This window comes from Streptomyces sp. NPDC001514 (genome assembly GCF_053597075.1).
Genome location: NZ_JBSFHO010000001.1, coordinates 295,376 through 353,046, shown reverse-complemented (window position 1 = coordinate 353,046; position 57,671 = coordinate 295,376). Strand labels below are relative to the sequence as shown.

Below are 57,671 nucleotides of genomic sequence, written 5' to 3'. Positions count from 1 at the left end.
TCTCCGTCGCGAGGGTCGCCACCACATGGCCGCCGAGGAACACGGCGGCCGTGCGCCAGGCCCCGATCCGCCGCTCCAACGCGGTGAGGACGAGCACGAATCCGACGGCGTACGGGGAGGTCGGTCCGCCCGCGACCCACAGGGCACTGGCGACGAGGACCAGCAGCGGGGTCGAGGCGAGATGGGCGACGTCCGTACTGGAGCCGCGCAGCAGGGCGGCGACGGTGGCCGGATCGCCGTACTCCGCGTACATCGAGGTCGCGACGAGGACGAGCCCGTACCAGAAGGTGAACGGCGTCCCGGTCGGGGTGGGGAGGAGGCGGACGAGCCGCCGCCAGGGGGCCGGGCGTGCCGGCGCGGGCGCTCTGTCGCGTACGGGCAACGGCGGTACGGGCGATGCGGGCGGTGCGGGGGACGAGGGCGGTGCGGGGGACGAAGGCGGTGCGGGGGACGAGGGCGGGCGCGCGGGTGAGGTCCTCTGGCGCGGGATACCGCCCAGCAGTTCGGGACCGGCCGTCTCGGCCGGATCGGGTGACTCAAGCCGCTGCACCGCGGGAGCTCCTTCGCATCGACTCCGTATCGACCTGTTTGCCGACAGCCCCCCGACCCTGCCCAGCCAACGCGATCATCACGCACCCCGTCCATGGCCTGCGTCACACAAGGCAACCGGCACACCGGGGCCCGACGCCAAATCCCCCTCCGGGCAACGCGCTTGCCTCACCGCCGTCACCCGCCGTCACCGCCGTCACCCGCCGTCCATGACGGCGCACCTTCGCGCCCTTTGCCTGCCCCCGCGCTGCATCGCGCGCCGGGGAACCCGGGGGAAACTGCGCGGCGCCCGTCCGAGCACTCTCGTAGTCTGCAGATCATGGTGATGCCATGCAGTCCATCGGCTCCTCGTACGCTCGACCGGCGCGAAGGACCGTACGGCGAGGTCGTCCTGCGCGAGCGCGGCGGCCCCGGCGGCCGGCCGGTCCACGAGATCATCGCCAACGGGTGCTTCCTGATGGACACCTCGGACGGCCGCTCGGAGCGGCTGTTGGTCGAGGCGGCGCTGCGCGTTCTGGCCGACCGCCCTGAACCGCCCGCCGAACCGGTCCCCGACACACCCGCCCTGCTCATCGGCGGGCTCGGTGTCGGATTCTCACTGGCCCATGCCGCCGCCGAACCCGCCTGGGGACGGATCGCCGTCGTCGAGCGCGAGCAGGCGATCATCGACTGGCACCGCACGGGACCGCTCCGCGCGATCTCCGCCGACGCGCTCGCCGACCCGCGGACCGTGATTCTCCACACGGACCTCGTCGCGTACGTCCATGACGCTTCCGACACGTATGACGCGCTCTGTCTCGACATCGACAACGGGCCCGACTGGACCGTCACCGAGGACAACGAGAGCCTGTACTCATCTGCCGGACTGGCCGCCTGTGCAAGGCGATTGAGGCCCGGCGGAGTGCTCGCGGTATGGTCGGCCCAACCCTCCGCCGATTTCGAAGAGTCATTGCGGAATGCCGGATTCAGCGGGGTAAGGACCGAAGAGATCCGCGTTGCCCGAGGCGTACCTGACGTGGTCCATCTCGCTGTTCGCCCTGCGTAGCCGGGAACCGATCGATGCCTTTACGCTGACTGACCTGACACACCGATCTACACGCAGCTCGCAGTGCGCGACAGGGGCGGGGCGATGGAGCAGACACACACCAGCGGCAACGGCGCCGCGTCGTACTCGACGGCCAGTGCCCAGCGCCGGGTGCTGGTGGTCGAGGACGACACCACCATCGTGGAGGCGATCGGGGCACGACTGCGCGCGGAGGGTTTCCTGGTCCAGACGGCGACGGACGGCCCGGCAGCGGTCGACGCCGCCGAGGCCTGGCAGCCGGATCTGATGGTCCTCGACGTGATGCTGCCCGGCTTCGACGGCCTGGAGGTCTGCCGCCGGGTTCAGGCGCAGCGGCCCGTGCCGGTCCTGATGCTCACGGCCCGCGACGACGAGACCGACATGCTGGTCGGGCTCGGTGTCGGCGCCGACGACTACATGACCAAGCCGTTCTCGATGCGGGAGCTCGCCGCCCGGGTGCATGTCCTGCTGCGCCGGGTGGAGCGGGCCGCACTCGCCGCCGTGACGCCGCGCAGCGGCATTCTCCGGCTCGGCGAGCTGGAGATCGACCACGCGCAGCGCCGGGTCCGCGTCAAGGGCGACGACGTGCATCTCACGCCGACCGAGTTCGACCTGCTGGTCTGCCTGGCGAACACCCCGCGTGCGGTCCTCTCGCGCGAGCAGCTGCTCGCGGAGGTCTGGGACTGGGCGGACGCGTCCGGTACGCGCACGGTCGACAGCCACATCAAGGCGCTGCGCCGCAAGATCGGCGCCGAGCGGATCCGTACCGTCCACGGCGTCGGCTACGCGCTGGAGACCCCGGCGCCATGAGCCGGCTGAGCCGGCTCAGGTCCGAGCTGGGGTCGGTCGAGATATCGATCAAGACCAAGCTCGGCGCCCTGGTGGTGGTGTCGGTGCTGATCACCTCGGGGCTGGCGCTGGTCGCCTTCAGGACCGGGGCCGAGCTGCGCTACATCACCGTCTTCGCGATGATCACCACCCTGCTGATCACGCAGTTCGTGGCCCACGGCCTGACCGCGCCGCTGGACGAGATGAACACGGTCGCCAAGTCGATCTCCCACGGTGACTACACCCGGCGGGTGAGTGGCGCCGACCGGCGCGACGAGCTCGGCGACCTCGCGAACACGATCAACCGCATGGCCGACGATCTGGAGGCCGTGGACCGGCACCGCAAGGAGCTGGTCGCCAATGTCTCCCACGAGCTGCGCACCCCCATCGCGGCGCTGCGCGCGGTGCTGGAGAACGTCGTGGACGGTGTCTCCGCCGCTGACCCCGAGACGATGCGTACGGCGCTGAAGCAGACCGAGCGGCTCAGCCGGCTCGTCGAGACCCTGCTGGATCTGTCACGGCTCGACAACGGTGTTGTACCACTCAGGGCACGGCGTTTCGAGGTGTGGCCGTATCTGTCGGGGGTGCTGAAGGAGGCCAATCTGGCCGCCGGGCAGCGCGGGCTCCCCTCCGGTTCCGGCAGCCACACCCGCAAGGACGTCCATCTGCACCTCGACGTGTCCCCGCCGGAGCTGACGGCGCACGCGGACGCCGAGCGGCTGCACCAGGTGGTGGCCAATCTGATCGACAACGCCGTGAAGCACTCCCCGCCGCACGGCCGGGTCACGGTACGGGCCCGCCGCGGCCCACAGGTGGAGTCGCTGGACCTGGAGGTGCAGGACGAGGGTCCCGGCATCCCGGAGTCGGAGCGGCACAAGGTCTTCGAGCGCTTCAACCGCGGCAGCGTCCCGTCGCCGCACGGTCCTGGCAGCGACGGCGGTACGGGCCTGGGCCTGGCGATCGCGCGCTGGGCCGTGGAGCTGCACGGCGGGCGCATCGGCGTGGCCGAATCGGCACGAGGCTGCCGGATCCAGGTCACTCTTCCGGGAGTCCCTCAGCGGCGCGGTTGACGTAGGGTTCGAACCGGAAGCCCACACGCTGCGTGGGGGCGCTCAGGGGTGCGGGCCAGAAGGCCGTAGCCGCGGTGGCGCGTACCCGTTTCGAAGGGGAACCACGCATGTTTCCCGCCATTTCCTACGCCGAAACCGACTGGCTGGTGTGACTTAGGCGACGAAGCCGACGCCCGGCCTGCACCTCCCGGCCGTGGAGGCGTAGCCTTTATTTCCGCTGTCCATCACCTTGTGAAGCGGAAGAGGGCGGTTGCCGCCGTGTCGTCTCAGTCCCCCAGTAACTCGAGCACTTCGACCGACCCTGACGGGCAGGGGAAGAACCCCGCTGCCGCGTTCGGTCCCAATGAGTGGCTCGTCGACGAGATCTACCAGCAGTACCTCCAGGACCCGAATTCGGTCGACCGAGCCTGGTGGGACTTCTTCGCCGACTACAAGCCGGGCGGTACGGCCGCCTCGGGCGCCGCTGCCGCGGGGGCAGCGGTGCCCCCGGCCCCCGCCGCCGAGGCCACGCCGACGCCGAGCTCCGCACAGGCTCCGGCGCCCGTGCCCCCCGCCGCCCCGGCCCAGCCCGCGGCCCCCGCCGCGCCGGCCGCCCCGGCTCCGGCTCCGGCCCCGGCCCCGGCCGCTCCGGCGAAGCCCGCCGCTGCCGCGCCCGCCGCCAAGGTGGCCGCGCCGGCCAAGGAGGCCAAGGAAGCCCCCGAGGGTCCCGAGATCGTGCCCCTCCGCGGCCCCTCCGCCGCCGTCGCGAAGAACATGAACGCCTCCCTGGAGCTGCCGACGGCCACGTCCGTCCGCGCCGTCCCGGTGAAGCTGCTCTTCGACAACCGGATCGTCATCAACAACCACCTCAAGCGCGCCCGGGGCGGGAAGATCTCCTTCACCCACCTCATCGGCTACGCGATGGTGCAGGCGATCAAGTCGATGCCGTCGATGAACTGGTCGTACGGGGACAAGGACGGCAAGCCGGTCCTGGTCAAGCCCCCGCACATCAACCTCGGCCTCGCCATCGACCTGGTGAAGCCGAACGGTGACCGCCAGCTCGTCGTCGCGGCCATCAAGAAGGCCGACACGCTGAACTTCTTCGAGTTCTGGCAGGCCTACGAGGACATCGTCCGCCGCGCCCGCAACAACAAGCTGACGATGGACGACTTCACCGGCGTCACCGTCTCGCTCACCAACCCCGGCGGCCTCGGCACCGTGCACTCCGTGCCGCGTCTGATGCCCGGCCAGTCGGTGATCATGGGCGTCGGCTCGATGGACTACCCGGCCGAGTTCCAGGGCACCTCCCAGGACACCCTCAACAAGCTGGGCATCTCCAAGGTCATGACGCTGACCTCGACGTACGACCACCGGGTCATCCAGGGCGCCGCCTCCGGCGAGTTCCTGCGGATCGTCGCCAACCTCCTCCTCGGCGAGGACGGTTTCTACGACGGCATCTTCGAGGCGCTGCGCATCCCGTACGAGCCGGTCCGCTGGCTCAAGGACATCGACGCCTCGCACGACGACGACGTCACCAAGGCCGCCCGGGTCTTCGAGCTGATCCACTCCTACCGGGTCCGCGGCCACGTCATGGCCGACACCGACCCGCTGGAGTACCGCCAGCGCAAGCACCCCGACCTGGACATCACCGAGCACGGGCTCACCCTGTGGGACCTGGAGCGCGAGTTCGCGGTCGGCGGCTTCGGCGGCAAGTCGATGATGAAGCTCCGCGACATCCTCGGCGTGCTCCGCGACTCGTACTGCCGCACCACCGGCATCGAGTTCATGCACATCCAGGACCCCAAGCAGCGCAAGTGGATCCAGGACCGGGTGGAGCGCCAGCACGCCAAGCCGGAGCGCGAGGAGCAGCTGCGCATCCTGCGCCGCCTCAACGCGGCCGAGGCCTTCGAGACCTTCCTGCAGACGAAGTACGTCGGCCAGAAGCGGTTCTCGCTGGAGGGCGGCGAGTCCGTCATCCCGCTGCTCGACGCGGTCATCGACTCCGCGGCGGAGTCCCGCCTGGACGAGGTCGTCATCGGCATGGCCCACCGCGGCCGCCTCAACGTCCTGGCGAACATCGTCGGCAAGTCGTACGCGCAGATCTTCCGCGAGTTCGAGGGCAACCTCGACCCGAAGTCGATGCACGGCTCCGGCGACGTGAAGTACCACCTGGGCGCCAACGGCACCTTCACCGGCCTCGACGGCGAGCAGATCAAGGTCAGCCTGGTCGCGAACCCGTCGCACCTCGAGGCCGTGGACCCCGTCCTCGAGGGCGTCGTCCGCGCCAAGCAGGACATCATCAACAAGGGCGGCACGGACTTCACCGTCCTGCCGGTCGCCCTGCACGGTGACGCGGCCTTCGCCGGCCAGGGCGTCGTGGCCGAGACGCTCAACATGTCGCAGCTGCGCGGCTACCGCACCGGCGGCACGGTCCACATCGTCATCAACAACCAGGTCGGCTTCACCGCCGCCCCGGAGTCGTCGCGCTCGTCGATGTACGCGACCGACGTGGCCCGCATGATCGAGGCGCCCATCTTCCATGTGAACGGCGACGACCCGGAGGCCGTGGTCCGCGTCGCGCGGCTCGCCTTCGAGTTCCGCCAGACGTTCAACAAGGACGTCGTGATCGACCTCATCTGCTACCGCCGCCGCGGTCACAACGAGGGCGACAACCCGCAGTTCACCAACCCGCAGATGTACAACCTGATCGACAAGAAGCGCTCGGTGCGCAAGCTCTACACCGAGTCGCTCATCGGTCGCGGCGACATCACGCTGGAAGAGGCCGAGCAGGCGCTCCAGGACTTCCAGGGCCAGCTGGAGAAGGTCTTCGCGGAGGTCCGCGAGGCCACCGCGCAGCCCGCCCCGGCCCATGTCCCGGACGCCCAGGCCGAGTTCCCGGTGGCCGTCACCACCGCGGTCTCCCAGGAGGTCGTCAAGCGGATCGCCGAGTCGCAGGTCAACGTTCCGGACCAGATCACCGTCCACCCGCGTCTGATGCCGCAGATGCAGCGCCGCGCGGCCTCGGTCGAGGACGGCACGATCGACTGGGGCATGGGCGAGACCCTGGCCATCGGCTCGCTGCTGATGGAGGGCACCCCGGTCCGGCTCGCCGGCCAGGACACCCGCCGCGGCACCTTCGGCCAGCGCCACGCGGTCCTCGTCGACCAGGAGACCGGCGAGGACTACACCCCGCTCCTCTACCTGGCCGAGGACCAGGCCCGCTTCAACGTCTACGACTCGCTGCTCAGCGAGTACGCGGCGATGGGCTTCGAGTACGGCTACTCGCTGGCCCGCCCGGACGCGCTGGTCATGTGGGAGGCCCAGTTCGGTGACTTCGTCAACGGCGCGCAGACCGTCGTCGACGAGTTCATCTCCTCGGCCGAGCAGAAGTGGGGCCAGACCTCCGGCGTCACGCTGCTCCTGCCGCACGGCTACGAGGGCCAGGGCCCGGACCACTCCTCCGCCCGCCCGGAGCGCTTCCTCCAGATCTGCGCGCAGAACAACATGACGGTCGCCATGCCGACCCTGCCGTCGAACTACTTCCACCTGCTGCGCTGGCAGGTCCACAACCCGCACCACAAGCCGCTCATCGTCTTCACCCCGAAGTCGATGCTGCGTCTGAAGGCCGCGGCGTCGAAGGCGGAGGAGTTCCTCACCGGCGGCTTCCGCCCGGTGATCGGCGACGCGTCCGTGGACCCGGCCGCCGTCCGCAAGGTCGTCTTCACGTCCGGCAAGGTCTACTACGACCTCGAGGCCGAGCGTCAGAAGCGGGGCGTCCAGGACACCGCGATCATCCGTCTGGAGCGCCTGTACCCGCTGCCGGGTGCCGAGCTCCAGGAGGAGATCGCCAAGTTCCCGAACGCCGAGAAGTACCTGTGGGCCCAGGAGGAGCCGGCGAACCAGGGTGCCTGGCCGTTCATCGCGCTCAACCTGATCGACCACCTGGACCTGGCGGTCGGCGCGGACATCCCGCACGGCGAGCGCCTGCGCCGCATCTCCCGCCCGCACTCGTCGTCCCCGGCGGTGGGCTCGGCGAAGCGGCACCAGGCGGAGCAGCAGCAGCTGGTCAACGAGGTCTTCGAGGCCTGATCCGAGACCGACCGCTCACGCTTGACGGGACCGGCCCCCACCGATCGCACCGGTGGGGGCCGGTCCCGTTTCCCGAATCCGTACCCCTGTCATGCGGCAACCCCCTCGGCATTGCACTCGCCGCCGTGCTGACGGCCGCACTCGCGCAGGGTTCCTGGCAATGGTTCGCCACCTACATCGGGGTGACGCTGAGCCATGACGCCATTGCCGTCTGCCTGTCAGCCACGACGACCCAGTGGCTGCCCCTGTACGGGGCCGGGGCAGCCGTGCTGGTACGTACGGGCGCGTGGTTCCGTGACCGGGCCCGAGCGGGGAAAGAGAGCCGGCCGAAACCCTCCTCGTCAGGGCCGGCAACCGTGCGAACGCGTCAGGACGGCATGAAGTAGCTGCCTACCGGGGACGGGATCGCCACAGCCCAAAAGCCACAGAACCGCAGGTAGACGCATTTTGTCGGTTCCCCATTCAGATGATCGAGGGCTCGAAGTCCCAGAAGGGGCGGACCCGGGATCGGGCGGCGACGGTGTGGACGTGCTGGGCGCCGAGCGACGCCGTCAGTGCCGCCAGCGCCTCCTCCTCGACCGCGTCCGCCTCGGCGCGCCTGCGCAGGTCCCGTAGGTCGGCCGCGAGGGCGACGCGGGCGGAGAGGGTGAGCGGGTGGTCGTCGCCCAGCACCGCCCCGGCCCTGCGCGCGGTGTCCCGGCTCAGTGCCTCGGCCCCCTCGGGATCACCGACCAGATTGCGGAGCGCGGAGGCGTTGATGGCGCAGCCCAGCGTCCAGGGGTGATCCTCCCCGACGGCGCGCGTCATGTCGGCGAGGGCCCCCTCGACGATGGCGTGGGCCTGCTCGCGCTCTCCGACGCTGCGCAGGATCAGGGCGTGGTTTCCCCGGGTGCCCGCGGTGTACGGATGGGTCTCACCGAGCATGTCGGTGTAGCCGGCGACGACACGTTCGCTCAGGTCCCGGGCCTGGTCGATGTCGCCGTGCTCGCGGGCGAAGCAGCACTGGCCGGCCGCGAACATCATGGTGAGCGGGTCGCCCTCGCCGAGCACCCGTTCGCAGCGCTCCAGTACCCGGGCGAACAACTCCCCGGCCTCGCCGAACTCACCCATGCGGTACTGGCACAGGGCGAGGTTGTGCTCGGCCCGCAAGGTCTGCGGGTTGCCCTGGCCCATCACGAGGCGGTGTACACGGGCGCTCTGGGCCTGCAGCGACTCGGCCTCCCTGTAGCGGCCGAGCAGCCGAAGGTCCGTCGCGTAGTTGATCTCCGAGTAGAGGGTCCAGGCGTGCCGTGGCCGCAGCAGCTGCCTGCGTGCCTCCAAGGTACGCCTGTTCAGTTCCAGGGCCTCGCCGTAGCGCCCCAGGAGCCGCAACGAAATGGCCAGATTGTTCTGGGCGTTGAGCGTGCGCGAGTCCTGCTCGCCCAGCAGCTCACGGTATGCGCCCAGGATCCACCCCGACAGCTCCGCGGCCTCGTCGTACCGTCCCAGTCCGCGCAGATCGGCCGCGAGACCACCCGCCGCGCGCAGGTGCTCCAGGTCCTGCGGACCCCGCTCGGCCCGCAGATGCTCGACGGCGGCGCGCTCGATGGCCTCGGTGCCGGCGTAGTCGCCGACGGCGCGCAGCAGGTTGGCGTAGTGATAGCTGAGGTCCCAGACCCGGGGGTGGGTCTCACCGAGCTGCGCACGCCAGCTGTCCATCGTTCGTTCGGAGGTCCGGATGCCGGCCTCGTACTCCCCGCAGAGATACATGTAGCGCAGGCAGTTGAGCACGAGCTCCTGTACCGAGTGGTCGGTGCTGCGCAGCGCGTCGGCCCACTCCAGATGCGGAGTGATCTCCGCGTACCGCGGCCACTGCCGGGTGTCGGTGGGGCGCCTGGGGTCCGCTGCGACAAGCGCGCGGCGAGCCACGTCGGTGTATTCGGCGCGCAAAGTCTCGGGCAGGTCCCTGCGGACGATCTGGTGGACCATGCGGTGCAGATAGAGCGACTCGCCCATGGACGAGTCCTCGTCGAACACCGAGTCCTGGGACTCCAGCCGGACCACCGAGTACTGCCGCAGCTGGCCGATCGCCCTGTTCCACAGCAGCGGGTCGTTCATCAGCCCGGACAGCTGCGGGGGAAGGGTGCCCGGTGGCACCCCCTTCAGCAGCCGTACGGGGACGGAGCCCGGGGCGAAGAAGGTGCACAGGCGCAGCAGGTCGACGGACTCGGGAACGGTCTCACCGAGCTTGTTCAGCAGTATCGACCAAGCCGTCTCGAACGCCATCGGAAAGTCCGGGGAGACCCTCACGACACGCTGGTCGACACCGCCTTCGAGGAGCTCGATGTACTCCTCGACGGACATGTCCGAGTCGTTGAGCCAGCCCGCGGTCTGGTCGAGCAGCAGCGGCAGGTCCTCCAGCGCCTCGGCGAGCTGATCGGCCTCGGTGTGGGTGAGCCGGGGCGCACGGCGGCGGATGAAGGCGACCGACTCGGCGCGGCCATAGAGCGGCACCTCCAGCAGATTGCTGTTGTGCTCGCTCCACTCCGGGTTGCGCGAGGTGATGAGGACGTGTCCGGGGCCGGTCGGCACCAGATCCCAGATCTGCTCCGGCTCGTCGGCCCCGTCGAGGACCAGCAGCCAGCGCGAGTACGGCTCCCCGCGGCGCAGCGCATCACGGACTGCGCGCAGCCTCTCGCCGTACTCGGCGCCGGTGGACAGGCCCAGCGCCGGGGCCAGTCCGGCCAGCTTCTGCCGGTAGGTCACCCGCTTCTCGGCAGAGACCCACCACACCACGTCGTACTCGGAGCCGAAGCGGTACACGTACTCGGCGGCCAACTGAGTCTTGCCCACACCCGGCATGCCTTGCAGCGTCACCACACCTGCGCCGGAGCCCGCCTCCTGGAGGGCGAGGTACACGTCGCTCAGCAAGCGCTCACGTCCGGTGAAGCGGGTGTTGCGACGCGGAACGCCGCCCCACACCTCCAAAGCGTCGGCGGGGTAACGGGGGCCGCGCCGGCCGTCCGGCTCCGGCAGCGGGTCGGTGGGCAGGTCGAGGCGGGCGAGGAGACGCCGCTCGGCCTCGTCGGCGCCGACGTTGGTGAGGTCGGCCGCGCCGAAGACGGCAGTGGCGGCGGGGATGCGGGAGGTGGTGATGTTGACGGCCGCGAACCGGTCGGGGGTATCGGCCACCACCTCGCGCAGCGCCCTGTTCCACTCCTCATCGCTGCGCCGGCCGAGCTGGAAGTACCACTCGCTGAGAACGACGAGGATGCGGCCGGGGGCGAGCATCAGATCCTGGAGGGTCTCCTCCAGCGGGGTCTCGACGGGCGGGTCCCAGCGCTGGAAGACGACGCGCATCCCGCGGCGCTCGAGACGGTCGCCGATCCAGGCCGCCCAGGCCCGGTTGAACCCGGCAAAACTGATGGTGATGGCAGTGTCGGACGGGGAGCGCCGGGAAGACGCCGAGGCCTCCGGGGCTTCCTGCGCCTCGGTGGCCTGCGGAGGGTCCCGGTGTGTCTCCGCCGTCCCCGTCGACTCGTCACGTGGTGAGGGGCTGAACAGGTCGAGAACGGCGCGCAGCACGCCCCGGCGCCGCGTCGGCGCGGCCGCCGCATCCCATTCCTCATCCGCGTCACGCTGCTCCGCGTTCCCCGGCTGCACGGGTAGGTACCGGACGACCGACGAGCGCGCGGCCTCCTCATGGGAAGGTTCCCCTATCCGGCAGGGGAGTTCGGCCTTGCGGACCGGCATTCCCCACTGGTTGCTGATGGTCAGCCAGAGCGATGCGGGCCCGGTGACCGGGCCCGCTGTGACGACGAACCGGGCCGGACCGTACGTACCGCCGAAGCGGTGCAGTACGACACCAGGGTCGTCGAGCACCTCGCAGACGAAGTGCGGTGCGCCGTCCAGTCCGACGGTGAAGGTGAGTTCCTCGTCGGGTCCGGGCCATGCGTCGTGGCAGTCGGAGCCGTCGGGGGCGAGCGGGCCGCGGAGGTCGACGGTGACGAGATACGTGCGTCCCGGTTCGGCCTCGTGCGGGCGGCTGACGACGGGTTCGATCAGCAGGGGCCGTTCCTCACCGCTCACGGTGCGCCACCTGTCGCTCCAGGGCCCCGTTCGCCGCGGTCAGGGCGAGGGTGCTGCGCGGGTGCCCGTAGTACTGGAACATCAGGCTGTAGAGCAGACGCATGACCCGCTCCTGGCCTTCCTTGTCGACGTGCCCGTCGTCGCGCCGGGCGCGCGGGATGCGGTTGAGATCCCCGAAGGCGCGGAGCGCGCGGACCCGGAAGTCCCGCAGCGACTGGGCCACGGGCTGCCAGGGGTCGGCCGTCACGGCGCTCACCAGCTGATGGATGAGTTCGCGCGCCTCCCGCTCGCCCACCTGACCCGCGGTGACGATGCAGCCTCCGGCGCCCTTGCGGAGGAACAGCTCGGCGAAGCCGCGCAGCGCGTCCTCGCCGAGACCGGTGTTGCGGACGAAGCGCCCGGAGTGGCAGGCGTTGAGGCACACCATCGAGCGGTCCCCGTCGAGCACGTCCATCGGGCGGGCGTTGTACTCGGACCACGTCACCCCGGCGAGGGAGAGTGCGCTCAGTCGCTCGTCGTACGTGCCATGGCAGGCCATGTAGACGAGCCCGGTCGACTCGCCCGGGTGAGTGTCGAGGTCGTTCAGGAAGCCGCTGATGGTCTTGTGGGCGCTGTGGCTGAACCCTTTGAACGCATTGATGTCCTGGTGCATACCGGTGTGGAAGTAGCCCAGCACACGTCCCTTGGCATCGGCGGGATTCTCCGGGAAGTCGATGTGAAGGTCGTGGATGGTCAGCCATCGGGACAGGACGACGAGGGTTCCCAGCAACCCCTCCTCGAGGCCGTGTTCCGGGTCGGCCGGCAACCAGAGCGCCTCCCAGGGCAGCTCGAATCCGGTGTCGTCGCGGATGACCACCTGTAGCTCGTCGCCGTGGACGACTCGCGCCTTGTTGATCCACTTCCCGAGCTGTCGCTGATTGTGGGACCAGAGACGGATGTTGTACAGCAGCTCGGACGGCCCCTCACCGCCTTGACGGGCGTTTCCGAGGCCGATCGCCGGGGGGCGCAGCTGGGTGGGTCCGCTGGTGTGCGGGAGAGGGGCCACGCCTTCGCACACGCCGCTGAACCCGAATGCCTGCAGGCCGTCCGGATGGTAGTGCCTGCGGACCCTGATCAGGGCCGTGGCGGTGGGTGGGCGCCTGAAGGGGTCGACACCGCCGGCGCCCAGTCCGTCCGTCGTGCCCGGCACCGCGTTCGCGGGCACCTCAATCCGTCTGGGGCGGCGCACCTGGTCGACGGCCCGGTCGAACCGTCGCCGCATGCCGCGCCGGTCACCCCACATGACGGGCCGCCCCCTCCGCCGGCCGCCCCTCGACAACACTGCCGCCGAGGGCATCGGCCAGGTCGTACGGCAGCTCCGCATACGGCTGCCGCGCCGGGTCGACGACCACGCAGTGCAACCGGGTGCGGTCCATGCCGCTGATGCGGGCGGCCGCCGCCAGGGCGTCGTCGACACCGGCGCGTCCGACAGCGGAACGGCGGGGCCGGCCCTCGTGGCTGACATGCAGCGGCACATTGCCGCGGCCGTCCGTGACCACGACCAGCAGCGCCTCCGACTGACCCGAGCTGTGGTGCTGGAAAGCGCGCCGCAGGGCATGCCCCGCCTGCTCCAGGCCGTGGGCGAGCGGGGTACTGCGGCCGGGGGCGCGGGCGAGTGCGGCCGCGATCCGGGGGTCAAGAACACTGCGGGCGGCGAAGGCTTCGGCCCGCAACTCGTTGACTGCGCCCCGGCCGCCGATCTCGACCACATGGGCGGCGGCCCGGCTGATGTACGCCCACTGCAGAAACGGCTCGAGTGCCTCGTGCCAGTCCCAGTCGTCGCGGCACGTGTGGTCCAGTACCAGTGCCAGCAGCCGCTCCGGCTCCGGCGCCCTTACGTAGACCCGTAGATCTGCGGGGGCGATGGCCAGCCGCTCCGGACTGCCGCGCATCACCTGGTACTTGGCGGCTTCCATAGCCGTACGGACAAGGGCGAGGTCCCACAGGTCGTGCGCCCGTCGCACACCGATGACGGCTCCCCGAGCGGCGAGGGGTCCGGTGAACCGCCGGGCGGGGATGCGCAGGAAAGCGGAGTCGGGCGGCCGTTCCGTCGCGTCCTCCGGGTAGGGGGTGACGCTCGGCGGGGAGCCGGGTGCGGGTCCCCCGCCCATGTGCTCGGGGGGTCCGGGTTCGAGCACCGGGGTGCCGGCGGGCACGCGAGACTGCCCGTCCGGAGCGCGGTCGGCGGACCCCGGTCCACGGCCCCGAGCGCGATCCGGTCCGGCGGCGGGTGTGACGTCCGGACGCGGGACCGGCTCCGGGCCGGGCTGCCCGGGCGGGGCCTGCGGCAGGCCGATCAGCCGGGCCGCTTCGTCGACCCGGTCGGCCGTGACCTCGCCGGCGCCGCCGAGGCGCGCCAGTGCGCGGGCGATACGGGCGAGTGCGAGGGGCCGGCGATGGCCGGCGCGGTGTTCGAGGAGTTCGAGTACGCGTGTGGCCGCTGCCTCGGCGAAGGGCGGGGGCGGAACCTCTTCGGCACGCACCAGTGCGCTGTGCCAGGAGTCCGGCAGGGCGCCGAGCGGGCCGGTGCCCGGGAGCGTACGCAGTCCGGCCACGGAGAGCCGTATGGGGAATCGGTCGAGGAGATGCGGTGAGATGCGGACCGTGTCGTCCGCCTGGCAGACGGCGAGCCAGCGGGCTCGGGGACGCCACTGGCGCGGCGGTCCCGCGAGCTCGGCGGGGGCGGCATCCGCGCCGAGCACCTGGACCGCGGCCCGCATTCCGGCGAGGCTGAGCCGGGCCAGATCGGGCACGACGACCAGGGACGGCTCCTCGCCGGTCTCGGTGAGGGGGCCGGGCACCAAGGTGAAACCGATACCGCCCGGTCCGCGGCGGAGCTGGGGGCGTGCCCAAAGGTCTTCGTCACGGGTGGCGGCGCCGAGGGCCGTGCGGCGCACAGGGGTGCCGTCGGGCAGTCCAGCGGCTCTCACGAGCAGCGCGGCGAACGCTTCGGAGACGGGCGCGACGAGCTCCGCAGGGAGGTCGAACAGCAGCACTCCGGAGAGCGCGGGCTCGACGGCGGCGCAGGTGAGGGCAGCCACCAGTCGTCGCTGGAGCCCGTCGGCGGCCGGGGGGACGAACGCGGACGTCGTCTCCTCGCGGCTCTCGGAATCGGCGCTCATGGGCGGCTCAGTCGTCGAAGAAGTCTTCGATACCGGCTTCGTCCTCCGGCCCCCACGCGTAGGTGCCGCCCTGGCCGCCGTCGGGGCGGCGGTGCCGTAGCGAGAGCGGCAGGACCCTGCGTACGTGCGCGGGCGTGACCTGTCCCGCGCCCTCCAGGGCCGCGAGGGCACGGGCCGCCTGAGCGGTGACCAGTTCGCCGCGGTGCCCCACGGCGGAGAGCCGGTGGGCGGCCTCGGCACACAGCCGGGTGACGTCCTCGCCCATCTCGACATCGCGGAGGGCGTCCTTGGCAGCCAGCAGGGCGCGCCGGAGCTCCTGGCCCTCCCGCTCGGCGTCCGTCCGCCATGGGGAGGAGTCCTTGGCGAGCTCCTCCTCGAAGGCCAGAACCGTCATGATCATCCGGTGGCGGGCTTCGGCGTCCAGCTCGGTGGCGGTGACCATCAGCCCGAAACGGTCGAGGAGTTGGGGACGCAGCCCGCCCTCCTCGGGGTTCATCGTGCCGACGAGGCCGAAGGAGAGGTGCTTGGCCGCGGCGATGCCCTCACGCTGGACGGAGAGCACGCCTGTCGACGCGACGTCGAGGATGATGTTCACCAGGTGGTCGTCGAGAAGATTGACCTCATCGACGTACAACAGCCCTTTGTCATGGGCCTCTTCGAGCAGTCCGGGCTGTTCCTTCGCCTCGCCGCGCATCAGCGCGTCGAGCTCCCAGCCCCCTATGACCCGGTCGTCGGTCGCGTTGATCGGCAGGGTGACCGGGAGTTCGCCGTGGGACATGAGGGCGAAGGCGCGGACGACGGTGGACTTGGCGGTGCCGCGCTGACCGGTGATCAGCACGCCGCCGATGCGCGGGGCGACGAAGTTGAGCTCCAGCGCGAGCTTGAGGTCCTCCTGTCCCACGATGCGGCTGTACGGGAGGATCGGGATCGCCGGTAACGGGGTTCCGCTCACGAGTCCGCCCCGGGGGCGGCTGCGGGTGCGGAGGCCGGGCCCGCGACCCGGGTGGCGGTGGCCGTCGCCATGTCCTCGCGGCCCGGCTGCCAGCGGAAGGTGACCTGGAGCTGTGCCTCCGCGCCCGCCTTCACCACCGCCGCCATCCCGGCGTCGAGCGTGATGGAGACCTGCAGCTCGATCTCGTCGGGCCGCATCCCCTCCCCCAGATCGCCGAGCCGGCGCATGGCCTGCGACGCACAGCGCCGGGCCAGGTCGAGCCCCTCCGTGTAGCTGTCCCTGGCGACCTGGAGGACGCGCTGGGCGGCGCCCTCCCGGGTCTCCCCGTCGGCGTAGATGTCGTCGGCACTGCCGGTCTCCATGACCGGCTGCCCCGCGTGGCCGACCAGAACCGGTATCGGCCCGTCCTCTCCTGGCACGGCAGGACCTAAAAGAACCGTCATTCGCTCCCCCTCATACCCTGTGGGCGTCCGCGCACATACCGACTGACGGTGCCTCAGGACTATTCCCGGTAGTACTGGCGTCAATCACCCCGCACGGGCCGCCCGGTCAGATCATCTGTGGCTCGAAGTCCCAGTACGGCCTGTTCCTGGACCGGGCGGAGACCGTGTGGACGTGGTGCAGCCCCAGTGTCGCCTCCAGGTCGTCCAGCGCCTCCCTCTCGATCTTGTCGGCACGTTGGCGGTCCCGCAGGCCGCGGAGGTCCGCCGCGTGGGCGATCCGGGAGGAGAGGGTCAGCGGATGCGTCCGGCCCAGCATCTCGGTGGCCCGCCCGATCGTGGCCTCGGTCAGCTCGGCGGCGCCTTCCGGGTCACCCACCAGATTGCGGAGCGCGGAGGCGTTGATGGCGCAGCCCAGCGTCCAGGGGTGGTGCTCGCCGACAGCCTGCGTCATGTCGGCGAGCGCCTCCTCGACGATGGCGTGGGCCTGCTCGCGCTCTCCGACGCTGCGCAGGATCAGGGCGTGGTTCCCCTTGGTCCCCGCGGTGTAGGGATGGCGCTCGCCGAGCATGTCGGTGTAGCCGGCGACGACGCGTTCGCTTATGTCCCGGGCCTGGTCGATGTCGCCGTGCTCGCGGGCGAAGCAGGACTGGCTGGCGGCGAACATGACGGTGAGCGGGTCGGCCTCGCCGAGCACGCGTTCGGCGCGCTCCAGTACCCGTGTGAGCAGCTCCTCGGCCTTGCGGTACTCGCCCATGCGGTACTGGCACAGGGCGAGGTTGTGCTCGGCCCGCAAGGTCTGCGGGTTGCCCTGGCCCATGACGAGCCGATGGATGCGGACGCTCTGGGCCTGCAGTGACTCGGCCTCGCTGTAGCGGCCGAGCAGCCGAAGGTCCGTCGCGTAGTTGATCTCCGAGTAGAGGGTCCAGGCGTGCCGTGGCCGCAGCAGCTGCCTGCGTGCCTCCAAGGTGCGCCTGTTCAGTTCCAGGGCCTCGCCGTAGCGCCCCAGGAGCCGCAGTGAAGTGCCGAGGTTGTTCTGGGCGTTGAGCGTGCGCGAGTCCTGCTCGCCCAGCAGCTCGCGGTATGCGCCGAGGATCCACCCCGACAGCTCCGCGGCCTCGTCGTACCGTCCGAGTCCGCGCAGATCGGCCGCGAGACCGCCGGCCGCGCGCAGGTGCTCCAGGTCCTGCGGGCCGCGCTCGGCCCGCAGATGCTCGACGGCGGCGCGCTCGATGGCCTCGGTGCCGGCGTAGTCGCCGACGGCGCGCAGCAGGTTGGCGTAGTGGTAGCTGAGGTCCCAGACCCGGGGGTGGGTCTCGCCGAGGAGTTCCTTCCAGGCGGCCAGGGCCCGCTCGCCGAGCTTGATACCCGCCCGGTACTCGCCCGAGAGGTACATGTAGCGCAGGCAGTTGAGGACCAGGGTCTGGACGGCAGGGTCGGTGCTCCGGAGGACGTCCGCGTGCTTGAGATGCGGCGTGATCTCCGCGTACCGCGGCCACTGCCGGGTGTCGGTGGGGCGGCCGGGGTCGGCGGCGGCGAGAGCCCGGCGGACGACCTCGATGAACTCCTTCTGGTCCCGTTCCGGGATGTCCTTGCGGACGATCTGGTGGACCATACGGTGCAGATACAGCGATTCGCCCGACGACGGCGCCTCGTCGGAGACCGACTCGTGGGACTCCAGCCGGACCACCGAGTACTGCCGCAGCTGGCCGATCGCCCTGTTCCACAGCAGCGGGTCGTTCATCAGCCCGGTCAGCTGCTCGGGCAGCACGCCGGGCGGCATCTCCTTCAGCAGCCGTACGGGGACGGAGCCCGGGGCGAAGAAGGTGCACAGGCGCAGCAGGTCGACGGACTCGGGGACGGTCTCGCGGAGCTTGTTGAGCAGTATCGACCAGGCTGTCTGGAAGGCGAGCGGGAAGTCCGCCGACACCTTGACGACATCCTGGTCGATGCCGCCTTCGAGGAGCTCGATGTACTCCTCGACCGACATGTCCGAGTCGTTGAGCCAGCCCGCGGTCTGGTCGAGCAGCAGCGGCAGGTCCTCCAGGGCCTCGGCGAGCTGATCGGCCTCGGTGTGGGTGAGCCGGGGCGCGCGGCGGCGGATGAAGGCGACCGACTCGATACGGTCGTAGACCGGCACCTCCAGCAGATTGCTGTTGTGCTCGCTCCACTCCGGGTTGCGCGAGGTGATCAGGACGTGTCCGGGGCCGGTCGGCACCAGATCCCAGATCTGCTCCGGCTCGTCGGCCCCGTCGAGCACCAGCAGCCAGCGCGAGTACGGCTCCCCGCGCCGCAGCGCGTCGCGGGCCGCGCGCAGCCTCTCGCCGTACTCGGCGCCGGTGGACAGGCCGAGCGCCGGGGCCAGTTCGGCCAGCTTCTGCCGGTAGGTCACCCGCTTCTCGGCGGACACCCACCACACCACGTCGTACTCGGAGCCGAAGCGGTACACGTACTCGGCGGCCAGCTGTGTCTTGCCCACGCCCGACATGCCGTGCAGGGTCACCACACCTGCGCCGGAGCCCGCTTCCTGGAGGGCGTGGTACGCGTCGTTGAGCAGGGGCTCGCGGCCGGTGAAGCGGGTGTTGCGACGCGGAACGCCGCCCCAGACCTCGGGGGTGTCGGCGGGATAGCGGGGGCCGCGCCGGTCGTCGCCCGGCTCCGGCAGCGGGTCGGTGGGCAGGTCGAGGCGGGCGAGGAGACGCCGCTCGGCCTCGTCGGCGCCGACGTTCGTGAGGTCGGCCGCGCCGAAGACGGCAGTGGCGGCGGGGATGCGGGAGGTGGTGATGTTGACGGCCGCGAACCGGTCGGGGGCATCGGCCACCACCTCGCGCAGCGCCCTGTTCCACTCCTCGTGGCTGCGGGGGCCGAGCTGGAAGTACCACTCGCTCAGCACGACGAGGATGCGGCCGGGGGCGAGCATCAGATCCTGGAGGGTCTCCTCCAGCGGGGTCTCGACGGGCGGGTCCCAGCGCTGGAAGACGACGCGCATCCCGCGGCGCTCGAGACGGTCGCCGATCCAGGCCGCCCAGGCCCGGTTGAACCCGGCAAAACTGATGGTGACGGTCTGCGTCCCGGTGGCTCCAACTTGCTTACGTACTCCGGGCATTGAACCGTCTCCCTGATTCGTCACAAGCCTTATGAACATACACCCGCGCCGGCGTCCGCACCGGGCATCCGCACCGGGGACGCGGCCCCCGCTCACGCCCGCTGCGCCACGTTCCGCTGGCACCAGATCACGCGCGCGGTACTGACATATGCCACTGCGCGCGCCAGGTGTCCCGAAGGTGGCGGATGATCAGCCAGATGGTCGTAGAGCTCGATCATGCCGTTGACGAGGATCCGGCCTTCCCGCGTCAGCGCTCCGGAACCGGCCAGCACGGGCAGCACCGCCCCCACCTGCTCGCGGCAGCGGGCGTGCTCGGCCCAGGCCATGTCGCGGTGCCGGGCGCTCTGGGCACCGAGCGCGAAGCGCTGCCAGTAGTCGGCCAGTGCGACGTGCGAGTACGCCCCTTGCAGCAGCCCGTCGAAGGGCCGCGGATCGGACCGCCAGGGCGCGAAATGCCGCGGTGCGGCGTCCTCGTGGTGCAGCGGTACGAGTGTGCTCAGCGCGGCCAGCTTGGTGTGCTGGAGCTCATGGACGAGGGTCGACGCGATGAACGCCGGGGTGGACGGCTTGCTGCTGAGGACCGCGCCGAACGCCTCGCGCCTGGTGCCGCTGCAGTGCGCGGCACCCTCCCCCGCGACCGTCGATCCGGGCGGCGGGGCGAGCGGGACCAGGCAGCGGAGCAGGGCCACGGCCTCGTTCAGCCGGTGTTCGCCGCCGAGCCGGAGCAGCGGCTCCACACCGGACCAGGACTGGGCCCAGTCCTTGCGCTCGCGCTCGTCGAGGCAGGCGGCGGGCTTGAGCCCGTGCTGCTCGAGTCCGCCGCCCGCGGTGCGGTGGGGGTGGAGGTCGTCGAGGGGTACGGGCAGGGCACCCGGCAGGACGGCGGGCAGGGTGAACGCGGGGAGCCAGCGCGGGTCGTCGGAGTGGGCGCCGTCGGCTCCGATACGTACGGCGAAGGGGGTCGCGGGTGATTGACGGATCGTCAGATCACCGTCGGCGAAGGCGATGTCGACCGGACCCGGGGACACGCGCAGAGCTCCCAGGAGCGGGAGCGCGAGCAGTCCTTCAGGGGCGGTGAGGCGGGCGGTGAAAGGCAGACCCGCCCGGATTGCGCCCGCCGCCGCGACCGCACCGAAGTGGTCGAGGTCGGCGCGGAGCCCGGGGGTCGGGGCGGGTGCGGTCAGGCCGTACAGACAGCGATGTGCCCAGGGCCCGACGAGCGGATAGAGCAGCAGTTCGCGCACCGCTGCCCGGTCCGCGCGCTCCGCGGCCTCCAGCAGCGCCCAGTCGTCGTTCAGCCGCTGGACCGACTCCGGCGGGCAGACCGCCGCCGGGGCGTCCTGCGCCGCGTCCAGGAGGGCCCGCAGCAGGACGAGCCGACGGGTGTGCTGATCGCGTACGAGCAGGTCGAGGGTCTCCGTGCCGCCTTCGGTGCGGCCGAGTGCGTGCAGCCCCCGGTCCGGGACGGCGGGAGCCGGAACGGCGGGGCTCACCGGGCGGCCCCCGCGGTCGTCTCGGTCAGCCGGCCCGCCACATGGCGGATGAACCGCTGGAGGTCGGCGCAGTAGACCGAGCGCTGGGTGAAACCGTGCCCGGCGCGATAGCGGTGGGCGTAGTGACCGCCGCCGCAGACGGTGAGCAGCGGGCAGGCACGGCATTCGGCGGCGAGCGCGGCGGCACCGGCCTGGCGGGCGGCGATCCCCGGGTGCCGCAGGGCCTCGTCGAAGCCGTGCCGGAAGATGTCGAGCCCGGTGGCGGCGGCCGTGTCGTAGGCGGACTTCAGGGAGTCGACCTGCTCGATGGCCCCGTCGGTCTCGACGACGACGGCGTTGACGGGGTCCAGGCCGAGGGATTCGGTGGCGCCGGGCAGGCCGAGGATCAGAGCGATGCACTCCTCGAAGAGCCGGATCCGGGTCTCCCGGCGCTCGGCCGGCCACCAGTGGTCGAAGACCGTGCTCAACCAGTCCCCGTACGGGGTGGCCCGGCCCTCCGGGTCCAGGCCCGGCGGCGGGTTGGTCCAGTTGCCGTGCGGGAGCAGCAGATCGATGGCGGGCGGCTTCAGGGCGAGCAGCGATGCGTACATCTCGGCCGGGTCGGTCCGCGGGTCGACGACGGTGAGTATGCCGGCGTACGCGTCCGGATGGCGGTCGGCGAGGAGCCGGGCGCCGCGGGAGGCGGCGGGCCAGGACGGCCGCCCGGCGTGGTCGGTGCGCAGGGTGTTGTGGGCGGGCAGCCCGCCGTCGAGGCTGAGGCCGATGCGGATGCCGTGCCGGGCGAGGGTGCTGACGCGGTCGCCGGTGAGCAGGGTGGCGTTGGTCTGTACGGTCGCGTGGACCGTACAGGCGGTCGGGACCCGTTCGCGTACGAGATCGGTGAAGGCGGCGAGCCGGCCTGCGCCCGCGAGGAGCGGTTCGCCGCCGTGCAGGACGAGGGAGAGGTCGCTCAGGCCGTGCGCGGCGGCATGCTCGGCGATCCGGGCCGCGGCGCGGTCGAGGACGTCGGACGGGGCGGCGGCGGGACGGGTGCGCCAGGTGCTGTCGGGGCCCGCGTAGAGGTAGCAGTAGCGGCACGCGAGGTTGCAGCGGCCGTGCATCTTGACGATGAACTGTGCAAAGGGCACGGGGGGAACCGTCTTCCGCGACACTCCGGCACCCCCATGCTGTCCGGCCCCTGACACGCCTTCCGGGACGGCCCCCGCTGCCGGTCCGAGGCGAATATCCCTGGGGGGCGAGCCGGGCAAACCTCGGGCGGAGGACATTGTCCTGTTCGACGGGCCCGGGGGCCGAAAACGTGTCCCGGCCGGACGGGGGTTCGCAAGGCACTTCGGACCGTGCTTCGAAGCACTTCTCGACGCACGGTTCGACGCACGGTTCGACGCACGATTCGGCGCACGGCTCGGCGCACGGCTCGGCGCACGGCTCGGCACGCGCTTCAGAAGGCGTTGTTGAAGCCCCACAGCATCTCCCGCGGCTGCTCGACCCTGCCCCGCAGATCCGCCAGCACCTCGGAGAGCACCGGGTGGTCCAGGGTCCTCAGCGCCTCCAGGTCGAGGCCCAGCAGATCGGGCAGCCCCGCTCCGCTGTCCGCGGGTCCCGCCGCACCTTCACGTACCGACTCGCCCATCTCGTCTCCCCGTTGCCGTCGAGCCCGTCGCTCGCGTCGCTCCGGCCGCTCCTGCTTGTCGCTCCGGCCGCTCCTGCCGCTTACCGCTCCAGCTCCGCCAGCCGCTCCGCGGTGGCTTCGCCATCGGCACCGCCCCGGTCCGGCAGCTTGCGCCATTCCTGGGCGGCCGCCCGGTACGCCTCGCGCGCCGCCCTCGGCCGGCCCGCGTCCTCATAGGTCCTACCCCGCCAGTGGTTGGCCCTAGCATTCAACTCGACGGCCTGCTGGACCTGTTGTGGATTGTCCAGCTCCGCTTCGGCCTCCCTGGCGGAATCCGCGGCATCACGGAAGGCCTCTGCCGCTTCGTCGAGCCGGGCCGGCCTGCCCAGACTCCGGTACGCCGCCAGATGGGCCCTGCCCAGCTCCAGCCAGCAGCCCGCGGCGGTCAGCGGATCGCGCGCCTCCCGTGCCGCGAGCCCGAAGAGATGCTCGGCCTCCCGCAGATCCACCCGGTCATCGGTGGCCGCGTGCCGCAGCATGAGCGCACGGCCCAGCATCAGCACCCGCTCGGCCTGGTGGGCACTGCCGGCCGCCGTCTCCGTACGGCAGTCGCGCAGCACCCGTACGGCGGTGCTTATGTGCGGGCGGCCGTCCGGGAGTTCCGCGCGCCGGAGCAGGGCGCTGCCCCACTCGGCGAGCAGATCGGCGTGGGCGCGGGAGTCGCGGGGCACGCCGCGGGACGCCTGGCCGAACCACTCGGCCGCCCGCTCCAACCGGGCCGGATCGCCGGACTGTTCGTACCGCGCCACACACACCCGCCCCGCCCTGGCCTGGAGCGAGGCGCGCAGCCGGGGCTCGCGAGCCGTTTCCAGCGCCTGCTCGACGAGGGTTCCGGCCTCGTCCGTGCCGTCGCCGGAGCGGAGGAGGGCGTCCACCAGGTCCAGCAGTATCCGCAGCCGGGTGCCGAGGGTCTGCCCGCCGGTACGGCCATCGGTCCCGCCTGCCGGCCGACCGCCTGCCTGATCGCTGCCGTCGGGCGCGAACGCCTTGCGAAGCGAGCGCGCCGCCTGCCCCGCGTACACCCGGGACTGTTCGATGTCGGTCGTCGCCCCGGACAGACGGAGCAGGGTGCGTCCGTGCGCCAGCGGCAGGCTGAGCGGCCGGTTCTCCTGGTCGGGCCAGACGTCGGCGAACGCCTCCAGCATCCCCACGGCCCCCTGCAACAGGGCACTGTCGCCGCCGAGCCGCCACTGTGCCTCCAGGGCGCGTACCCGTTCCAGGGTGAGCCGCAGCGCCTCCGCGGGCTCGAGGCCGGGGGCCGCGCAGGCCGCGGTGTACTCGCGGTCGGCCCGCCGCAGCAGCTCCAGGGCGCCGCGCCGGTCACCGCGCCGTCGCCGGTCGTCGGCCGCGGCGTGCAGCACCTTGGCCAGTACGGCGCGCTCCCGTACGGCACCGGGCTGCGCCGATGCCCGTTCGGCGGCCCGCTCGGCCTCGCGCAGCAGCTCCGCGTCGCCCTGGACCTCCCACAGCCGCAGCAGACAGCGGGCGAACTCCGCCCACAGCTCCGGATCGGGGCCGGGCCCGGCCTGCCGCTCACGCTCGATCGCGCCGCGCAGCAGCTGCACGGCGTCCATCAGGTACTGCACCATGCCGTCGGACTCGAACTGCCTCAGCAGGGCTCGGGCGTTCTCCCGTGCGGCGCCCGTCGCCCGGCCCGGGGTCACCGGCTCGCCGGTCGGCGTGCCGGCCTGGGGCGCGAACTGCTCCGGAAGCGGCAGGAACCGCTCCAGCACGCGCGCCGCGACCTCGGCGAAGGGGTGCGGGACGCGCCGGCCGCCGGCCTCCCCGCTCTCACCGCCGTCTCCGCCGTTTCCGTTGTCGCCGTTGTCACCGTTGTCTTCGCCGTATGCGGAGTCGTCGGCAGCGCCGACGTCCGCCGCGTACAGGGAGCGGTGCCTTCCGTCGTCCAGCTGGGCCAGTGCCAGGGCCGGGAAGTTCGGCCCGCCCTTGCCGAACCGCTGCTCGATGTACTCCGAGCAGTGCTTGAGCACGAGGAGCGCCTCGTCCCGCCCCAGCGGCCCGAGCAGCGCCTCCCGCACGCCGGGCACGAATTCGTACCACTGTCCGTCGTCCCTGCCCACGGCGCCGCTCCCGGCGCCGCGCCCGGCCTGCGTGAGCAGTCCGCTCAGCAGGACCTCGGCGAGCTCGGACGGGCCCGAGTCCGGCAGCATCGTCCGCTGCACCAGCTGCATCACCGGCAGATGGAGCGGGGCCGCGGCCAGATACACGGCCAGCTGTCCGGCGGACGGGGAGGCCGCCGACCGGAAGTTGCTGACGAGCTGGAGCGAGGAGAGCCTTCGGCCGGCTCCGGGTGCCCGCAGCGCCTCATGGTCCGTACGCACCCAGCCGACGGCACCGGAGACGTGTCCCGCGCCCGTCCCCGACAGGAGCCTGGCCCAGGCGCCGAGTGCCCCCGCCACCGGCGGCAGTACGGGAATCGGGAGCTCGCCGCGCCGCGTCCGCGGCGGTACGCCTCCGGCCTCGTCACCGACCCTCAGCACAGCTGCGCCGGCGACCCCTTCGCCGCGGGACAGCACCCCGTAGGTGACGGGCAGCCGGGTGCGGTTCCACATCCGCTGCGGAAGCGGCTGCACGACGGCGACGGGAGCCTGCCGGGCCAGCTGGTGCAGCAACCGGTGGGCGCGTCCGCTGCGCCACAGCGGCCCCGCGCAGTCGCTGAGCAGGACCGTGACCCGGCGTCCTGTCGGGTCGCTGAGCCGGTCCGCGGAGTGCAGAGGTGCGGCGGCCTGGCCGAGGCGGCGGCTGACGAGGGGCGAGCCGTCGGGCCCCTGGTGCAGATAGCGCACCTGGACATCCCTGAAGGCACCCAACTGGCCGAAAATCTGCTGGAGTTCGCCGAACAGACGGTCCCAGACCCGCATCGACGACGAGGCGTCCATGACGAACTGCAGCAGTGCGTCAGCCCGCTGGACCCCGCGGAACACCGGGATGATCAGTCCGCCCGCGCGGGCGCTGAGCTCCGCGGTCGCCGTCTCGTCCAGGGTGCGGCGCTGCGGCGCGGAGGCGGGCCGGTAGCGCTGCAACGGACGCAGGGCGCGCTGCAGTTCGAGCGGGGCCGGGAGGGTGGGGGCGGCCGGTACGCCCAGGGGAAGCGCCGCGGAGCCACGCCGGCCTGCTGCCGCCTTCGGTCCGTCGCGCGGCGGTACGGGATACAGGGCGATCCGCCGGTCGCCTCCGGTGACGTCGGGGCGCGGCGCCGGTGCGTCGGCCGGCGGGGCGTCCTCGGCTGTCGGGAGCGGGTCGGGCCGCGGGCCGGGGCCGGGGCCGGCGTCGGGCGGCGGGGCCGGCGCGACGGGCTCGGATACGGGTCCCGCGTCCTGTCCGGGACGCCGGGTCCATCGGGCCAGCCAGAGAGCGTCGCAGAGCTGCTCGGCATCCGGGTCGAGGCCGAGTTCGCGCAGCCGGGCGACGAACGCGGGCAGCAGACCGCCGTCGTAGGGCTCCGGGCGGCCACCCTCAGGGCTGCCGGGATCCGTGCGGTCGGCGTCCGGACGGTCGCCCGGCGGTCCACCCGGTCCTGGTCCTGGTCCTTGTCCTGGTCCTGATCCTGATCCTGGTCCGTGCCGTGCCACGGCGTCGGGCATCAGCACATCACCTCGGCCGGTCGAGTCGCTGGATGAGCAGTTCGGCGAGGCGGTCCCGGCCGGCGGGCGCGGCGGCGTCGGTGAGGTAGATCGCGTTCAGCAGCTGGTCGGTGGCGAGGAGTTCACTGCGTGACCGCTCCAGGAAGTGGGCGATGAGATCCTCGCCCGAGCGTGCCGCCTCGGCGCCGAGATGCGCGCGTACGAAGGTGGCGAGCCGCTGGTGGTCGGGGCGGCCCAGCTCCAGATGGATGCACCGGCGCATCAGGGGCGCAGGGAAGTCGCGTTCCCCGTTGCTGGTGAGGACGACGAACGGGAAGGCGCGGCACTGCACCCGGCCGCCCCTCACCGTCGCCTTGGCGCCGTCGTGGGTGAGGACCCGGGCCTCGCCGCCGGGCAGCCGGTCGGCGATCCGCTCCAGCTCGGGGATCTCGAACTCCCCCTCCTCCAGGACGTTGAGCAGGTCGTTCGGCAGGTCGATGTCGCTCTTGTCCAGCTCGTCGATGAGCAGCACCCGGGGCCGGTCCGACGGCAGCAGCGCAGTGCCCAGCGGGCCCAGCCGGATGTAGCTGCCGATGTCGTCGGCGGGCCGCTCACCGGACACCTCCGCGCTGTGCGCGGCGATCTGCACGTCCTGCAGCCGGGCGATCGCGTCGTAGCGGTACAGCCCGTCCTGGAGGGTGGTGCGGCTGACGACGGGCCAGCGCAGCACGCGGCCGAGCCCCAGCTCGTGCGCGACGGAGTGGGCGAGGGTGCTCTTGCCCGCGCCCGGGCTGCCGGTGACCAGGAGCGGGCGCCGCAGATAGAGCGCCGCGTTGATCATTTCGAGCTCTTCGGCGCCCGGCCGGTGCAGTTCGGCCTCGTGGCGGTAGCCGCCGAGGCGCCGGTCGGCGGAGCCGTCCTGGCCCTCGCCGGGCTCGCCGCCGGCGGTGGCGGCGTCGTGCCGGCCCGCGAAGTCCCGCCAGGGAGGCGGCGGCGGCAGTTGCTCGATGCCGTCGTGAGGTTCGCCTGCGCCTCGGTAGATGAGCCACTCGCTGGGTTCGCTCATTGCGTGTTCCTCGTCGTCGCTCGCGTCTCTGGCGTCTCTGACGTCACTGGCGTCACTGGCATGACTCGGGTCACTGGCGTCACTCGTCCGCAGGGGGCAGCGGCAGCCGATCGTGCTTCACGGTAGCGAGCCGTTGTACGGACCGTAAGGGGAGGACCGGACCGGCCGTTCACGGTGCCTCCAGCAGCAGCCCGGCGCCGGGCAGGGGATGGTGTGGATCTTGGTAGAACAGGACGATCCCGTCCGACCAGAACGTCTCCGTGCGCCCCCCGAGCACCCCGCGTCTCAGTTCGTGCACCCTCCCGGGCAGTTGGCCTGCGGTCCCGGCCTCGGTGAGCGTGTCGGCGGCCCGCCGGTGGAACTCCATGCAGACCCCGTCGGACCGGTCGACGTCCGTACCCCGCCGCCACAGGGCGACACCGAAGCCACCGTCGAGCACGCGCACGAGCCCTGCCGTGGACTCCGGGTCCGGCGGCGCGCCGAACCGGCAGAGCACCGGCACCGTTTCGTGCGCCAGCGCGCGCAGCTCCGCCACCTCGGGGACGGGTACCCGCAATCCGTCCTCGCAATCGACGACCGCGGCCCGCATCACGGCACTGCTCGTACGGTTCCAGCGCGCAAAGCGCTCCGCCGCCGCGGCGTCCGTCGGCGGCGGTTCGAGGTCGGAGCAGCGCACGACCACAGGGCGTACGGCCCCGAGCGGTGGCCCGTCCGGCGGTACGCGCCAGTTGTCGACGTCGAGTCCGAGCAGCGCCCGCGCCACCGCGACCTGCAGCACCGCGGGACTGCCGGGCTCGTCGCACCGGCGGAACGCCTCGGTGAGGGGTGCGGCGATCCTGGCCGGAAGGGCGTCGAGCGCCGTGCCGTTGCTGTCCTCGGCGACGGGCAGGACGTCCCCGGTGTGGCGGGCGACGCCGATCCGCCAGTCGTAGCGGTCCCGTTCCCAGCCGCGCGGCTCCAGCTCCAGCAGCACGAACGGGCGTTCACCCTCCCGGGCGGGATCGTCCGCGGGCTCCGGCGCGGGGGTGCGGTGGTGCTCGTGGTCCGCGCGATGGGTGTGCCACCGGAGCGCGAGCTCGTTGCGGAACTCCCGGGAGAGGCGGTCGTCGGCGACCCGCTTCACCCATTCCCAGAGGGACTTCTCGGCGGTCAGGGCGGAGGGTGCGGCAAAGGGCCGCTCGGCGGCGATGACGCCCATGCAGTAGCGCAGGATCAGCTCCAGTGCGCCGTCCCCGCTCGTGGCCTCGTACAGCGCGCCGAGTCCGTCGCGCCAGCCGCGCGGGGCCGGCCCGTGGTCACCGGGCCGGCTCCCGGGCAGCCCGGACAGCAGACCGAGGAGGCTGTGGGTGCTGACCGGCGGCGGGAATTCGGCGAGCCGCCCGAGGAGGTCGATGCGCTGCTGCGGATTGAGCGCCCGCCAGGCGGACCCGGGACGCAGTTCGCTCTGCACGTCGGCCCAGGTCCGGTCGGTGCCGACGGGGCTGGTGTGCCGGTCCGCGTGGTAGCGGTCGTGGGCGTGGAAGACGGCCTGGTAGACGTCGTCCGTCTCGGCCGTGACCGCTCCCGTGGGCACGGGCAGCGAGCGGAGCCGCTCGACCCCGATGGAGGTGCCGCCCTTGCCGCTGTCGAGCCGTGACTTGAGTACGCCCACGACCTCGCCGCGCGCCAGATCGACCGCGGGCCCACCGGAGACACCCGGCACCAGCCAGTCCCCGTCGAGCCGGATCTGCTCGTCGGCGTCGGCCCAGCCGCCGAACGTGCCCATCACCTCGCACCGCCCGGTGAGCCGCTTCGGCCGCCCGTCGGCGACGGTCCACCCGGCGTAGAGGACATTGCCCCCGGCGAACAGGGCGCCGGGCCGCTCGCTGACGTAGACGCAGGCGTGCTCGACGGGCCTCAGCAGCTGGATGAGCGCGAGATCGGGGGCCGGCCAGCCGCCGGCCCGCACGCCGTGGGAGTCGTACGAGCCGTACGAGCCGTACGGATCTCCGGGCGTCGCGGCCTGGCGGCTCTCGGGCAGGGCGGCGACGACGGTGCCGCGGACCGAGGTCTCGCCACGGCCGGGCGCGCTCTCGAAGACGATGTCCACCTCGCGCCCCTCCCCCTGCATCGCGACGTGCGCGCACGTGAGGACCCAGCTCGGGGCGACGAAGAAGCCACTCCCGAGGAACCCTCCGCCCGATCCGGCAGGAGCATGCCCCGGCTCCGTCCCGTGGATACGTACGGTCGCGGCCATCACGAGGTTCATGAGGGCACGACGCGTCCGCTCCGGAACGCCCCCTGCGCCCCCGTCCCGCCCTTCGTTCATGATCCGCCGCCGCCGGACGGCGTGGAGCCGCCCGGGTGCACCGGTGCGCCGGGGGTGCCGGGGGAGCCGGATGGACCGGGTGCACCCGGCGTACCGGGTGCCGTCCAGCCGCCCGTGGCCGTGACAGGGGGCGCGGGTGGCATCGGCGGGGCGGGCGGGGTCGCCGTCTGCGGAGGCACGGACGGCGCGTGCGGGCTGTCGACGGGCGGTCCGCCGCCGGTCCACGTGAGCGTGACCTTGATGGCGCCCTTGGCCTCACCGTCCGCGAGCAGCCCGACCACCTTGCCCGCCTTGGCGGTGAGCTCGATCCCGAACTCCACGCTCACCTCGTCGGGCCGCACCGCGCGCAACGGCTCGGCGAGCGACCGCGCGACGCCGGTCACCACCCCCTGCAGGCTCTCGACCCTGGCCTGCACCTGCTCCGCGAACCCGGTGTCGCTGTACGACAGCCCTCCGGGCGCGCCGCCGGGTGCGTCACCCGGTCCGCCGGGCGGTCCACCGGACGTGGGCCGTCGCGGCTGCTCCAGCTCCTCGGCACCGGAGATCCGGGCCCAGACCGGTGTGCCGTCCGGCAGCACAATGCGCGTGATGCGAGCCTCGCTGTCCCCCATGGCATCCCCCGTTCCCCCAACTCCCCGCAGATTAACCCCAGTACGGGGCCGATGTGGGCGTCACCGGGCAGGACGCCCGGGAGGGGCCGCCGGTTCGGGCCGGGGCGTGTCCGGCGGGGACATTAGGCTGTTTCCCATGTACTTCACCGACCGTGGCATCGAGGAACTGGAGAAGCGGCGCGGCGAGGAGGAGGTCACCTTCGAGTGGCTCGCCGAGCAGCTGCGCACGTTCGTCGATCTCAATCCCGACTTCGAGGTCCCCGTCGAGCGGCTGGCCACCTGGCTGGCGCGGCTCGACGACGAGGACGACGAGGAGTAGAGGCGGCGGCCACCGCGGCCCCGCCGAGCGCCCGGCCCCACGGCCGCACCGGTCGCCACGGCCGCACCGGTCGCGACGGCCACGCGGTCACGGCGCGCCGGGGCGCGTACGCAGACGGTCGTAGGCCAGGCCGAGGACGCCGTGGGCCAGCAGGATCACGCCTGCCGTCGTCCAGCCCGGGCTGCGGCGGGTGAGGCCCCAGGCCGCGAGGGGGAGGCCGGCGGCGAGCTGGACCGCGGACAGTGCACGGGCGGTCGGGCCGACGAGGTACGGGCCCAGGGGGCCGGCCTCGACGGCGTCGAGCTCGGCCCGGACCGTATCGCGCCAGCCGTGCCACTCCACGGACTCGGCGCCGGGGAGGACATGGGCGACCGCGCGGAGCCGGTCGGCGGGTTCACCGGGTGTGAGGCCCGCGGGCAGGGCGAGGCCGGTGCCGGCCAGGACCGCGACAAGACCGCGCAGCCGGGCGCGGGCGTCCGCGTCGGAGTCGGGGCGGGTGAGTGGCTCCAGGGCCTGTACGTCCAGGACGGGGTCGAGGTGGAGCCGCGCCGCGAACGTCCGCATCGCCTCGTCCTCGCCGGCCGGGGTGCCGTCCGCCAGCCAGATGTAGTCGACCGTGCGGCGGAAGCCGGCGGCGAGGGTGTAGCCGGCCCGGTCGGCGTCCCACCACAGGGCCAGGACCGGCCAGTTCGTACCGACCGCGAGAGCCGTGGCCCAGCCGGTGAGCACCCGGTCGACGGGCTCGGCGCCGGTCAGCCAGGGCTTGCCCTCCGGGACGAGCACGCTCCAGCCGTGGCCGGCCGGGGCGAGGACCAGCTGCTCGCGCAGGAGATGGGCCGAGGGCCGCACGGCGGCGGGCTCGGCCCGGCAGAGGAGCAGAGCACCCACGGATGTCGCGTCCATGCGCCATACGCTAGGGCACTTTGCCCCTGTTTGACGCCCATGGCATCGGCTTGCGTCCCGCCGACGGGAACACATCTTGACTTCCCGGGGTCGCGATATATCGTATCCACCAGGAGACGCGATATGTTGCGTCCAGGCCGGCCCGGGAGGTCAGCACCATGCCAGACTCGACGTGGACAGTCACCGAGCCCCAGAAGCTCACCTTCGACGAGCCCGTCACATCGGTGAACGTGCGCATCGTCAACGGGACGGTGAACGTCGTGGGTACCGACGAGAGTTCCGCCCGGCTGGAGATCTCCGCGATCGAGGGCCCGCCGCTCGTCGTGCAGCGGACCGGGTCCACCCTCTCCGTCGCGTACGAGGACCTGCCCTGGAAGGGATTCCTCAAATTCCTGGACCGCAAGGGCTGGCACCGCAGCGCGGTGGTGTCCCTCGCCGTCCCCGCCGACGCGGCGGTGGAGGTCGGCGTCATCGGCGCCGGCGCCGTCGTCTCCGGGATCCGCGGGCGTACGGAGGTGCGCGGCGTCAGCGGCGACACCACCCTCGTCGGGCTGTCAGGCACGGTCCGGGCCGAGAGCGTGTCCGGCAGCCTGGAGGCCCAGGCGGTCACCGGCGACCTGCGCTTCAGCTCCGTGTCCGGCGATCTGACGGTGATCGACGGTGCGGGTTCGTCCGTACGGGCGGACTCGGTCAGCGGCGCCATGGTGATCGACCTCGACGGGACCCCGACGGACATCCGGCTCACCAACGTCTCCGGTGAGGTCGCCATTCGACTGCCGCACCCGGCGGACGCACGCGTCGAGGCGAACACCGCGAGCGGGTCCGTCTCCAACGCCTTCGACGACCTGCGGGTCAGCGGGCAGTGGGGCGCGAAGAAGATCACCGGCACGCTGGGCACGGGCAACGGCACGCTGCGGGCCACGACCGTGTCCGGCTCCATCGCGCTGCTGCGGCGCCCGCCCGAGGAGGACGAACCGTACGAGGACGTGCCCGCCGCCGGCGACGCACCCACCGGAAAGGTGCTCTGACATGCCGCCCGTCTTCGCCCATGGCCGCCTGCGCCTGTATCTGCTGAAGCTCCTCGACGAGGCGCCGCGCCACGGCTACGAGGTGATCCGCCTGCTGGAGGAGCGCTTCCAGGGGCTGTACGCGCCGTCCGCCGGCACCGTGTATCCGCGACTGGCCAAGCTGGAGGCCGAGGGCCTCGTCACGCACGCTACCGAGGGCGGTCGCAAGGTGTACTCGATCACCGACGCCGGGCGGGAGGAGCTCGCCGGGCGCAGCGGTGAACTGGCCGACCTGGAGCTCGAGATCCGCGAGTCCGTCTCGGAGCTGGCCGCGGAGATCCGTGACGACGTGCGGGGCGCGGCGGGGAAGCTGCGCAGCGAGATGCGGGAGGCGGCGTCGGCGAACCGGCGCGGCGGCGTGGGCGGCGCGGGCGGCCACGCGGGCACCGGCCCGGGCCTCGACGACGGCGAGACCTGGCGCGCGGCGAAGGAGGAGCTGCGGCGGGCCAAGCAGGAGTGGAAGGAGCAGGCGCGCCGGGCGAAGGACGAGTCCCGGCGGGCCCGGGAGGACGCACAGGCCGCGCGGCGCCAGGCCAAGGAGGCGCAGGAGCGGGCCCGCGAGGAGGTCCAGCGCATCGCCCGCCAGGTCCAGGACCAGGTGCAGGGCCACTTCGCTCGGGGCGACTGGCCCACGGGAGTACGGGAAGGGCTCTCGGAACTCACGTCCCAGCTCGGGAACATGGCGCGGGGCACGGCGTGGCCGCCGTACGTCAAGCCGGAGCCGGCGGACGCGGACCCCGACTGGGCGAAGGACGCGACGGGGTCGGGTGACCCGGCGCGCGACCTGGAGCGCCTGCTGGACCGCTTCCGCGACGACATCCGCGACGCGGCCCGCGACCACGGCGTGACTCCGGCGCAACTGGGAGAGGCACGCCGCCACCTGTCCACGGCGGCGGCGCACATCGCAGCGCTGCTGCGCGGCGGGGGCTGACGCCCCCGCACCCCCACGGTCCCGGCCGCGATTGCGCGCCCGGGACCGTGGCGTTCGCGCCCTCGCCGTGGCGGGGGTACGGGGTTGCCCGGTGCCGTGGCGGCGGCCGGGATGTCCGTCGTGTGCACCCGGTACCGCCGGGTGGGCCGGGGTGTCCGTCCTCAAACGCCGGACGGGCTGGGTGGTCGGGGGTGCCCGGTGCCTGGCGGTTGCCGTCCGGGTCCGCTCCGGGGCTCGCCCCGGTGGGTCGCGAACCAGCTTGTGGGCAGTCGTTCCGCAGGGCGAGCGAAGCGAGATGGGGGTCCCCCAGGCGAAGCTCTGGGCCGCAGGCGGACACTCACCCCGCGCAACGGCCTCACCCCGAAGGGAACATCGCATGTTCCAGCGTCGTGTACGTCGCGCCGTGGTCCGCGAGGATCTCCGCCACGATCCCCGGCCCCGCCGCCAGGGCGAGCAGGATGTGCTCGTCGCCGATGGTCCGGTCCCGTCGGCCCACGGCGATCCGCAGCGACTTCCCCAGCGCGTCCTTCGCCTCGCGCGAGAACCCGCGGCGCCCCGACCACCACCCCTTGTCCTTGCGGTCACCGGCCAGCGCACCCGCGCCGTGCGTCTCCTCGACCCGCGCGACGATCTCCGCGACGTCGATCCCGAGCCCGGCCAGCGCGTCCGTGTCCGCCTTCGAGAGCCCGCCCCGCCGTCGCGCGTCCGCCAGCGCCGATTCCACCGACGCGCGCCGGTCCGCGACCCCGAGCGACCGGAAGGCGAACGACGCCTTCGTGCCCTCCTGGTCCAGGAGCGCCAGCAGCATGTGCTCCGCGGTGACGGAGGCCGCGCCCGCCTGTTCCGCGTGGGCGACCGCGCTCGTCACCACCGCGCGGGCGCCCTGTGTGAACCGTTCGAACATCACTGCCTCCCGTACTTCTTGTGCACGGCCTGCCTGCTGACGCCCAGCTCGGCCGCGATCTCCTGCCACGACCAGCCCTGGTTGCGGGCACTTCTGACCTGGACGGCCTCGAGCTGTTCCAACAGCCGCCGCAGCGCGGCGACGGCCCGCAGCCCGACCCGCGGGTCACGGTCACCCGCCCGCTCGGCGAGATCGGTTGCTTCGGTCATGACGTCAACCTACGTTGACACCATGGGAGACGTCAACCCCGGTTGACAGTCACGGTCACCCTCGCACCCGGCCGGGCGTACACGCGATCACCCCGCAGCGAACCGCCGGACACCGCGACCCGCCACCCCGCCTCAGCCGGCGGCAGCGAGAGCTCGGTGACGTGCCCGCGCGCGTCGTACGAGAGCCGATACACCCCCTCCACCGGATCCCATGCCTCCGTACGCACCAGGCCCGCGACCGCCCGCGCGTACGGCGCCGCGGTCTGCTCCTTGTTCGTACGGAAGCGGCCGTCACCGTCCACCGCGCAGTACCCGCCGCCGTAGCACCACACATAGCCCGCCCACCCCGAGCTGTAGCGCGCCAGCGAGGCGAGCGCGTCACGGTAGAAACGGCCCATGTTCGGCATGGAGTTGTTGAGCGGGCCCCACTCCCCCACGACCACCGGGACCCGGTAGGTCTTCGGATAGCCGGTGACCGCGGCCTCGTACGACTCGATCCAGCCCGCGGCGGGGTCGTAGTCCGCACCCGCCTCCATCGCGGTGTTGTAGAAGTGCGGGGCGTAGACGACCTTCGGGTCCTTGATCTTCCCGAGCCCGGTCGGGACGCCCTCGCCGACGATCGGCGTCGGCTCGACGAAGACCCAGTTGTCGCGGTCGACCGAACGGACCGCGTCCGCGAGGCGGTTGTACATCGCGGTGAGCTGGTCGCGCTCGATACGGCGCGCGGCAGCCGGCAGGTCCTCGCCCTCGCGCAGCTCGCCCATCGGCTCGTTGATCAGGTCATAACCGAGGACCGCCGGATGATCCTCGAAGCGATCGGCCAGGACGCGCCACATGCGTGTCTGGGCGCGCTGGAGATCGGGATCCTCGTACAGGTGCGTGAAGGCCCGCTGCACGGCGGGCTCGAAGTACTCGGCGAACCAGTCGTCCGGATGCGGCGTGAACGGGAGGCCGTCGGTGCGGGTGGCCCAGGCAGGGATGCCGCGATGCCCGAAGGCCGGGCCGAAGACGTCCTGGTGAGCGTCGATCAGAACCTGGATGTCGTACTTCCCGGCCCAGTCCAGTACGCGTTCGATCTTGCGCAGGTACGACTCGCTGAAGCGGCCGCGCACGGGCTCCAGATCGTCCCAGAAGACCAGCAGCCGGGCGAAGTCGAAGCCCTGGGCGCGCATGTCACGGAAGTGCCGCTCGGTGATCGCGGACAGGGCCTGTTCGCCACGGCGGGTCTTGTCCTCGACGTTCCAGCCGCGCAGGGTGAGGACCCGCCCGCGGTCGTCGGTCAGCCGGGGTATGTCCACCGGTCGGTGGTCCGCATGAGCGGGGGTGGCCGCGGCCAGGACGAAGGAACAGGCGAGGACGGCGAGAAGGCGGCGCATGGATGACCTCCGGCACGACGAGGGACAGTGCCGGAGATCCCATCAGCGCATCTGACGACCCATCAAGAGTTCGTCAGGACAATCTTCCCGAACAGCTCACCGGACGCCATCTTCTCGAAGCCCTCCCGCGCCCGGTCCAGCGGCAGCACCTCGTCGATCACCGGCCGTACGCCCGTCGCCGCGCAGAAGGCGAGCAGGTCCTCCAGCTCGTCCTTCGTCCCCATCGTCGAGCCGACGACCTTCAGCTCCAGGAAGAAGATCCTGGTCAGCTCGGCGTGCGAGGGGCGGTCGCCGCTCGTCGCGCCGGAGATCACCAGTGTGCCGCCGGGTCGCAGCGACTTGATCGAGTGCGACCAGGTGGCCGCGCCGACGGTCTCGATGACCGCGTCCACGCGCTGCGGCAGCCGCGCGCCCGGCTCGAAGGCGTCGATCGCGCCCAGCTCGACCGCCCGCTTGCGCTTGGCCTCGTCGCGGCTGGTGGCGTACACCCGCAGCCCCGCCGCCTTGCCGAGAACGATCGCGGCGGTCGCGACGCCACCTCCCGCGCCCTGGACGAGGACCGAATCGCCGGGGCGCACCCCGGCGTTGGTGAAGAGCATCCGGTACGCGGTCAGCCACGCGGTCGGCAGGCAGGCGGCCTCCTCGAAGGACAGCTCCTTCGGCTTCGGAAGGACGTTCCACACCGGAACGGCGACCTGCTCGGCGAAGGTGCCCTGGTACTTCTCCGTGAGGATGGAGCGGGTCTCGCGCGGCCCGACGCCGTAACCCGTCTGGCCGATGACCGAATGGAGCACCACCTCGTTGCCGTCCGCGTCGATGCCCGCGGCGTCGCAGCCGAGGATCATCGGGAGCTTGTCCTCGGACAGGCCCACCCCGCGCAGCGACCACAGGTCGTGGTGGTTGAGGGAGGCGGCCTTGACGTTGACGACCGTCCAGCCTGGGGGCGCCTCCGGTGCCGGGCGTTCACCCAGCTCGAGTCCGGTGAGCGGCTGGTCGCGGTCGATGCGTGCGGCGTAGGCGGCGAACATGACCTTGACGATAGGCCGGGCCACGGCCCGACGGAACCGCGCACGAGTGTGACGCACACCCTCTTGCGCCCCGGGCCCACCCGTTCTGCGCTGCGGAACGACTGCCCACAAACCACCGGCGATCCGCGACCCACCGGCGCGAGCCAGAGCCGGTGACCGTGATGGGGGACGCGCAGGGGTCGTGTTCCGGACGTAAAAGCGCCCGCAACTCGCGCGAAGCGCGGTGACCACGCGGCGGAGCCGCATATCGGATGCAGCGCAGTCCAGGACACAAGCCCCGGAGCGGACCCGGACGGCACCCGCCAGGTACCGGGCACCCCCGACCACCCAGCCCGTCCGGGGGTCCCCCCACGGCACCGGGCACCCCATACCCCCTGGGGCGGGGCCCAAATGCCACGGTCCCGGGCGCCACAGGGCGTCCGGGACCGTGGGGGCCCGGGGGCGTCAGCCCCCGGGAAAAGCGTCAGCGGCGAGCAACGCCCTCCGCCCGCGCCGCCGCGGCCACCGCCGCCGTCACCGCCGGAGCGACCCGCTCGTCGAACGGCGACGGGATCACGTAGTCCGCGGCGAGCTCGTCGCCCACCACGTCCGCCAGCGCGTTCGCCGCCGCGATCTTCATGCCCTCCGTGATCCGGGACGCCCGCACCTGCAGCGCGCCCGCGAAGATGCCCGGGAAGGCGAGCACGTTGTTGATCTGGTTCGGGTAGTCGCTGCGCCCGGTCGCGACGACCGAGGCGTACTTGTGCGCGACGTCCGGGTGGACCTCCGGGTTCGGGTTGGCCATCGCGAAGACGAAGGCGCCCGGCGCCATCGAGGCGACCGCCGGCTCCGGGACCGTACCGCCGGAGACACCGATGAAGACGTCGGCGCCGGCCAGCGCGGTCTCCAGCGAGCCGGACAGACCCGCCCGGTTCGTGATCTCGGCGAGCTCCCGCTTGACCGGAGTGAGGTCCTCGCGGTCGCGGCTGACGATGCCCTTGCGGTCGGCGACCGCGACATCCCCGAGCCCGGCTTCCAGCAGGAACTTCGCGATGGCGACACCGGCCGCGCCGGCGCCCGAGATGACCGCGCGCAGGTCGCCCAGACCCCGCCCGGTCAGCTTCGCCGCGTTGCGCAGGGCCGCGAGCGTCACGACGGCCGTGCCGTGCTGGTCGTCGTGGAAGACCGGAATGTCGAGCCGCTCCTGCAGCTTCCGCTCGATCTCGAAGCACCGCGGCGCCGAGATGTCCTCCAGGTTCACACCGCCGAAGGACGGCGCGAGCCGCACGACGGTCTCCACGATCTCGTCCGCGTCCTTGGTCGCGAGCGCGATCGGCACCGCGTCCACGCCGCCGAACTGCTTGAACAGGATCGCCTTGCCCTCCATCACGGGGAGCGAGGCCTCCGGCCCGATGTCACCGAGGCCGAGCACGGCCGTACCGTCCGTGACCACGGCCACGACCTGCGATTTCCAGGTGTAGTCGTGCACGAGCTCCGGCTGCTCGGCGATGGCGGTGCACACCTTGGCGACGCCCGGTGTGTACGCGAGGGACAGGTCGTCCTTGTCCCGCACCGGCACCGTGGCCTGGACGGCCATCTTGCCGCCGCGGTGCAGGGCGAAGGCCGGATCGAAGGGTTCGCCGGACTCTCCGGTGACGCTCTCCGCTTCCGTACCGCTCCCGCTGTGGGGATTGACGATCTCGGCTGCCATGTGATGGACCCCTTAAGTCTGCATCAGTTGAGGGTGGCCGCTCCTGGTTGAGGAGGGGTGGGTGGGCACCGCGTCCGTGCCCTGAGCCCGGTCGGTTGGCCCGCCGGTCAGGGGGAGGTACGTACGCGCGGGCGCGCCGCACAACGCGCCCTGGTCCCCGGATGAGGGGTGTAAGGATCCTTCATACCTGACGGAAGGTACCGCCGACGAGTCGATATCAGCACAGTTGCCGGGCCATGAATGATCAGTGGATGCGCCGTGACGGGCGGTGAAGCGGCTCATGGCCGAATATGGGGACAAGTCCGCAAGGGCACAGCAATGCATACGTTTGCGAAACGAAACCCGTCCGCATGCCGAGATTCACCGGAGATTTTCCGGCCGGAAGTAGGCAACTCCGCAGAAGGTCCGGTCGTGATGTACCGGCCTGTCGGTGTTCGGGGGTGACCCGTTATCCGATTTTGACATGGCTGGCCCCCTGAATCGGCCGATCCGAATGGCAAGATGCCGTAATCACACAAGGTCGCGACGCCCGATGGTGCGTGCCGACCTGCAGGCAACTCCCATCACCCGCCGGAGGAACCCGATCATGACCGCAAGCACCACCCGCCGCCCGTTCACCGCGAGGACCCGGACGTCCCGGCTTACCGCGGTCGGCGCGATCGCGGTCGCCGGCGCCCTGATGCTGACCGCCTGCGGCGACCAGACCGAGGGCGCCAAGAAGGAGGGCGGCGCCACTTCCGCCGCCCCGCTCGCCGCCAAGCTTCCCGCGACGATCCGCGACAAGGGCGTCATCAAGGTCGGTTCGGACATCGCGTACCCGCCGGTCGAGTTCAAGGACGACTCGGGCAAGACGGTCGGTATCGACCCGGACCTGGCTGACGCCCTGGGCAAGCAGCTCGGCGTGAAGTTCGAGTTCGAGAACGCCACCTTCGACACGCTGATCACCGGTCTGCGCTCGAAGCGCTACGACATCGCCATGTCGGCGATGACCGACACCAAGGACCGTCAGAACGGCATCGACTCCGAGACCCAGAAGAAGGTCGGCGAGGGTGTCGACTTCGTCGACTACTTCACCGCCGGTGTCTCGATCTACACCAAGAAGGGCGACGACAAGGGCATCAAGACCTGGGCCGACCTGTGCGGCAAGAAGATCGTCGTCCAGCGCGGCACGGTCTCCGAGGACCTCGCCAAGGCCGAGAACGCCAAGTGCGAGAAGGCCAAGAAGGGCAAGATCACCATCGAGGCGTTCGACAACGACCTCGAGGCCCAGACCCGCCTGCGGGCCGGCGGAGCCGACGCCGGTTCCTCCGACTTCCCGGTCGCCGCGTACGCGGTGAAGACCTCGGGCGGCGGCAAGGACTTCCAGCTGGTCGGCGAGCAGGTCGAGGCGGCGCCGTACGGCATCGCCGTGGCCAAGTCCAACACCCAGCTGCGCGACGCGATCCAGGCCGCGCTCGACGCGATCATCAAGAACGGCGAGTACCAGAAGATCATCGCGAAGTGGGGCGTCGACGCCGGCGCGGTGACCGAGGCCAAGATCAACGGTGGCTCCTGATCCCGGCAGGGACATCGGGACACCGACTCGGCACTGAAAGGCTCCACGTGACTGTCGACATCGAAAAGACGGGCCCGGAGGACGCACCGCCGCCGCCTGCTGCGGGTCCGGAGGCCATCAAGGCGATTCCGGTCCGGCACTACGGCCGGTACGTCTCCGCGGTCGTCGCGATCGCCCTGTTCGGGCTGATCGTCTACGCCTTCTCGCAGGGCAACATCAACTGGGACGCGATCCCCGAGTACTTCTTCGACGACCGCATCATCGACGGCGTCGGCAAGACCCTGCTCCTGACCGTCCTGTCGATGGCCATCGGCATCTTCGGCGGCATCGTCCTCGCGGTGATGCGCCTGTCCCACAACCCGGTGACCTCGTCGATCGCCTGGTTCTACATCTGGTTCTTCCGCGGCACCCCCGTCCTGGTCCAGCTGTTCGTCTGGTTCAACCTCGGACTCGTCTTCGAGTACATCAACCTCGGCTTCTACCGGGACGAGTGGTCGGACTTCATGACCCCGTTCCTGACCGCACTGCTCGGCCTGGGCCTCAACGAGGCCGCCTACATGGCCGAGATCTGCCGCGCCGGACTCCTGTCCGTCGACGAAGGCCAGACCGAGGCCTCCCACGCCCTGGGCATGAGCCACAGCAGGACCCTGCGGCGCATCGTCATCCCCCAGGCCATGCGCGTCATCGTGCCCCCCACGGGCAACGAGGTCATCAACATGCTCAAGACGACCTCCCTCGTGGCCGCGGTCCAGTTCACCGAACTGTTCCGCCAGGCACAGAACATCGGCCAGACCTCCGGCGCACCCGTCGAGATGTACTTCCTCGCCGCCGCCTGGTACCTGGTCCTGACCTCGATCCTCAGCGTCGGCCAGTACTACCTGGAGCGGTACTACGCCCGCGGCTCCAGCCGCAGCCTGCCGCCAACCCCGCTGCAGAAGATCAAGACCAACCTGCTGTCCCTGGGCCGCCCGAAGGGAGGCAACGCATGACCGCCATGGTGAAGGCCGAAGGCGTCCACAAGTCCTTCGGCCACGTCGAGGTCCTCAAGGGCATCGACCTCGAGGTCGCCCCCCGCGAGGTGTTCTGCCTCATCGGCCCCTCCGGCTCCGGCAAGTCCACCTTCCTGCGCTGCATCAACCACCTCGAGAAGGTCAACGCAGGCCGGCTCTACGTCGACGGCGAACTCGTCGGCTACCGCCAGAAGGGCGACAAGCTCTACGAACTCAAGGACAGCGAGGTCGCCCTCAAGCGCCGCGACATCGGCATGGTCTTCCAGCGCTTCAACCTGTTCCCCCACATGACGGCCATGGAAAACGTCATGGAGGCACCGGTTCAGGTAAAGGGCGAGACCAAGGCCGTCGCACGCGAACGGGCCACCCGTCTGCTCGACCGGGTCGGCCTGGGCGACAAGGCCGGCAACTACCCCTCGCAGCTGTCCGGCGGGCAGCAGCAGCGCGTCGCCATCGCCCGTGCCCTGGCGATGGAACCCAAGCTGATGCTCTTCGACGAGCCCACTTCCGCCCTCGACCCGGAGCTGGTCGGCGACGTCCTCGACGTCATGCGCGGCCTCGCCGAGGACGGCATGACCATGGTCGTCGTCACCCACGAAATGGGCTTCGCCCGCGAGGTCGGTGACTCCCTCGTCTTCATGGACGGCGGCGTCGTCGTGGAATCCGGCAACCCCCGCGACGTCCTCACCAACCCCCAGCACGACCGCACCAAGGCCTTCCTCTCCAAGGTGCTCTAGCGGACGGACCGTAAAGGGCGGGTACGGGCGCGATGCGTCCCGTACCCGCCCTTCCGCGTGCCAGGGGGTGTCCGGCGGCTACTTGAGTGCGAGGACGAGGGAGTCGGACGGGGACGCCCAGACGGCGCGGGCCTCGGCGAAGCCGGCCGCGCGGAGGGTCGCGGCGTGCCAGTCGAGGGGCGGGGTGTCGCCGTCGGCGTGCTCGCCGTAGATCTCGAAGCGGCGGGCGGTGGGGGCGGCGAGGACCGGGTCCTCGGCGGCCAGGGCCCACCAGTCGGCCCAGTCGAGGGCTCCGGCGGCCTTGGCGCGGTCCATCGCGGCGTGGCGGTGGGCGCGCTCGGCGGCGTTGATGCGGGGGGTGGTGTCGTCCCTCATGTGGTCGGCGTTCATGAAGACGCCGCCGTCCGTGACGAGCCGGGCGATCTGGCCGTAGAGGGTGGCGAGCGGTCCGGCGTGGAGCCAGTGCAGGGCGGTGGCGGTGAGGACGGCGTCGTACGAGTCGTGCGGGAGGGCGGCGGTCCACCCGGAGTCGGTGAGGTCGGCGGTGACGAAGGTGACACGGTCGTCCCCCGCGAAGTAGCCCTCGGCGATGGTCAGCAGGGCGGGGTCGAGATCCACTCCGACGCTGACCGCCTTCGGGAACCGCCTGAGCAGCCGGTCCGTGATACTTCCCGTACCGCACGCGAGGTCAAGGACCCTCGGCTCGGGGCCGACGACGGCCTCGACCATGTCCAGCATCACCCGGAAGCGCTCCTCGCGATCCGGCATGTACCACTCCTGCTGACGGTCCCAGCTCTCCTGCCAGGCCTGCCAGTCGGTTCCGGTCGCGTGCGCGTCCGCCGCGGTCTCCGTCATGGGTTTCCCTCCACTCCGTAATACCCTCGAACTCAGGGCATCTGTTACCGCACCCATCGCCGACACTAGACCTCATCCGTAAGGACTACAAGTGGAACTGGCCTATTACTCGGACTACGCCGTGCGCCTCGTCAACACCGAGGAGCCGGCTCGCAACAAGGACACGCTCACCTCGGTCGAGGCGGTCCGCGAGCTCTTCGGCCCGTCCTCCCAGGCCGCCCGCCGCGCCACGGACGCGGACGTGACCCGCTTCCGTTCGGTACGGGCCAGACTCCGCGCAGTGTTCACGGCGGCCGACTCCGGCGACCAGACAGGGGCCGTCGACCTGCTCAACTCGCTGCTCCTGGAGTACCCGGTCAGCCCGCAGATCTCCGGTCACGACCACCTCGACGACGAGGGCCGGCCGCGCTGGCACATGCACCTCGCCGACCATCCGTCCAACGCGACCGCGGGATACGCGGCGATCGCCGCGATGGGCCTCGCCTTCCACCTCACCGAGTTCGGCGTCGACCGGCTCGGCCTCTGCCAGGCGGCCCCCTGCCGCAACGCCTACCTCGACACCTCGACGAACCGCTCCCGCCGCTACTGCTCGGACCGTTGTGCGACGCGCGCGAACGTCGCCGCCTACCGGGCGCGCAAGCGCCTGGAGACCGAGCGGTCGGACAGCACGGGCCGCAGCGCGGAGACCGCCCAGCCCACCACGGAGCGCACCGACGTCCGGCCCTCGCCGCGCGGCCGGTAGCGGAGCCTTACACGTCCCAGCAGCAGCTCGTCGGGCACGGTGCCGAACACCCGGCTGTCGCCCTCCGCGTAGACGTTGTCACCCAGCACCCACCAGCCGCCCTCGCGCCGCTCGACGAGCCGCTTCACGATCAGCAGATCCTGCTGCAACGGATGACGCATCACGGCCACGTCCCCGGCCCTGAGCCCGGCCCCGTAATGCACGAGCAGCCGGTCCTCGTGCGCAAGCGTGGGATACATGGAGGGCCCCGTCACCTCCGCGATCCCGAAGGGCACCCTCGGCTCCCGCCCCAGCTCCGTCATCGTCCACCTCCAGGCCCCGGTCCGGTCCCGGCCGGTCCTCCCGGTCCGGTCCCGGTCCCACGGTACGTTCCGCCGGCGGACCCATACGCGCCCTGGACTTTTGGCCTAAGCCCTAGGGGCCGCTCGCGAAAACCGGTCTCTCACGGAGTAATGTCCCACCTGAGAAGACGATCACGAGGAAGGACAGCTCAATGCTCTCCCGCCTGTTTGCCCCCAAGGTGAAGGTCAGCGCCCACTGCGACCTCCCGTGCGGCGTGTACGACCCGGCCCAGGCCCGCATCGAGGCCGAGTCGGTCAAGGCCGTCCAGGAGAAGATGGCCGCCAACGACGACCCGCACTTCCAGGCCCGCGCCACGGTCATCAAGGAGCAGCGTGCGGAGCTCGCCAAGCACCACGTGTCGGTGCTGTGGAGCGACTACTTCAAGCCCCCGCACTTCGAGAAGTACCCGCAGCTGCACGAGCTGGTCAACGAGACCCTGAAGGCGCTGTCGGCCGCGAAGGCGTCGAAGGACCCGAAGACGGGCGAGAAGGCGCTGGAGCTCATCGCCGAGATCGACCGCATCTTCTGGGAGACCAAGAAGGCTTGATCATTGCCTAGGCCTTCTGACCTGCGCTTTCGCGGGTCGCCTCGCCTAGCTGTCCGCACCCGGTCCGCAGGCCGCCGAGCACGGCGTCCATGACGGCCCGGGTGCGGTCCTTTTCCAACTGGCCACAGGGTGTGCGCAGATCCGCGGGATGATGACCGCAGAGGCGTGGTGCGTTGTCGTCCGGGTCTCCGATCCAACCGATCGAGGCTGGGATCGCCGCCTTGGCCGGGTGCGACATGTGCGAAGTCGGCGGCCCAGGAGCGGATCGGCGCACTGGCAACGAAATCGCGGTTCACCAATGCCTTGGCGGTTCAGCCCGTGCCATGTTCTTCCGGCACTGCAGACACGGTAGTTGGCCTCGAACCCCTGGGACACCATGTGCCTCTAGTCAGCCGCGGATGGACATCGCTAGCCTCATTTGCAGCAGTGACAGCTTGGGTACCTTGCGCGGCGGTAACGACGGGGGAGCAATGGACATTGCAGTGATCGCGGAAGGCCCTGATGCGGGCGACCGGCTCCGCTCCCTCCAGGAGTGGTTGTCCGGCATCGAGGAGTTACGAGGCCGCGTCGACGGCAAGGAGCGACCTCCGGAGCCCGGCACTCTGGGGCCGGTGCTGGACGCGCTGACTGTGGCTCTCGGCCCGGCCGGTGCGGCAACCGCGTTCGCCACCGGTCTCATCGCCTGGCTGCGCACCCGCCGTGGTGATGTGCACATCAAGGTGACGCTCCCCGACCGCAGTTCGCTGGAGCTGACCGCGAAGCGGGTTTCCCGTCTCGACGCTGACGCTCTGCAGCAGCAAGTGGCCGAAGTCGCCGACCTGTTGAGTCGGCAACAAGGGGACGCGGGCGGGCCCGAGCGTCGCGAGCTGCCGTGACGGACCTGTCCGGCGCGGGCGTACGGGTCCTGCTGATCGCGACCGCCACGCACGAGGGCCCCCTGCTGACGTCGGTGCCCGCGGTCGCCACCTCCTGCCAGGATCTGCGCACGGCCTTGATCGAGCGCTGCGGGGTGCGGCCCGACCGTCTGCGTACGCTGCTCGATCCGGCCGACGCGCAGACCATGGCGCGGGCCGTCACCGAGGAGGCTCAGCGCGCGGACACCGTGCTGCTGGTCTACTTCATCGGGCACGGTCTGCTCGGCCCGGACGGAGAGTTGTACCTGGCGGCGACCGGCACCGACCGCCTCACCCCCGGGATGGCCGAGCACCAGGCGCTGTCGTTTTCCTCGCTGCGGCAGGCGCTGGAGGCAAGCCGGGCGTCGTCCGTCGTCGTCGTACTCGACTGCTGCTTCTCCGGGCGGGCCTCTTTGAGTGGCAGCCCGTCCCTGCCTGCGTTCACGATGACGCCCGCGCACGGCATGTACCTCATGGGGTCCGCGGAACAGCTGGCTCTCGCGCCTCCTGGCGCCGCGCACACCGCGTTCACCGGTGCGCTCATCGAGCTGCTGACGCACGGCGACCCGCGCGGGCTCCAGCCGCTGACCCTGGATGCCGTGTTCGACGGGGTTTTCCGGGCGATGAGTGACCGGCAGGGGCCGCTGCCCCGGCGCCAGGCCGGGGACCGCTCGGGACACCTCGTCATCGCACCGAACCCGGCGGTGCCGACGCAGGCGGGGCCTCCAGAGGAAGCGGAGCCCGCGCCCGGCCGCTGCCCGTATTTGGGCTTGGACGCCTTCGGGGTGGACGACGCCGACGTGTTCTTCGGGCGTGACGGTATGACGGAGCGGGTGTTCGCCGCGCTGACGGAGGTGGCCGGGGCGGATGAGCCGGGCCCGCTGGTTCTGGTAGGCCCGTCCGGTTCGGGAAAGACCTCCCTGCTCAACGCCGGTCTCACGGCCGGACTGCGTGAGCGGGGCTTGCTCGGCACCACCTCCTGGCTCTCCCTGCGCCTCACCCCCGACAGAAGCCCGCTCCGTCGGCTGGCAGCTCGGTTCGACGCCAGCCCCGAGTCCGTCGATCTGTTGCGGGAGGATCCCGAACGCTCGGCCGAGCTGGCCGAACGGCTGCTGGCTGGCCGGCCGGAGCAGCGGCTGATCGTCCTTGTCGACCAGCTGGAGGAACTGTTCACGCTGTGCCCGGACCCGTCGGAGCGCACCGCGTTCCTGCGGGCGGTGACTGCCCTGGCCCGGCCCTCGGGCGGGGGCCGGCCGGGGGCGCTGGTGGTGCTCGCGCTCCGGGCGGACTTCTACGGTCAGGCGGCCGCGCACCCCGAACTGCTCGCCGCTCTGCGCGACACCCAGCTGTTGGTCGAGCCGATGACCCCCGACGAACTCCACGCCGCCGTCGAGGGACCGGCCGCCGCCGCGGGGCTGGTCCTCGACGAGGGCCTCGCCGAGGTGATCCTGCACGAGTTCGGCGCGACGGCAGACCGGCAGCCGGCCGCGGGGGCGCTGCCGCTGCTGTCCCATGTCCTGTGGGCGACCTGGCTGCGACGCGCCGGATCGCGGCTCACCGTCGTCCAGTACCGTGCCGCCGGCGGCATTGCGGAGGCGATCAAGACCACCGCCGACGACACGTACGACGGACTCGACCGGCAGGGGAGGGAAGCCGTACGGCTCATGCTGCCCCGGCTGGTGCGCGTAGGAGAGGACTCCGCCGACACGGCCCAGCCCGTGGACCGCTCCGCGCTTCTGCATGGGCTGCCCGACACAGCGGCCGCACAGCGAGCCATCGACCGGTTCACCCGGGCCCGCCTGCTCACGCTCGACCACGACTCCGCGCGCATCAGCCATGAGGCGCTGCTGCGCGCCTGGCCCCGGCTGACGGAGTGGGTCGACGCGGACCGGGACTGGCTGCGCGCCCGCCAGCAACTCGCCGCCGACGCCCGGGCGTGGGCGAGGGCCGGGCGGGAGTCCTCGTTGCTGTACCGGGGGAGCAGACTGGCCGCCGTACGGGAACGCGCCGAGTCGTCGCCGGCGAGCGCGGTCGAACCGGAGTCTGTGCTCGCCGAGTTCGTGGACGCCTCTTGGCAGCAGGAGCGCCGGGGTGTGCGCCGGGTCCGGATCGCGGTGGCGTTCCTCATGGCCCTGGTCGTGCTCGCCACATCCGGGCTGATCGGTTCCGTCATCTTCCAGCGGCGGGCCGAGCGGGCGGGCGAACGCGACCTGGCCCGGTACCTCGCCGCCGAGGCCGAGGACCTCCGCGACCAGCAGCCCGGTCTGGCCAAGCAGCTCAGCCTGGTCTCGTACCGGATGAACAAGGACGCGGGGCGCGGGGCGCTGCTCAACAGCCGGCGCACGCCTGGTGTGATCAACGCAGAGGAGCCTGCCCAAGACCTCGCCTACAGCGGTGACGGCCGCATCCTCGCGCTCTCCGTCGGCGACGCGATCGAGCTGCGCTTCCGGGGCGGCTCCGCGCGGGTCGGAGCGGGCGTGATCGGCCCGGTCGCGATCAGCCGGGACGGCCGGACACTCGCTGCGGTCACCTACGACGAGCATCGGCCGAAGACGGCGTGGGTGCGGCTGTGGGACATATCGGATCTCAACCATCCGAGGCAGACCGCCGCGCCGCAGCTGGACCACGCCGTCCACGCGCTCGCCCTCAGTACGGACGGCAAGACCCTGTACGGCGGCCTGACGACCGGTGAGATCCGCGTCTGGGACATCGGCGACCGGGCCGCGCCGAGGCCGCTGCCCACACTCCGGGCACATTCCGCACGGATCGACTCCCTGGCAGTGTCCCCCAAGCGGGACCTGCTCGCCAGCATGAGCGAGGACGGCCGGATCCAGCTCTGGAGGGCGGCCGACTCCGGGCGCCCCGAGCGCGTCGCCGTGCTTGAGGGGGCGAAGTACGACCGCAGCATTCTCGTGAACCCCAGGCCGCTGCACCGGGTGGCCTTCAACCCCACTGGACGGATGCTCGCGGCTCCGGTCGCCGTGAAGAACGGGGACGAGCTCGGGCTGTGGCTGCTGAACGCGCCCGACAAGCCCCGGCGGATGGAAAAGCAGAAGGACGACTCGACGAGCGACACGTCCACCCCCTGCTACGAGGGCCTGAATTCCCTGGCATTCAGCCCGATCCGCGAGTACGTCGTCGGGACCTGCGGCAGCAATTGGCACGTGTGGATCTACCAGAAGAACCTCCTTCCCGGCGCGATTCTGTCCGGGGCATCGGGCGGCGGCCAGGGAAGCTACGACGAGGTGGGGATGGCCCTGTTCGACCCCGCCAAGCCCCGCAGACTGTTGCAGGCCACCGACCACGGCGTGCGCGTCTTCTACCTCAACAACTCCGCCCAGCCGGGTGCCGAGGCGTTCCTTCCGGCGACGCCCGGAACCGGAGGCCAGTTCGACTACCGGGTGGTCGGCAAGAAACCACTGATCGCCCTTCAGGGAGTGGGCGTGAACTACCTGTGGGACGTGACGGAGATGCCGCACTCGGCCAAACTGCTGGCCGCGACCCGCTCCCCCAACATGTTCACGGGCGGGGACATCGCCCTCAGCCCGGACGGACGCCTCCTCGCCAACGTGGAGGTGTACGAGGGCGGTGAGGCCGACAAGAAGGGCAAGAAGCAGGAGCTTGTCGGTCTGCGGCTGCGCAGCACCTCGGCGCCCCCGAGAAGCGGACCGCTGACCACAATCGACGAGTTGGACAACGGTGTGGCGGCGATCGCCTTCAGCCCCACCGAGCCCGTCCTGGCCGTGTCCGACATGAACGGCTGGAGAGACAACAACCGCAAGACACCGGTCGTACGGATCTACGACATCGCGAACCCCAAGCGTCCGCGGCAGATCGCCCGGATCGACGCGGCGACCACAAAGCTCGACTTCTCCCCGGACGGCGAGTCGCTCCTCCTCACGGATTCCCCCTTCGCCGATCCGGACGATACCCGGCCCCAGCCCGCGGACGAGTTGGAGAGCTGGGACCTCACCGATCCGGCGCATCCCGAGAAGCGGTGGGCGCGCCCCGTCGAGACCGGAATCGACTCGGTGCACGTCGCGTTCCGTCCGGACGGCAAGCTGCTCGCCGTCTACGACAGCGGGGGCACGCTGAGGCTGTGGCGCGTCGAGGGGCACCGGCTCACCGACGAGCTGTCCCACGTCACCGTGGGCGTCCACGGCAGCCCGATCGCCTTCAGCCCCGACGGAACCCGCCTCGCCTTGACCGCGAAGGAAACCTGGGCTGCCGACGAACGCCCCGAGATCTGGAACCTGACCGATCCGAAGGCTCCCAGTCGGCACTCCTACCTGCCCGGCTCATCGCGCGCCGCCGACTTCTACGCGCTCCAGTTCAGCCCGGACGGCGAATTCCTTGCCATCGTCAGGGCATCCGCGGGCATCGAGCACTGGGACACCAACCCGGAACGCGTCGTCGGCGACATCTGCGACTCGGTCGGCGATCCCATCACCCGGCAGGAGTGGCAGCGATATCTGCCGGACCTTCCCTACCAACCGCCTTGCCGGTAATCGCGCGCCCATCGCCGGGGTCGAGTGTGCGTGACCCGACAGCATTTCCGTGGTCTGCACACAGTCCGCAGGACACCCGATCAAGACCGTCGCACCCCATCGCCAGCATCAAGAAGGGCCAGGTCAGCACCCCACAGCAAAGATCGCTACAGGTCACCGACCCAGCCGATTGAGACCCGGGGCTCCCCGGTTCGCCGGGTGGGCCCCTTCAGTCGCGGACGCGCTGCACCATGATGTGCCCTCTCACCACACGACGTCCGGAGGGACCATGCGCGCCGTACACGTCACCGGTGTCATCGCCGCCGTGCTGCTCGCCGCCGGCACCGCCTGCGAGGCCACCGAGGCCGACATCGCGGCCTGCAAGTCCGCCATGGCCGAGTCGTTCGGGGACGTCCCCGCCACCGGAGACGCCCCGAAGCCGGGCCCGGCCCCCGCCGCCTGCGACAGGGTGGACGACGAGACGCTCCGGCACCTGTGGAAGGAACTCGCCGCGGAGTACGGGAAGGGCGGCGGCACGTGAGCGTGTTGTGGGTGCGGGGCGTCGTCCTGCCCGAGCGCGAGGACCGTACGTTCCGGCTCGACGGGGACCGGCTGCGCACCGGCCCGGCACCCGGTGGGGACGCCGAACTCGTTGTGGACGGCGGCTTCCTGCTGCCTGGGCTCGTCGACGTGCACACGCACCCCGGTACGGAGTCCACCGACTCGCCCTTCGACGAGTCGGTACTGCGCAAGCACCTGTTGGAGCACCGGGACGCCGGTGTGCTGCTGGTCCGGACGCCCGGGACGGCGTCGCGGATGCCGGAGTGGGTTGCGGGAGACGCGGAGTTGCCACGGGTGCGGTCGGCGGGCGGTGGCCGGCGACACCAGGGCGGTTCTTCCCCGGGGCCGGGCGTGACATCGCCGAGGACGAACTTCCGGTCGCGGCGGTGGAGGAAGCGACGGCCTCCTCCGGCTGGTGCAAGGTCATCGGCGACTGGCGATGGGACGAACCGGCCGTGCCGCTCGATCTGCTGACCGCGGCCGTGACGGCGGTGCACGCCGCCGGTGGCAAGGTCGCGGTGCACTGCCAGACCGCCGAGGGCGCGCGCAACGCCGTGCTGGCCGGGGCCGACAGTCTGGAGCACGGGATGCATCTCGACCCGGGGCTGCTCGACCGGATGGCCGCGCAGGGCACGGCCCTTGTGCCCACACTCGGTGTCTTCGGCGCGAGCGCGGACGCGTGGTACGCGCGTGAGCGCAGCGCTCGCCGGGACGACTGGATCACCGGCTGGGAGGGCATGCTCGCGAACGTCCGCTCGGCGTACGAGGCCGGCGTCACCGTCCTCGCCGGGACGGACAGCTTCCCGTGCGGAACGGTCGCCGCGGAGGCGGCGTGGCTGGCGCGGGCCGGCATGCCCGCCGAGACGGCGCTCGGCGCGGCGTCCTGGACCGCTCGCGACTGGCTGGGCCTGCCCGGACTGACGGAGGGCGCGCCCGCCGACCTCGTCGCGTACGACGCGGATCCGGCCCTCGACCCCGGGGTCCTGGCGCATCCGGCCAGGATCATCCTCCGTGGCCGGGTGGTGCACTGACGTCGCGTCGGTTCACGTCGCTACTCCGGGTCGTGCAGCGAGCTGATGCCGGGCGGCAGCCCGGCCCGCCGTGCCGGAACACCCGGCCGGACGCGGCCGAGCGCGTCCGCGTCGACCAGCTCTGGGCGAACGGCCTCGCCGCCGCCCTCGCGAAGGTCTCCTGACCCGGCAAAGCCCGGCGACCGTCGGCTCACTCCCGCACGGCGCCCGCGCCCAGGTACCCCGTACCTGGGCGCGGGGCGTTTTCGCGCAGAGCGGAGGTACGGCGATACGGCCGTGGAACGGAGCCGGCTCGTGTTGAATCCAGGAGACAGAGCACCGCACCGCCCGTGCCCCTGGAGGTTCCCGTATGGCCGAGCGTCCCGAGACCCTGTACGAGGCCGTGGGGGGCGCCGAAACCCTGCGGCGGCTGTCCTCGACCTTCTACGAAGCCGTGCTCGCCGATCCACTCCTCGCACCGGTCTTCGCGCACTTCACCCCCAGTCATGTGGAGCATGTCGCGGTCTGGCTGGCCGAGGTCTTCGAAGGCCCTGCCCGCTTCACCGAGGAGCTCGGCGGCCATCAGGCCCTTCTCCGTGCCCATCTCGGCCTCTCCATCACCGAGGAGCAACGACTGCGCTGGATGGAGCTGATGGGCGCCGCGGTGGACAAGGATCTCCCGGACGACGCAGTGCTGCGCAGGCGCGTCATGGAGTACTTCGACTGGGGCACCACGATCGCGCGCGAGGTCTCGGCCGGTCCCGTGGACGAGGACCTCGGCGACCCCGGCCCGACGCCCCGCTGGCGCTGGGACGGTCACTCCTGAGGCCAGGAACCGCCGGGCGGTGAACCCAGGAGGGCGGCACCGAGGAGTCCGCCTCGGTACCGCCCTCGTCGAACCGTGCACAGGTCAGGCGCTCTCCAGCAGCCTCCGCCCGAAGGCCGCACCCTCCGGCAGCTGCCGCCGGATGCGCCCGAGCGCCTCGTCGAAATCGCCCCCGGCGATCCCCGACTCGTACGCCGCCCCGCCGAAGTGCAGGGTCAGATTCAGATCCACCCGCTCGGGGCGGCCGTCCGCCCCGCGTTCGCCGAGCGCCAGCAGGCAGCTGAGCGTGGCCTGCTGCACCGCCCCGTCCAGGGCGACGGGCTGCGGCAGGTCCCATTCCAGTACGCAGCCTGACAGGGCTTCACCTGACCCCGCCGCGCCCAGGGTGGCGAAGCTCGGGCCCTCGTACTCAACTCCCCTGATGCGGGTCCGTACTTCCTGCCCGCTCATGGCGACCGTGATCGCGATCGCTTCCGCACCCCGGCGGTCCCGGTACCAGCCGGTCCAGACTTCCGTCGACTCCGATGACATGGCGCGGACTGTAGCGGTATGACTGGCTCCGCCGTACAGCCGGTCACCCCTTCGAATGCATCGAACGCCCGAACGGACCTACAAGCCTCCCGTCGAGGCCCGCTAAGTGGCTGAACCCGACGTCTAGGTGGCTGAACCCGACGTCGAGCCGGCGGCCGGCTCTCCGTCCTCACCCTCGGCGGGTCGGGTAGCCGCGGCGTCTTCTCCGCCTTCCGCGAGGTCAGCGGCTCCCGCGCCCGCGACCCGCGCGGCGCCGAGCTCACAGTCGGGGTTGCGACAAGGTACAGGAACCCACTCGGGGACGAACGCCCCAAGGATCTTGCGTCGTTTGATGACGGTACCGACAGGCTGTCCGCAGGCCGGACATACGTATTGGCCTGGCGGGCGGCGGACGGTCCGACGTCCTTCGCTGCCCATGGGTCAAGGATAGGTCGGCATGCTCACGGCGGACAGTGCTCGCGGTTACCGCTTCCTGCTGTACTTCCGCACGAGCACGCCGTTGCCGAAGGCACGCACCGTGTCCAGCGCGAATTCGGTGACGGCGAAGCCGGAGCCGAACATCGGCATCCCGGAGCCGTACACCTCCGGATAGGTCTTGATCACGAGCTCGTCGATCTCCGCGAGCAGGGCTCCGGCGATGCGCGAGCCACCGCAGAGCCAGATGCCGAGCCCGCCCTCCTCCGCCTTGAGCTCGCGGATCCTGGCGACCAGGTCGCCGGACACGATCTCCACGTTCGGATCGGGGGACTTGTCGATCGTGCTCGACGCCACGTACTCGCGCATGTGCCCGTACGGGCTGGTCATTCCGGCATCCAGGCCCAGCTGATAGCTGGCGCGGCCCTGGATAACTGTGTCGAAGTGCTTGTTCTCCGTGTCCTGAAGGTTCAGCAGCAGCCGGCCCTCGGCCGAGACTGTCTCCGGATACTCCGTCTTCAGGAACTGCAGGAACTCCTCGTCCACGTACTTGAACATGGACGAGGCGTCGCCGCTCGGGTCGCCGACGAAGCCGTCGATCGAGCAGGCGATGAAGTAGGTGAGCTTGCGCAAACCGGTCCTCTGATTCTCTCGGGGTCATTGGCCATGGTCCGGATCGGTCGGGTCGAGTCGAGTCGATCCAGCCGAACCACTGCAGGTATAGTGCTCCATGTGTAGTGGTTACGCAAGGGTCTTTTCCGGAAGGCATGTCGAGGAGGTAGGCGCAGAGATGGCCAGGAACCCGGAGCGCAGGATCGCCCTGGTGGATGCCGCCATCGAGGTCCTCGCCCGCGAAGGGGCCCGTGGCCTCACGTTTCGCGCCGTCGACAGCCAGGCCGGCGTGCCGGCGGGGACGGCGTCCAATTACTTCGCCAACCGCGACGACCTGTTCACTCAGGCGGGCGCCCGGATCCATGTCCGGATGACCCCGGATCCGGTCCAGGTCGACGAGGCGATGCGGCCGGAGCCCACCCGCGAGCTGTATGTCGAGCTGATGCGCTGGCTGGTACGGCGCATGGCCGCCGAGCGCACCGGGTATCTCGCGATGCTGGAGCTCCGCCTGGAGGCCACCCGCCGCCCGGCCCTCCAGGCGGAGCTCAACCGCGCGGTACGCACCGTGCTGGAGGAGAACCGCCGCTCCCATTTCGAGTCCGGGCTGCCGGGCGACGCGGACACGTTCCTCGCGCTCTATCTCGCGATGACGGGCCTCATGCTGGAGCACTTCACGCTGCCCGATGTGCTCGCCGACCGGGAGCTCGACGAGCTGGTGGAGACCGTCGTCACGCGGATCGTTCCCGAGAGGTGACCGGCTCGCGCCACATCGGCCACATGTGCGGGCCGTCCGGCAGGTCGACCGTGCGCCCCATGAAGGTGAAACCGAGCCGCTCGTACAGCCTGCTGCTGCGGGCGCTGCTGGCCTCCAGATAGGCGGGCACACCGTCGCGGTCGCAGCGCTCCAGCACGGGTGCGATCAGCGCGGAGCCGAGACCCTGGCCCTGCCGTTCCGGGGAGACCGCGATGAGCAGCAGATACTCGTGCGCCCGGTCGTGCGGATGGACCGCGCCGGTCAGCCGGCCGATGAGCTCGGCGCGCTCGTTGTCCGGATCGGCGATCTCCCGCATCCGGGCCGGAGTGTCGTCCTCCGCGTCGGGCGCGCCGGCGGGCACGTGGAGCCAGAGCGCCGCGGCCGTGCCGTCCTCGGTCATGTCGACCCGGCCCTCGGCGAGCGTGACGTCGAGAAAGACGCCCATGAAGGTGCCGTGCACCTTGCGCCGATGGTCCTCGTCGGGGAAGACCCAGCTGCTCACCGGGTCGTGCATGAACGCCTCGTCGAGCAGCCGCACCACCGTGTCGCGGTCGCTCTCCCTCGCCTGCCGTATTCGTACGCCCATGCCCGGACCCCTCTCCGAGATCACCAACTGGTCGTGGTGATCCTAGAGTTGGGGCCCGGGCCGCCGCCGCACGGGGCATGGCCGCTCCGCCGGTCGGCGCCGCGGCGGGCCGGGCGCGCATGCGGCTACGCGCTCAGCGCGTGCGGCGTGTGACGAACTCCGCCAGGGACAGCATGTCCCCGGCCGCCGCCAGATCCGGTACCGCGCGGGACAGCTGCTGGACCGCCCGCGCCATCCGGTCCGCCGCCTGGAGCTGTGCCCAGTCCCGGCCGCCCGCGCGGTCGACGGCCTCGGCCGCGCGGCGGACGGTGCGGGTGTCCATCGGCTGTGCGTACAGCTCGGCCAGCTGCGCTCCCGCCTCGGTGCCCGAGCTGAGCGCCGCGACGACCGGGAGCGACTTCTTGTGCGCGGCCAGGTCGGCACCGGCCGGTTTGCCCGTGCGCTCCGGGTCGCCCCAGATCCCGATCAGATCGTCGATGAGCTGGAACGCCAGTCCGGCCTCCCGTCCGAAGGCGTCCATCGCGGCGATCTCCTCCTCGTCCGCGCCCGCGTAGAGCGCGCCGAGGGCGCACGCGCAGCCCAGCAGGGCCCCGGTCTTCGCCGTCGCCATGGCGACGCATTCGTCGAGCGAGACCTCGTGGGGACCGCGCTGTTCGAAGGCGCAGTCCGCCTGCTGCCCGGCGCAGAGCTCGATGACACAGGCGGCGAGCCGGGCGGAGGCGGCGGCGGACGCCGGATGGCGGTCCTCGGCGATCAGCCGGAGGGCGAGGGCGAGCATGGCGTCGCCCGCGATGATCGCGTCCGGGGTGCCGAACACCGTCCAGGCCGTGGGCCGGTGTCTGCGCGTCGGATCCTCGTCGATCACATCGTCGTGCAGCAGCGTGAAGTTGTGCGCGAGCTCGACCGCGGCCGCGGCGCGCACGGCCTGCTGCGGGTCGCCGCCGAGCGCCCGGGTGGCGGCGAGGACCAGGGCGGGCCGGATCGCCTTGCCCGCCGACCCGGCGGCCGGGGTGCCGTCGGCGTGCTCCCAGCCGAAGTGGTACATCGCGACACGGCGTATGGAACCGGGCAGCGACTCGACGGTGTCTCGCAGCCGCGGGTTGACGGCGGTACGGGTGCGCTCCAGGAGTGCCGCGGCCTCGTGGCCATCGGTGGCGGCATCCGTGCTGGTCATGGTCACGGTCTCTTCCTCTGCAGAGGGGGGTGGGGCGGGGGCGGACGGAAGGAGCGGCGCCGCCCCCGCCGGTTCAGAGGGCCGGTACGTCAGCCGGCCGGCCGGTCAGCGCCAGCGGCCGACTTCGACGTTCTCCAGCACACCGAGCGCGTCGGGGACGAGGATCGCCGCCGAGTAGTAGGCCGTGACCAGGTACGAGATGATCGCCTGCTCGTCGATGCCCATGAAGCGGACCGAGAGGCTGGGCTCGATCTCGTCGGGGATGCCGCTCTGCTGCAGGCCGATGACGCCCTGGTCGTCCTCACCCGTACGCATGCACAGAATGGACGTGGTCCTGGCATCCGAGATCGGGATCTTGTTGCAGGGGAAGATCGGCACTCCGCGCCAGGTGGGGATGCGATGCCCGCCGATGTCCACGCTCTCCGGGACGAGGCCGCGCTTGTTGCACTCGCGCCCGAAAGCGGCGATGGCGCGCGGATGCGCGAGGAAGAGCTTGGAGCCGCGCCGCCGGGACAGCAGCTCGTCCATGTCGTCCGGGCTGGCCACACCGTCGTGCGGCTGCAGCCGCTGCCCGTAGTCGCAGTTGGCCAGGAGCCCGAACTCCCGGTTGTTGATGAGCTCGTCCTCCTGGCGCTCGCGCAGCGCCTCGACCGTCAGCCGCAACTGCTGCTCGGTCTGGTTCATCGGCTGGTTGTAGAGGTCCGCCACCCGGCTGTGGACCTTCAGCACGGTCTGGGCGACGCTCAGCTCGTACTCACGCGGAGCCGCTTCGTAGTCCACGTACGTGTGCGGAACGATCGCTTCGCCGACATGGCCCGCGGACAGGTCGATGGCGGCCTCACCGTATTTGTTGGTCCGCTGATGGGGGATGGAGAGAACGGCGGTCAGGTGGGCGCGGAGCCCGTCCGCCCGGTCCGCGAGCATCTGGACGTCCTGCCGGGTGAGCTCCAGCGCGACGCACGCGGTGTCCGCCCGGGCCGTGAACTCCCATACGGCGCCCGCGTCGACCAGGGACCTGTCCCCGAAGTAGGCCCCGTCGGCCAGGACTCCGAGCACCGCCTCGTCGCCGTACGGACCGGTACCGATCTGTTCCACGCGGCCGTGCGCGAGGAGGAACACCCGGTCCGTCGGCTCGCCCTTGGTGGCCAGCACATCGCCGGGCGCGAACCTCACCTGCCTGCAGCGCTGCGCCAGTTCGCCCAGCACGGCATCGTCCGTGAACCCTCGCAGCGACGGCAGCTCGCCGAGTTCGGCCGGAATGACCTCGACCTGGCTGCCGGTCTGGACGAAGGTGACTCGGCCGTCGCCCACCGAATAGCTGAGCCGTCGGTTCACCCGGTACGTACCACCCTGTACCTGAACCCACGGCAGCATCCGCAGCAGCCACCTGGAGGTGATCTCCTGCATCTGCGGCGCCGACTTGGTGGTGGTCGCCAAGTTCCGCGCGGCGGCCGTACCGAGACTCTGCTGCGGCACCGCCTGGTCCTGGCCGCCCTCGCGCACCTCGTCACCAACCGAACCAACCGACATGAGACTCCCTCGCAATCATGGGTTGACCTGCACGAAAAGCCT

At 71.4% G+C, this 57,671-nt stretch carries 45 protein-coding genes and 1 pseudogene (1 of these 46 cut by a window edge); 19 read left to right on the top strand and 27 right to left on the bottom strand.

Annotated features, from left to right (window positions below; genetic code table 11):
- Window positions 1–550: the 5' portion of a rhomboid-like protein gene (locus tag ACWCXB_RS01525; RefSeq protein WP_450717786.1), read on the bottom strand. It extends 281 nt beyond the left edge of the window; the window shows 550 of its 831 coding nt (coding positions 1–550); its start codon is at window positions 548–550; the stop codon falls past the left edge of the window.
- Between the two features lie 324 nt (window positions 551–874).
- On the opposite strand from ACWCXB_RS01525, the gene ACWCXB_RS01520 reads away from it, so the two are divergent.
- From ACWCXB_RS01520 to ACWCXB_RS01505, 4 genes are all read left to right on the top strand, one after another.
- Window positions 875–1,594 (top strand): spermine/spermidine synthase domain-containing protein, encoded by a 720-nt coding sequence (locus ACWCXB_RS01520; RefSeq protein ID WP_450718188.1) that lies wholly within the window; start codon window positions 875–877, stop codon window positions 1,592–1,594.
- Window positions 1,595–1,678: 84 nt separating this feature from the next.
- On the top strand, window positions 1,679–2,422 hold the full coding sequence (locus ACWCXB_RS01515; RefSeq protein WP_450717784.1) for a response regulator transcription factor: 744 nt from the start codon (window positions 1,679–1,681) through the stop codon (window positions 2,420–2,422).
- Window positions 2,419–3,510, top strand: a complete 1,092-nt coding sequence (locus ACWCXB_RS01510; RefSeq protein ID WP_450717782.1) for a HAMP domain-containing sensor histidine kinase — start codon at window positions 2,419–2,421, stop codon at window positions 3,508–3,510. Before ACWCXB_RS01515 ends, ACWCXB_RS01510 begins: the two co-directional genes overlap by 4 nt.
- 258 nt (window positions 3,511–3,768) lie before the next feature.
- The gene (locus ACWCXB_RS01505) at window positions 3,769–7,578 is read left to right on the top strand and encodes a multifunctional oxoglutarate decarboxylase/oxoglutarate dehydrogenase thiamine pyrophosphate-binding subunit/dihydrolipoyllysine-residue succinyltransferase subunit (protein WP_450717780.1); all 3,810 of its coding nucleotides are present in this window, start codon (window positions 3,769–3,771) and stop codon (window positions 7,576–7,578) included.
- Window positions 7,579–8,040: 462 nt separating this feature from the next.
- Here ACWCXB_RS01505 and fxsT (ACWCXB_RS01500) read toward each other — a convergent pair whose 3' ends face one another.
- The 13 genes from fxsT (ACWCXB_RS01500) to ACWCXB_RS01440 all read right to left on the bottom strand — a co-directional run bounded on the left by fxsT (ACWCXB_RS01500) (window position 8,041) and on the right by ACWCXB_RS01440 (window position 30,036).
- A complete protein-coding gene (gene fxsT / locus ACWCXB_RS01500) occupies window positions 8,041–11,646 on the bottom strand; it encodes an FxSxx-COOH system tetratricopeptide repeat protein (protein WP_450717778.1) in 3,606 nt (1,201 codons plus the stop codon).
- A complete protein-coding gene (locus ACWCXB_RS01495; protein WP_450717776.1) occupies window positions 11,636–12,907 on the bottom strand; it encodes a CHAT domain-containing protein in 1,272 nt (423 codons plus the stop codon). Before ACWCXB_RS01495 ends, fxsT (ACWCXB_RS01500) begins: the two co-directional genes overlap by 11 nt.
- A gap of 10 nt (window positions 12,908–12,917) precedes the next feature.
- The gene (locus ACWCXB_RS01490) at window positions 12,918–14,807 is read right to left on the bottom strand and encodes a hypothetical protein (protein WP_450717774.1); all 1,890 of its coding nucleotides are present in this window, start codon (window positions 14,805–14,807) and stop codon (window positions 12,918–12,920) included.
- Window positions 14,808–14,814: 7 nt separating this feature from the next.
- Window positions 14,815–15,708, bottom strand: coding sequence for an AAA family ATPase (locus ACWCXB_RS01485; RefSeq protein WP_450717772.1), 894 nt, complete (start codon window positions 15,706–15,708; stop codon window positions 14,815–14,817).
- Between the two features lie 47 nt (window positions 15,709–15,755).
- The gene (locus tag ACWCXB_RS01480) at window positions 15,756–16,178 is read right to left on the bottom strand and encodes a CU044_2847 family protein (RefSeq protein WP_450717770.1); all 423 of its coding nucleotides are present in this window, start codon (window positions 16,176–16,178) and stop codon (window positions 15,756–15,758) included.
- A gap of 130 nt (window positions 16,179–16,308) precedes the next feature.
- Entirely contained in the window at window positions 16,309–19,305 is a 2,997-nt protein-coding gene (fxsT, locus tag ACWCXB_RS01475) for an FxSxx-COOH system tetratricopeptide repeat protein (protein WP_450717768.1), read from the bottom strand.
- A gap of 92 nt (window positions 19,306–19,397) precedes the next feature.
- Window positions 19,398–20,798 (bottom strand): aKG-HExxH-type peptide beta-hydroxylase, encoded by a 1,401-nt coding sequence (locus ACWCXB_RS01470; protein WP_450717766.1) that lies wholly within the window; start codon window positions 20,796–20,798, stop codon window positions 19,398–19,400.
- Window positions 20,795–21,925, bottom strand: a complete 1,131-nt coding sequence (locus tag ACWCXB_RS01465; protein WP_450717764.1) for an FxsB family cyclophane-forming radical SAM/SPASM peptide maturase — start codon at window positions 21,923–21,925, stop codon at window positions 20,795–20,797. Before ACWCXB_RS01465 ends, ACWCXB_RS01470 begins: the two co-directional genes overlap by 4 nt.
- 311 nt (window positions 21,926–22,236) lie before the next feature.
- Window positions 22,237–22,428 carry an FxSxx-COOH cyclophane-containing RiPP peptide gene (gene fxsA, locus ACWCXB_RS01460; protein WP_450717762.1) on the bottom strand — a complete coding sequence of 64 codons (192 nt, stop codon included), beginning with the start codon at window positions 22,426–22,428 and terminating at the stop codon, window positions 22,237–22,239.
- Between the two features lie 80 nt (window positions 22,429–22,508).
- Window positions 22,509–26,072: an SAV_2336 N-terminal domain-related protein gene (locus tag ACWCXB_RS01455; protein ID WP_450717760.1), complete on the bottom strand. Its 3,564-nt coding sequence runs from the start codon at window positions 26,070–26,072 to the stop codon at window positions 22,509–22,511.
- A 7-nt stretch (window positions 26,073–26,079) separates the two neighbouring features.
- Window positions 26,080–27,117, bottom strand: coding sequence for an AAA family ATPase (locus ACWCXB_RS01450; protein ID WP_450717758.1), 1,038 nt, complete (start codon window positions 27,115–27,117; stop codon window positions 26,080–26,082).
- Window positions 27,118–27,286: 169 nt separating this feature from the next.
- On the bottom strand, window positions 27,287–29,365 hold the full coding sequence (locus tag ACWCXB_RS01445; RefSeq protein ID WP_450717756.1) for a VMAP-C domain-containing protein: 2,079 nt from the start codon (window positions 29,363–29,365) through the stop codon (window positions 27,287–27,289).
- A gap of 56 nt (window positions 29,366–29,421) precedes the next feature.
- A complete protein-coding gene (locus ACWCXB_RS01440) occupies window positions 29,422–30,036 on the bottom strand; it encodes a CU044_2847 family protein (protein ID WP_450717754.1) in 615 nt (204 codons plus the stop codon).
- 136 nt (window positions 30,037–30,172) lie between these two features.
- Here ACWCXB_RS01440 and ACWCXB_RS01435 point away from each other — a divergent pair, with 136 nt between their 5' ends.
- Window positions 30,173–30,355: a DUF6104 family protein gene (locus tag ACWCXB_RS01435; RefSeq protein WP_005312030.1), complete on the top strand. Its 183-nt coding sequence runs from the start codon at window positions 30,173–30,175 to the stop codon at window positions 30,353–30,355.
- An 87-nt stretch (window positions 30,356–30,442) separates the two neighbouring features.
- Here the strand turns inward: ACWCXB_RS01435 and ACWCXB_RS01430 are convergent, their stop codons facing one another.
- Window positions 30,443–31,258: a hypothetical protein gene (locus ACWCXB_RS01430; protein WP_450717752.1), complete on the bottom strand. Its 816-nt coding sequence runs from the start codon at window positions 31,256–31,258 to the stop codon at window positions 30,443–30,445.
- Window positions 31,259–31,416: 158 nt separating this feature from the next.
- Between ACWCXB_RS01430 and ACWCXB_RS01425 the strand changes: the two genes are divergently transcribed.
- Both ACWCXB_RS01425 and ACWCXB_RS01420 read left to right on the top strand, forming a co-directional pair.
- Window positions 31,417–32,286, top strand: a complete 870-nt coding sequence (locus ACWCXB_RS01425) for a DUF4097 family beta strand repeat-containing protein (RefSeq protein WP_450717750.1) — start codon at window positions 31,417–31,419, stop codon at window positions 32,284–32,286.
- Between the two features lies 1 nt (window position 32,287).
- Window positions 32,288–33,256, top strand: coding sequence for a helix-turn-helix transcriptional regulator (locus ACWCXB_RS01420; RefSeq protein WP_450717748.1), 969 nt, complete (start codon window positions 32,288–32,290; stop codon window positions 33,254–33,256).
- A 355-nt stretch (window positions 33,257–33,611) separates the two neighbouring features.
- Here the strand turns inward: ACWCXB_RS01420 and ACWCXB_RS01415 are convergent, their stop codons facing one another.
- The 5 genes from ACWCXB_RS01415 to ACWCXB_RS01395 form a co-directional block, all read right to left on the bottom strand.
- Window positions 33,612–34,160 carry a Clp protease N-terminal domain-containing protein gene (locus ACWCXB_RS01415; protein ID WP_450717746.1) on the bottom strand — a complete coding sequence of 183 codons (549 nt, stop codon included), beginning with the start codon at window positions 34,158–34,160 and terminating at the stop codon, window positions 33,612–33,614.
- Window positions 34,160–34,369: a helix-turn-helix domain-containing protein gene (locus tag ACWCXB_RS01410; RefSeq protein WP_018571396.1), complete on the bottom strand. Its 210-nt coding sequence runs from the start codon at window positions 34,367–34,369 to the stop codon at window positions 34,160–34,162. Before ACWCXB_RS01410 ends, ACWCXB_RS01415 begins: the two co-directional genes overlap by 1 nt.
- Before the next feature lie 32 nt (window positions 34,370–34,401).
- Window positions 34,402–35,745, bottom strand: a complete 1,344-nt coding sequence (locus ACWCXB_RS01405) for a cellulase family glycosylhydrolase (RefSeq protein ID WP_450717744.1) — start codon at window positions 35,743–35,745, stop codon at window positions 34,402–34,404.
- 62 nt (window positions 35,746–35,807) lie between these two features.
- Complete coding sequence (locus tag ACWCXB_RS01400; protein WP_450717742.1) at window positions 35,808–36,773, bottom strand: zinc-binding dehydrogenase; 966 nt, start codon at window positions 36,771–36,773, stop codon at window positions 35,808–35,810.
- A gap of 463 nt (window positions 36,774–37,236) precedes the next feature.
- Entirely contained in the window at window positions 37,237–38,463 is a 1,227-nt protein-coding gene (locus tag ACWCXB_RS01395; RefSeq protein ID WP_450717740.1) for an NAD(P)-dependent malic enzyme, read from the bottom strand.
- A gap of 586 nt (window positions 38,464–39,049) precedes the next feature.
- Here ACWCXB_RS01395 and ACWCXB_RS01390 point away from each other — a divergent pair.
- From ACWCXB_RS01390 to ACWCXB_RS01380, 3 genes are read left to right on the top strand one after another with little or no spacing between them, the layout of a single operon-like run.
- Window positions 39,050–40,018, top strand: coding sequence for an ABC transporter substrate-binding protein (locus ACWCXB_RS01390; RefSeq protein WP_450717738.1), 969 nt, complete (start codon window positions 39,050–39,052; stop codon window positions 40,016–40,018).
- A 47-nt stretch (window positions 40,019–40,065) separates the two neighbouring features.
- Window positions 40,066–41,007, top strand: a complete 942-nt coding sequence (locus ACWCXB_RS01385) for an amino acid ABC transporter permease (protein ID WP_450717736.1) — start codon at window positions 40,066–40,068, stop codon at window positions 41,005–41,007.
- On the top strand, window positions 41,004–41,765 hold the full coding sequence (locus tag ACWCXB_RS01380; RefSeq protein ID WP_450717734.1) for an amino acid ABC transporter ATP-binding protein: 762 nt from the start codon (window positions 41,004–41,006) through the stop codon (window positions 41,763–41,765). The genes ACWCXB_RS01385 and ACWCXB_RS01380 overlap by 4 nt, the downstream gene beginning before the upstream one ends.
- 78 nt (window positions 41,766–41,843) lie before the next feature.
- On the opposite strand, the gene ACWCXB_RS01375 is transcribed toward ACWCXB_RS01380, so the two are convergent.
- Window positions 41,844–42,620, bottom strand: coding sequence for a class I SAM-dependent methyltransferase (locus tag ACWCXB_RS01375; RefSeq protein WP_450717732.1), 777 nt, complete (start codon window positions 42,618–42,620; stop codon window positions 41,844–41,846).
- Between the two features lie 91 nt (window positions 42,621–42,711).
- Between ACWCXB_RS01375 and ACWCXB_RS01370 the strand changes: the two genes are divergently transcribed.
- Complete coding sequence (locus tag ACWCXB_RS01370) at window positions 42,712–43,362, top strand: CGNR zinc finger domain-containing protein (RefSeq protein WP_450717730.1); 651 nt, start codon at window positions 42,712–42,714, stop codon at window positions 43,360–43,362.
- Here the strand turns inward: ACWCXB_RS01370 and sodX are convergent.
- Window positions 43,245–43,664, bottom strand: coding sequence for a nickel-type superoxide dismutase maturation protease (gene sodX, locus ACWCXB_RS01365; RefSeq protein WP_450717728.1), 420 nt, complete (start codon window positions 43,662–43,664; stop codon window positions 43,245–43,247). The genes ACWCXB_RS01370 and sodX overlap by 118 nt on opposite strands.
- A 191-nt stretch (window positions 43,665–43,855) precedes the next feature.
- Between sodX and sodN the strand changes: the two genes are divergently transcribed.
- The 7 genes and pseudogenes from sodN (at window position 43,856) to ACWCXB_RS01330 (ending at window position 52,028) form a co-directional block, all read left to right on the top strand.
- Window positions 43,856–44,251, top strand: coding sequence for a superoxide dismutase, Ni (gene sodN, locus ACWCXB_RS01360; protein WP_385420911.1), 396 nt, complete (start codon window positions 43,856–43,858; stop codon window positions 44,249–44,251).
- A 470-nt stretch (window positions 44,252–44,721) separates the two neighbouring features.
- On the top strand, window positions 44,722–45,126 hold the full coding sequence (locus ACWCXB_RS01355) for an effector-associated constant component EACC1 (protein WP_450717726.1): 405 nt from the start codon (window positions 44,722–44,724) through the stop codon (window positions 45,124–45,126).
- Window positions 45,123–49,652, top strand: coding sequence for a caspase, EACC1-associated type (locus ACWCXB_RS01350; RefSeq protein ID WP_450717724.1), 4,530 nt, complete (start codon window positions 45,123–45,125; stop codon window positions 49,650–49,652). Before ACWCXB_RS01355 ends, ACWCXB_RS01350 begins: the two co-directional genes overlap by 4 nt.
- A gap of 268 nt (window positions 49,653–49,920) precedes the next feature.
- Window positions 49,921–50,172 carry a hypothetical protein gene (locus ACWCXB_RS01345; protein WP_450717722.1) on the top strand — a complete coding sequence of 84 codons (252 nt, stop codon included), beginning with the start codon at window positions 49,921–49,923 and terminating at the stop codon, window positions 50,170–50,172.
- Between the two features lie 406 nt (window positions 50,173–50,578).
- Entirely contained in the window at window positions 50,579–51,223 is a 645-nt protein-coding gene (locus ACWCXB_RS01340; RefSeq protein WP_450717720.1) for an amidohydrolase family protein, read from the top strand.
- Between the two features lie 21 nt (window positions 51,224–51,244).
- A pseudogene (locus ACWCXB_RS01335) lies at window positions 51,245–51,387 on the top strand (snapalysin family zinc-dependent metalloprotease); the annotation flags it as partial.
- 185 nt (window positions 51,388–51,572) lie between these two features.
- A complete protein-coding gene (locus ACWCXB_RS01330; RefSeq protein WP_450717718.1) occupies window positions 51,573–52,028 on the top strand; it encodes a group II truncated hemoglobin in 456 nt (151 codons plus the stop codon).
- An 84-nt stretch (window positions 52,029–52,112) separates the two neighbouring features.
- Here the strand turns inward: ACWCXB_RS01330 and ACWCXB_RS01325 are convergent, their stop codons facing one another.
- Together ACWCXB_RS01325 and ACWCXB_RS01320 are read right to left on the bottom strand one after the other, a co-directional pair.
- Window positions 52,113–52,559, bottom strand: a complete 447-nt coding sequence (locus ACWCXB_RS01325) for a DUF6304 family protein (protein WP_450717716.1) — start codon at window positions 52,557–52,559, stop codon at window positions 52,113–52,115.
- Window positions 52,560–53,021: 462 nt separating this feature from the next.
- Complete coding sequence (locus tag ACWCXB_RS01320) at window positions 53,022–53,606, bottom strand: dihydrofolate reductase family protein (RefSeq protein WP_450717714.1); 585 nt, start codon at window positions 53,604–53,606, stop codon at window positions 53,022–53,024.
- A 157-nt stretch (window positions 53,607–53,763) separates the two neighbouring features.
- Here ACWCXB_RS01320 and ACWCXB_RS01315 point away from each other — a divergent pair, with 157 nt between their 5' ends.
- On the top strand, window positions 53,764–54,339 hold the full coding sequence (locus ACWCXB_RS01315) for a TetR/AcrR family transcriptional regulator (protein ID WP_450717712.1): 576 nt from the start codon (window positions 53,764–53,766) through the stop codon (window positions 54,337–54,339).
- Here the strand turns inward: ACWCXB_RS01315 and ACWCXB_RS01310 are convergent.
- The 3 genes from ACWCXB_RS01310 to ACWCXB_RS01300 all read right to left on the bottom strand — a co-directional run bounded on the left by ACWCXB_RS01310 (window position 54,314) and on the right by ACWCXB_RS01300 (window position 57,629).
- Window positions 54,314–54,925: a GNAT family N-acetyltransferase gene (locus tag ACWCXB_RS01310; protein ID WP_450717710.1), complete on the bottom strand. Its 612-nt coding sequence runs from the start codon at window positions 54,923–54,925 to the stop codon at window positions 54,314–54,316. The two genes, ACWCXB_RS01315 and ACWCXB_RS01310, sit on opposite strands and share 26 nt — an antisense overlap.
- A 133-nt stretch (window positions 54,926–55,058) precedes the next feature.
- A complete protein-coding gene (locus tag ACWCXB_RS01305; RefSeq protein ID WP_450718186.1) occupies window positions 55,059–56,099 on the bottom strand; it encodes a family 2 encapsulin nanocompartment cargo protein polyprenyl transferase in 1,041 nt (346 codons plus the stop codon).
- Window positions 56,100–56,204: 105 nt separating this feature from the next.
- Window positions 56,205–57,629: a family 2B encapsulin nanocompartment shell protein gene (locus tag ACWCXB_RS01300; RefSeq protein ID WP_450717708.1), complete on the bottom strand. Its 1,425-nt coding sequence runs from the start codon at window positions 57,627–57,629 to the stop codon at window positions 56,205–56,207.
- Window positions 57,630–57,671: the final 42 nt, after the last annotated feature.

Bases quoted from the DNA above. Each gene is read 5' to 3' on its own strand.
- ACWCXB_RS01520 (WP_450718188.1), top strand. From the start codon at position 875: ATGCCATGCAGTCCATCGGCTCCTCGTACGCTCGACCGGCGCGAAGGA.
- ACWCXB_RS01515 (WP_450717784.1), top strand. From the start codon at position 1,679: ATGGAGCAGACACACACCAGCGGCAACGGCGCCGCGTCGTACTCGACG.
- ACWCXB_RS01510 (WP_450717782.1), top strand. From the start codon at position 2,419: ATGAGCCGGCTGAGCCGGCTCAGGTCCGAGCTGGGGTCGGTCGAGATA.
- ACWCXB_RS01495 (WP_450717776.1), bottom strand. From the start codon at position 12,907: ATGCGGCGACGGTTCGACCGGGCCGTCGACCAGGTGCGCCGCCCCAGA.
- ACWCXB_RS01490 (WP_450717774.1), bottom strand. From the start codon at position 14,807: ATGAGCGCCGATTCCGAGAGCCGCGAGGAGACGACGTCCGCGTTCGTC.
- fxsT (WP_450717768.1), bottom strand. From the start codon at position 19,305: ATGCCCGGAGTACGTAAGCAAGTTGGAGCCACCGGGACGCAGACCGTC.
- fxsA (WP_450717762.1), bottom strand. From the start codon at position 22,428: ATGGGCGAGTCGGTACGTGAAGGTGCGGCGGGACCCGCGGACAGCGGA.
- ACWCXB_RS01455 (WP_450717760.1), bottom strand. From the start codon at position 26,072: ATGCCCGACGCCGTGGCACGGCACGGACCAGGATCAGGATCAGGACCA.
- ACWCXB_RS01450 (WP_450717758.1), bottom strand. From the start codon at position 27,117: ATGAGCGAACCCAGCGAGTGGCTCATCTACCGAGGCGCAGGCGAACCT.
- ACWCXB_RS01445 (WP_450717756.1), bottom strand. From the start codon at position 29,365: ATGAACCTCGTGATGGCCGCGACCGTACGTATCCACGGGACGGAGCCG.
- ACWCXB_RS01440 (WP_450717754.1), bottom strand. From the start codon at position 30,036: ATGGGGGACAGCGAGGCTCGCATCACGCGCATTGTGCTGCCGGACGGC.
- ACWCXB_RS01435 (WP_005312030.1), top strand. From the start codon at position 30,173: ATGTACTTCACCGACCGTGGCATCGAGGAACTGGAGAAGCGGCGCGGC.
- ACWCXB_RS01430 (WP_450717752.1), bottom strand. From the start codon at position 31,258: ATGGACGCGACATCCGTGGGTGCTCTGCTCCTCTGCCGGGCCGAGCCC.
- ACWCXB_RS01425 (WP_450717750.1), top strand. From the start codon at position 31,417: ATGCCAGACTCGACGTGGACAGTCACCGAGCCCCAGAAGCTCACCTTC.
- ACWCXB_RS01420 (WP_450717748.1), top strand. From the start codon at position 32,288: ATGCCGCCCGTCTTCGCCCATGGCCGCCTGCGCCTGTATCTGCTGAAG.
- ACWCXB_RS01415 (WP_450717746.1), bottom strand. From the start codon at position 34,160: ATGTTCGAACGGTTCACACAGGGCGCCCGCGCGGTGGTGACGAGCGCG.
- ACWCXB_RS01410 (WP_018571396.1), bottom strand. From the start codon at position 34,369: ATGACCGAAGCAACCGATCTCGCCGAGCGGGCGGGTGACCGTGACCCG.
- ACWCXB_RS01405 (WP_450717744.1), bottom strand. From the start codon at position 35,745: ATGCGCCGCCTTCTCGCCGTCCTCGCCTGTTCCTTCGTCCTGGCCGCG.
- ACWCXB_RS01400 (WP_450717742.1), bottom strand. From the start codon at position 36,773: ATGTTCGCCGCCTACGCCGCACGCATCGACCGCGACCAGCCGCTCACC.
- ACWCXB_RS01395 (WP_450717740.1), bottom strand. From the start codon at position 38,463: ATGGCAGCCGAGATCGTCAATCCCCACAGCGGGAGCGGTACGGAAGCG.
- ACWCXB_RS01390 (WP_450717738.1), top strand. From the start codon at position 39,050: ATGACCGCAAGCACCACCCGCCGCCCGTTCACCGCGAGGACCCGGACG.
- ACWCXB_RS01380 (WP_450717734.1), top strand. From the start codon at position 41,004: ATGACCGCCATGGTGAAGGCCGAAGGCGTCCACAAGTCCTTCGGCCAC.
- ACWCXB_RS01375 (WP_450717732.1), bottom strand. From the start codon at position 42,620: ATGACGGAGACCGCGGCGGACGCGCACGCGACCGGAACCGACTGGCAG.
- sodX (WP_450717728.1), bottom strand. From the start codon at position 43,664: ATGACGGAGCTGGGGCGGGAGCCGAGGGTGCCCTTCGGGATCGCGGAG.
- sodN (WP_385420911.1), top strand. From the start codon at position 43,856: ATGCTCTCCCGCCTGTTTGCCCCCAAGGTGAAGGTCAGCGCCCACTGC.
- ACWCXB_RS01355 (WP_450717726.1), top strand. From the start codon at position 44,722: ATGGACATTGCAGTGATCGCGGAAGGCCCTGATGCGGGCGACCGGCTC.
- ACWCXB_RS01345 (WP_450717722.1), top strand. From the start codon at position 49,921: ATGCGCGCCGTACACGTCACCGGTGTCATCGCCGCCGTGCTGCTCGCC.
- ACWCXB_RS01330 (WP_450717718.1), top strand. From the start codon at position 51,573: ATGGCCGAGCGTCCCGAGACCCTGTACGAGGCCGTGGGGGGCGCCGAA.
- ACWCXB_RS01325 (WP_450717716.1), bottom strand. From the start codon at position 52,559: ATGTCATCGGAGTCGACGGAAGTCTGGACCGGCTGGTACCGGGACCGC.
- ACWCXB_RS01315 (WP_450717712.1), top strand. From the start codon at position 53,764: ATGGCCAGGAACCCGGAGCGCAGGATCGCCCTGGTGGATGCCGCCATC.
- ACWCXB_RS01310 (WP_450717710.1), bottom strand. From the start codon at position 54,925: ATGGGCGTACGAATACGGCAGGCGAGGGAGAGCGACCGCGACACGGTG.
- ACWCXB_RS01305 (WP_450718186.1), bottom strand. From the start codon at position 56,099: ATGACCAGCACGGATGCCGCCACCGATGGCCACGAGGCCGCGGCACTC.
- ACWCXB_RS01300 (WP_450717708.1), bottom strand. From the start codon at position 57,629: ATGTCGGTTGGTTCGGTTGGTGACGAGGTGCGCGAGGGCGGCCAGGAC.